This is a genomic window from Micromonospora rubida, assembly GCF_009908295.1.
Lineage (GTDB): Bacteria > Actinomycetota > Actinomycetes > Mycobacteriales > Micromonosporaceae > Micromonospora > Micromonospora rubida.
Genome location: NZ_JAAALO010000007.1, coordinates 56,600 through 114,270, shown reverse-complemented (window position 1 = coordinate 114,270; position 57,671 = coordinate 56,600). Strand labels below are relative to the sequence as shown.

Sequence of the window (57,671 nt, the reverse complement as noted above, 5' to 3'; positions counted from 1 at the left end):
GACGAGGATGTCGGGGGCCACCCCGGCGGTGACCGCGACCGCCCCCGACGCCTCGGCCACCGCGGCCGCGCCGGCCAGCAGCAGCGCCGTCCTGGCGGGGAAGAGGGTGCCGACGGTGTAGGCCACGACGAGCGTTGCGACCCCACGGACCGTCGCCTCGGACGGGACCGCCGCGGTGATCACGACCTGCAGGCCGACGACGAGCCCGAGGCAGAGCCGCGGACGTACCCGACGCAGGCACAGCGCCAGCGCCTGCACGCAGGCGGCGGCGGCGAGCACCCGGGCCCGCGCCGGGTCGACGGTGAGCCCGTCGATGGGAGCGGCGAACCGGAGGAACATCGTCAGCAGCGCGAACGTCGCCACGGTGACACCGGCCGCCAGCAGGCAGTCCCGCGCGAACCGTCCGGTCACCCCGAGCCTGGTGAGTCGTTCGTCCAGCCGCAGGGTCAGTCTTGGCGAGCCGGGGGTGTCGGCGGGCGCTCGGCCAACGCCGGGGTGATCTGCCATGGCGATGAGCATCCTTCGTCGGGGGTCGGCGCGCGTCGGCGGGTCAGTAGGAGATGTCCGGGGCGAGCAGCATGAACTCGACGGCGAACCACCCCGTACCGGCGAGCGCGAGCAGGATCAGGCCGCTGGCGGCGGTCCGGTGCCAGCCGGCACGGCGGCGGATGTCGTCGACGAGCCGGACGGCGGCGGGCAGCACGCCGAGCAGACCGATCAGTTGTAGCGCCTGCACGGCCCGCAGGGCGGCGCTCGGGACGTCCTGGAGGCCCATGATGCTGACGATGCTCACCCCCCAGCCGACGAGGGCGAGGACGGCGCCGGCGACGGCGACGCGGCTCAGGACCCGCGCGGTGCGCCCGGCGGGGTCGCGGGGGGCGCGGCCGAGGCGGCGGCGGACGACCGCGCCGACCGGCCAGGACAGGACCGCGAGCACGAGCACGACAGTCGAGGCGGCGATCACCGGGACGGCGAGGGCGGAGCTGCGGGCAGGCTCGACCGGCAGGAGGGCGAACGCGGAGTCGAAGCCGATCGCCCGCACCCTGCCGTCGGCCACCCGCATCGAGATGACGCGCTGCCCACCGACCTCCCGCCAGACGTGGGGGGTGATCTCCTCGTACAGGGCGGGAGAGTCGGACAGCGGGCCGGGCTCGAACAGCAGCCGTCCGCCGTCGTGGACGCTCACCGTCGTACGGCCGACCAGGCCGATCGCGGTCAGGAAGGTGCTGCGCATCGCCCGCGAGCTCTCGTAGGTGCCGGCGGCCAACGCGGCGTGCTCGGCGGTGGTCGCCGCGTCGACGGCCCGGACCGGCAGGGGCTTGGTCGGCGGGAAGTAGCGGTCGGCGAACCCCGACAGGACCGCCTGCCGCAGGTCGTGGCTGTCCATCGCGCCGCGTCCGTTGCTGTTGAGCGAGATGAAGATGCCGGCCCGGTCGTCGGGGTAGATCTGCAGGTGGGAGTGGAAGTAGTTGGTGTCGCCGCCGTGGCCGAGGATCCGGTGGCCGTTGCGGTCCTCCTCGAAGAACCCGAGAGTCATCCGGGGGCCGTCGGCGAGGGTGCCGAGCGAGGCCGCGTCGAGCGCCGGCCGATGCATGAGTTCGAGGGTCGGGGGGCTGAGCAGAGGGACGCCACCGGCCTCCGTGCCGAGGTGGGCGAGCATGAAGCGGGCCATGTCCGTCGCCGGCGCGGTCAGCGCCCCGGCGGGTGGGACGCCGACGGTCTCGAACGATGCGGCCGGGGCGGAGGCGTCGTCGTACCCGTTCGACACGCGGTCCCGCAGGCGCGGCGGCAGCGGCTGGGCGAAGGTCGACGACGTCATGCCGGCGCGGGCGAGGACGTTGCGCTCGACGTACTCCTCGAAGCGCGTCCCGCTCACCCGCTCGACGATGTACCCGGCGAGCCCGTTGCCGTAGTTGGAGTAGGCGGGCACGGTGCCCGGCTCGTAGATCTGCTCGGGCGGGTCGGTCACCAGGGCCTTGCGCAGGTCGGCGCCGGCGCCCGTCAGGTCGATCAGGCCGGCGACCCGCTCCTCGAACCCGGCGGTGTGGGTCAGCAGGTGCCGCAGGGTGATGGCCCGGTCGAAGCTGCGGGGCAGGGTGAAGTCGAGATAACCGCGGATGTCGGCGTCGAGGTCGAGCTGGCCCTTCTCGACGAGCTGCATGACGGCGGTCGCCGTGACGAGCTTCGACACCGACCCCGCCCGGAACAGGTGCCGGTCGGGGTCGACGGGCACGGGGACCGCGCCGTCGTCGGTGCCCGTGTCGGCGTGGCCGTATCCCCGTGCGGTGAGGATCTTGCCGTCGCGGACGACGGCGACCGCGGCTCCGGCGATGCCGGTCCGTTGGAGTGCGGCCGGGAGCAGGCCGTCGAGCCAGGCGTTGACGTCCCTGCCGTTCAGGGCGGCCGGGTCGGTCGACACGCCGGGGGCGGCCGGGACGGCGACGGGCGGGGCCGGGGTGGTCTGCGACGTGCCGGCGCCGCAGCCCGCGACCGCCGTCGCGGCGACGGCGAACAGTGCCGCCAGGAACGCCACGCGGCGCAGGGGGCGGGACCCGGATCGGGGTGGGCGAGGTCGTGAGGTGAGCGGGTCGGGTGCGTCTTCGTGGAACATGGCCGTCTGCTGCCTTCCGTGGCTTTCGGGTGTCCGGAGGAGGTCCGTTCGGCGTCACTCGAATGCCCTCGGCACAGCCTGCTGGAGCAGCGCCGCCGCGCCATCTGGCGCAGGGACGCAATCGGTTTACGACCTGAGTGGGAGAGGAAACGCGGAAATTCCGCGGGGCAACAACCTCGACCGCCCGGCGATCCCTGTGTGTCCACTGTGTACGGTGGCGGTCTAAATCCCGCTCGGCCGGCGACCTTCTGGGCGGTTGCCGGGCCGTACCGGTCGCTGCCGCGCCGGATGGTCGGCCGGCTGGGCAGCCGAACCCCCATCGGAGGAACTGCGAATCATGTACGACGCGATAGTGGTCGGCGCCCGCTGCGCGGGTGCCTCCACCGCCCTGCTGCTCGCCAGGCAAGGGCACCGGGTGCTCGTGGTGGATCGGTCATCGTTCCCCAGTGACGTCATCTCGACGCACTTCCTGTGGCCGCACGGGATGTCCTACCTCAACCGCTGGGGCCTGTTGGACCAGGTCACCGCGGTCACCCCCACGCACACGACCATCGACATCGTCAACGACGGCATCCGACTGACCGGATCGGTGCCGACGGACCTGCTGCGCGAGCACTTCCGGGACCTGCACGGCGACGACTCGGGCGTGGTGCAGAGCTACGCCTCCGTCCGCCGCCGGGTGCTGGACGAGATCCTCGTCGAGGCCGCGGCCAAGGCCGGCGCCGAGGTCCGCACCAACTTCACCGTACGGGAGCTGATCGTCTCCGACGGCCGGGTCGTCGGCGTCCGGGGGCGGGCGGCCGACGGCCAGGTGTTCGAGGAGCGGGCCCGGATCGTGGTCGGTGCCGACGGCCGGAACTCGTTCGTCGCCCGCGCCCTCGATCTGCCCAAGTACGACGAGCGGCCCCGGTGCACGTTCGCCTACTGGAGCTACTGGTCCGGGTTCGATCTCGGATCCGGGCAGATCCACCGGCGGGGCCGGCTCGGCTGCGCGGTGGTGCCGACCAACTTCGCGCAGAACATGGTCCTGGTCTGGGGGCCGAGCGAGTGGTCCCGGGAGTTCCGCGCCGACGTGCCGGGCAACACGCAGCGGGCGCTGGACTTCGTCAGCCCCGAGCTGGGCGAGGTGGTCCGCACCCGGGGGACGCGGGAGGAGCGGATCTACGGCACCCTGGACCAGTCGGCCTTCCTCCGGCCGCTGCACGGGCCCGGCTGGGTGCTCGTCGGCGACGCCGAGTCCGCGAAGGACCAGTGCACCGCGATCGGCATGACCCACGCCTTCCGCGACGCGGAGCTGGTCAGCGCCGCCCTGGGCCGGTGGCTGACCGGGGAGACGTCGATCGACGAGTCGATGGCCGCGTACGAGGGCCGCCGACGCAGCCAGAACGCCGCCGCCTACTACGACTACGTGTGCACGTTCGCGGAGATGCGGCCGTACCGGCACGACGAGCTGCAACTGTTCGTCGCGTTGCGCGGCAACCAGGAGGAGACCGACCGGTTCATCGCCACGCACGCCGACGTCGCGCCGGTCTCGGAGTTCTTCCAGGCGTCCAACCTCTTCCTGCTCAACGACGCCGCCAAGGAGTCCTCGGCCGGCTACGCGGTCTTCGACGACTTCGCCGCGACGTCCCGCATGTACCAGCAGAACCTCTTCGCCTGATGCCGCACCAGGGAGCCGACACCGTGACCACCACCGACCTGCACCAGCGTGACGACGGCGAGCTGATCGAGGTCATCCTGCACGCGGCCCGGCACGGGGACGTCGAGGCCATGACGCGCACCGCGGCCGAGGTCTCCGACATGACCCGCAACTGGGCCGCCCACATCCCGTGGGACGACTTCGCGGCCCTCGACCGGTCCGGGGCCGACGGCGAGCTCGCCCAGATCGTCGCGGACCTGACGGAGATGTGGGAGCCGGCCCACCTGCACAGCCCCGTCGACCCGGACGAGGAGTACGCGCTGGACAAGAACGCGTACGACTTCTACCGCCCCGCCGGCCGGAACCTGCTCGCCCGCACCGAGGACTTCTACGGCTGGGTGCAGGCCCGCCGCCGTACGGAGACCTGGCAGTACTCCCGGGTGCTGGAGGCGGCCCCGGACAGCGTCGCCCAGATCACCAACGACCTGGGCCGGCGGACCCGGGGCATCAACTTCAACTCGCAGGACTACCTGTCGTTCAACACCCACCCGGCGATCCGGGAGGCGGCGACCCGGGCGATGCGCGACTACGGCCCGCACAGCGCCGGCTCGCCGATGGTGCTCGGCAACACCCGCATCTCCGACGAGCTGGAGGTCGCCCTCGGCGAGCTGGTGGGGCTGGAGCACGTCACGCTCTTCCCGACCGGGTGGGCGGCGGGCTTCGGCGCGGTAGTCGGTCTGGTCCGCCAGTCCGACCACGTGCTGATCGACCGGCTCGCGCACTCCTGCCTCCAGCAGGGCGCCCGGGCGGCAACCCGCAACGTGGTGCGCTACGAGCACCTCAACGTCGAGGCGGTCCGCCAGCACCTGGTCGACATCCGGTCCCACGACACCCGCAACGGCATCCTGGTGGTCACCGACGGCCTCTTCTCGGTGGACGCCGACTGGCCGGACCTGGTGACCCTCCAGCGGGTCTGCCGGGAGCACGACGCCACCCTGCTGGTCGACGTCGCGCACGACCTCGGCTCGATGGGGCCGGGCGGCACGGGCGTGCTGGGGATGCAGAACCTGCTCGGCGAGGTCGACATCGTGATGGGCGCGTTCTCGAAGACGTTCTGCTCCAACGGCGGCTTCGTGGCGTCCAACTCCCCGGCCCTGAAGCAGTACGTGAAGATGTTCGGGGGTTCGCACTTCTTCTCGAACGCGCTCTCGCCGGTGCAGACCGCGGTGGTTCGGGAGGCCGCGCGGATCATCCGGTCCCCCGAGGGCGACGAGCTGCGGGCCCGGCTGTTCACCGCGATCCACGCGCTCCGCGACGAGCTGACCGGCCGGGGCCTGACCTGCATGGGGGAGCCTTCGCCGATCGTCCCGCTGCTGATCGGCAACGAGAAGCTCGCCCGAACCGCGAACCGGCTGCTCTTCGACCGGGGGGTCCTCGCGTTCATGGTGGAGTTCCCGGTCACGCCGACCGGGTCGTCCCGGTTCCGGCTCCAGGTGCAGGCCGGTCACGGGCCTGAGGAGGCCCGGGAGGCGGCCCGCATCATCGAGGGCGCGATCGCGGACTCCCGCGCGTACCTGTCCAGCGCGTTCGGCAGCGCCCCCCGATAGTCCGTCGGGCGGGGCGCCGGGGTCGAGGCTGCCCGGTGCCCCGCCCGGCCGCGTGGAAGCCCACCGGTGGCCGCGACCGACGTCTACGACGGGGCGACGGGGCGACGGCCGGGAGTTGACCAGGTCACCCCGGTCGGGCCGGCGGCCGGCCACCCCCCGTGAGCTGGGTAACCTTGGTGACCGGCCTGATCAACATCAGCGCGCGTTGGGACAGCGGGAGCGAAGGAAGGGAGCTGTCATGGACAGCAGTGCCCCGGTCGTGGTGGGTGTCGACGGTTCTGCCATCGCGCTGGACGCGGTCCGTACCGCTGCTCGGGAGGCTGCCGGCCGCCGGCGCCCCTTGCGGATCGTCCACGCGTTCATCTGGCCGCTGATGCGTGTCACGGTCGAACCGGCCCCCGGCGCCCCGGCCGGTGCCGGGCTGCGCAACCAGGCCGAGCGGTACGTCGCCGAGGCGGTGACCGAGGCTGGCAGGATCGCCCCGGCGGTGGAGGTCACCGGCGCGGTGGTCGACGGGTCGCCGGCTCCGGTGCTCCTCGCCGAGTCGCGCGACGCTTCGTTGCTGGTGCTGGGCAGTCGCGGCCTGGGCGGCTTCGCCGGGCTGCTGATCGGCTCGGCCACCGTGCAGTTGTCCGCCCGCGCGGCGTGCCCCGTGCTTGTGGTGCGCGGCGGGTCGCGCGCCGACGGCCCGGTGGTGGTCGGCGTGGACGGCTCCGAGTCCTCCGCCGACGCGGTCGAGTTCGCCTTCGACGAGGCGGCCCGCCGGGGCGTCCCGCTGGTGGCGGTGCGCGCCTGGCTCTACCCGGCGCCGCTCGGCCCGGGTGACATCCTGCCGCTGGTGTACGACCTGGAGGCGCTCGCCGCGGAGGAGGAACGCGTTCTCGCCGAGTCCGTCGCCGGCTTCGCGGCGCGGTACCCGGACGTACCGGTCCGGCAGCGGCTGATGCGGGGCTCGCCGGCCGGGGTGCTGGTGGAGGAGTCGAAGACGGCCCAACTGGTGGTTGTCGGAGCCCGCGGCCGAGGCGCGCTCGCCGGCCTGCTGCTCGGCTCGGTCAGCCACGCCGTGCTCCATCACGCGCACGCTCCCGTGGCCATCCTCCACCAACCGGGAACCGCCCCCGCAAGCTGAGACCCCTGCCCCGATACCCGCCGACAGCAGGCTTGATCTTTGCGAGGTGCGGAGGGATATGGCCGGGAATAATGGGACAATGGCCCCGTCAACGCCTCAGGCGCACGCCTGGTACGCCGTTCCCGCCGAGCGTGTCGTCCGGGAGTTGGGAGTGGACCCGGCGACCGGCCTGTCGTCGGAGGAGGCGGCCCGCCGGTTGGAGCGCCACGGTCCGAACCGGCTGACCGAAGCGGCGCGGGAGTCGCGGTTGCGCGCGTTCCTGCGGCAGTTCCAGGATGCGTTGATCCTGATTCTGCTCGTCTCGGCGCTGGTCAGCCTCGTCGTGAGTCGGGAATGGGAGACACCGGCCGCGATCGCCGTGGTGGTGCTGTTCAACGCGACGATCGGCTTCGTCCAGGAGTCGCGGGCGGAGGCGTCGCTGGAGGCGCTGCGGCGGATGCTGGTCACGACCGCGACGGTTCGCCGGAACGGACGGCTGGTGCGGTTGGACGCCGCGCAGTTGGTGCCCGGGGATGTGATCGCGGTGGAGGCGGGCGCCCGGGTGCCCGCAGACAGCCGGTTGCTGAGGTCGGCCTCGCTGGAGGTGCAGGAGTCGTCGCTGACGGGCGAGGCGCAGGCGGTGGCGAAGGCGGCGGACGCGGAGATCGACGAGCAGGCTCCGTTGGGAGACCGGACGACCGCGCTGTTCATGAACACCATGGTCACCCGGGGCCGGGGAGCTGCCGTGGTCACCGCGACCGGAATGGCGACCGAGACCGGCCGCATCGCCGGCATGCTGCAACAGGCGAAGCCGGGACCGACGCCGTTGCAGCGCCAGATCGACGCGCTCGGGCGAACCCTGGCCCTCGTCGCCGGCGCGGTCATCGTGATCGTGTTCGTGCTGGGCCTGGTGCGCGGGCAGGACTTCGGGGACCTGTTCATCAGCGCGGTCTCGCTGGCGGTGGCCGCCATCCCGGAAGGGCTGCCCGCGGTGGTGGCGTTCACGCTGGCCATGGGCACCGGCCGGCTGGCCAGGCGCGGCGCCATCGTCAAGCGGCTGGCGTCGGTGGAGACGCTGGGCAGCACCTCGCAGATCTGCACCGACAAGACCGGCACGTTGACCCTGAACCAGATGACGGCCCGGGAGATACTGCTGGCGGGTCGGCGGTTCACCGTCTCCGGGGAGGGCTACCGCACCGACGGACGAATCCGCACCACCGACGGCTCACCGCTGCCCGGGACGCTCGACGAGGCGTTGATCGCCATGGCGCTGTGCAACGACGCCGTGCTGCGTGACGGCGACCTGGTCGGCGACCCCACCGAGGGCGCCATGGTGGTGCTCGCCGAGAAGGGCGGCATCGACGTGGCCGTCCTGCGCCAAGAGCGCCCCCGGCTGCTGGAGATTCCGTTCGACGCCGACTACAAGTTCATGGCGACGTTCCACCGGTGGACCGACGAGCACGGCCGCGAGATGATCCGGTCCTTCGTCAAGGGCGCCCCGGACGTGCTGGCGGCCCGCGCCGACCGCCACCTCGGCGGTGCGGAGATCCTGCCCTTCGACGATGTCGCCCGGGCCCACTACGACCAGGCCAACGCGATGCTCGCCGAGCAGGGCATGCGGGTGCTGGCGGTCGGCGCGCAGGACTTTCCGGCGGATGGGTTCGAACCCACCGATGATCCCAAGGACATGCTCGACCGGGTGGTCCTGGTCGCGCTGGTGGGGATCGTCGATCCGCCCCGGCCCGAGGCGCGACAGGCCATCGCCGAGTGCCGGGCCGCCGGCATCCGCGTCCGGATGATCACCGGGGACCATGTCGTCACGGCCGGCTCGATCGCCGCCGAGCTGGGCATCCCGGGGACGGCGGTGAGCGGCACCGACCTCGATCGGATCGAGGACGACGCCGAGCTGGCCCGCCGACTCGACGACATCGGGGTGATCGCTCGCGTCTCCCCCGAACACAAGATCCGCATCGTTCGGACGTTGCAGGCGCGCGGTGACGTGGTGGCGATGACCGGCGACGGGGTCAACGACGCCCCCGCCCTGCGCAGGGCGGACATCGGGATCGCGATGGGCCGCACCGGGACCGAGGTCACCAACGAGGCCGCGACGATGGTCCTCACCGATGACAACTTCGCCACCATCGTCCGCGCCGTCCGCGAGGGCCGCGGCATCTACGACAACATCGTCAACTTCACGCGCTTCCAGGTGTCGACCGCGTTCGGCTTCGTGCTGACGTTCCTGGTCGCGTCGCTGACCGGCATCGCCGGCGGTACGCCGTTCACCGCCCTGCAGATCCTCTTCGTCAACCTCGTCATGGACGGCCCACCGGCGATGTCGATCGGCGTCGACCCGATCAGTCAGGACGCGATGAGCCGGCCACCACGGCCCGCCGGCGAGCGCATCCTCACCCGGCGCCGACTCGGGCGGATCCTGCTGGCCAGTGTGGTGATGGCCGCCGGAACCCTCGCGATTCTGGTGCTGGCGCCCGGCCCCGAACCCGCGCCGGGGCTGGCCACCGTCGCCGGCACCATGGCCTTCGTCACCTTCGTGTTCTTCCAGGTGTTCAACCTGCTCAACGTCCGGCACTTCACCCGCAGTGTCTTCGCCCGCGAGACCCTGCGGAACCCGTCGGCGTTCATCGCCGTCGCGGTCGTCGTCGTGCTTGTGGTCCTGGTCGTCGAGCTGGCTCCCCTGCGCCGCTTCTTCGCCACCGTCGACCTCACCGCCGGCCAGTGGCTGGTGTGCGTGGCGGTAGGAGCCACGATCCTGATGGCCGGCGAACTCGTCAAGGCCGTGACCCGCGCCAGGCTGCGCCGCCGGAGCGCGGCGGAAGCGTATGCGGGAGCCCTCTGACGATCCGCCGGGCGTCCTCGGGCGGACGACCCGGCCTCCACCCCTCACCCGGGGTCTACTCCAGTGGGGGTGGGGGTGCGAGGTGGTGGCCGGTGTCGTCGGTCGGTAGATGGTCCGGACGGTGGCGGGCGAAGGCGTCGACCTTGCCCCAGCGGCCGGGATGTCCAGCAGCGCCATCCGGCTGAAACTGGGTGGCAGCGCAGGGTCCACGGCGAGATGGTTCTCGTGGGGGTCGATGCCGAGCATGGTCCGGATGAGCAGCAGCGAGGCCCCGCTGGACCAGGCCTGGGGGCTGCCGGCGGTCGGGTAACGGACCGGGTATCGGGTGGTGTCGCGGGCGAAGCCGCCGAAGGCTTCGGGAAGCCGACCCTGGAAGTAGGCGGCGGCGTCGATGATCCCCTCGGCGATGCGGCCGGCCTCGGCGGCGAAGCCGTAGCGGCGCAGACCCCAGGCGATGAACGAGTTGTCGAACGGCCACACGGTGCCGTTGTGGTATCCGAGTGGGTTGTAGCGGCGTTGCCCCTCGGCCAGGGTGCGTACTCCCCAGCCGGAGAACAGCGCCGGGCTCATCAGGTGCTCGACGACCTGCGGGGCCCTCTCCGGCGGCACGATGCCGCTCCACAGCAGGTGCCCGATGTTGGAGGACAGACTGTCGACGGGGGTGCCGTCGCGGTCGAGGGCCAGGGCGTAGTGGCCGCGGTCGTCGAGCCAGAAGTCCCGGTTGAAGCGGTCCTTGAGGGCCGCCGCCTCGCGTTCCAGCCGGTCGGCAAAGGCCGGGTCGCCCCAGAACGTACGGGCCAGCCGCGCCCCGCGGATCTTGGCGTCGTAGGCGTAGCCCTGCACCTCGCAGGTGGCCCTGGGGAAACCCGGCAGTCTGCCGTCGGCGTATGAGATGCTGTCCCAGGAGTCCTTCCAGCACTGGTTCTCCAGGCCGGTGACCCGGTTGCGTCGTTCGTACCAGACGTAGCCGGTGGACGTCAGATCCGCGTACTGGTCGATCCACGCCAGGGCCGCTCGGGCCTCCTGCTCCAACTCGGTCACCAGCTCCGCGTCGCCGCTCCACCGCTCGTACTCGTCGAGTAGCACCACGAACAGCGGCGAGGCGTCCACGGTGCCGTAGTACGGCGAGTGCGGCTGCTCCTCGAACGCGGCCGACTCGCCGTAGCGCAACTCGTGCAGGATCCGGCCGGGGTCCTCCTCCAGGACATCGTCGGTCCGGGCGCCCTGCAGCCAGGCGAGGACCCGCAACGTCGGCGGGGCCAGCGACGGAGTGAAGGGCAGCGTCTGTAGGCAGGTGAGCAGGCTGTCCCGGCCGAACAGGGTCATGAACCAGGGCAGCCCAGCTGCGGGCACGGTCGCGCCACCGAGCGAGAGCGGAGCGAAGCGCAGCGCCGCCAGGTCCACCAGGCTGCGCTGGTACACCTGCTGGAGCGCGGTGTTCTCGGTGTCCAGTTGCGGGGCCGCCGCGACCCAGGCGCGCACGCTGTCCGGCAGGGTGGAATCGTCCGGGCGCAGGGCCCGTACCGCGGAACGGAGGTCGAGGCCGTCCGGGCGCAGCGTCCGCATGACCACCCGCAGCTGCGTCGACCACTGCTGTCCTGGCCGCACCCGCGGCCTGAACCGGAGACCGCGCGGATCGAAGGTGGTCGGCTCACTCGCCGAGACGGACACCTCCCGCTGGAACGTGCCGCGCCGATAGCCCAGACGCAACTCGCCGGGACCGATGTGGGTGTAGTAACTGCCAGCCTTGTCGCGGATGTTGAACTTGATGTCGAAGATGTCGGCGAAGTCGGCCGCCACCTCCAACCGCACGTCGAGGTCGACGTCCTGCTCGCCGTAGTTGAACACCGTCAGCGACTCGGTCAGATCCGGCCCGATCCGCCGCCGTCGGATCGCCGACACGTCGGCCTCCACGTAGTCGACCCGCCCGCCCGGCACCACGAAGAACGCCACCTCGTAGTACTGGCTGTCATCCACCGACAACGCGGTCAACCGCTCCCCGTTGACGGTGAGCACCCATCGGGACAGGAAACGGGTGTCGGCGGCGAACAACCCGACCGGGGTGGCGGGCGCGGCGTCCACATCACCACTGGAGTCCGACACGATGAAGGTGCTGCCGTCGATGCACGACACGGTGCCCGGAGTGTCCTCCATCGGTCACTTTTCCCCGCGCTGGGGGACTGCCTGCCGCTGCGCAGCGGGCGGCACCGGGAACAGCCGACCGATCCGCAGCGCCAGGCCGAGGTCCCCGTCGACCAGGATCTCACCCCGCGTGATCGCGGCGAGGCCGTTCAGCTCGCCCCGCGCCATCGCATCTGCGACCGCCGCGGACGTGGTGATGACGGTCCCGGCGGGACCAGCACCCCGCGTCACCCGTAGCCGCCCATCATCAATGTCCAGCAGCCACTGCTCCACCCGGTCACCGTCCCGGATGTCGAACCGGACGGTGCCGCGCACCTTGCAGAACCGCGGATCGGTGCCGACGTCCGTCAACTGCTCGAAGAAGGCGTTGCTCGCCGTCATACGACCTCCACAGCCGCCGAATAGGGGCGCAGACCGCCTACCCAGCGCACGCGGGTCCTAACTCTCGCCGGACGGCGGGAAGCCACGCCGGTGACCGATGAGTTCGTCGCTGAGCGTCACGATCGCCGCCGTCGACGAGCGAGACGGCGAGGCCCGCTGTGAGCGGCGCTCTGCCGGTGCCCGGCGGAACATGGCGGAGAGGCAGGTGGGGTGGCGGTCCACATCAAAGGTCTTCGTTTGATCTAATCCGGTCTCCGGAGCAGCCCCACCGCGACGGCCCCTCAAGGATCAAGGAGAGCTAATCATGACCGTCTCGCAGCGTGTCGCGATCGTCACCGGCGGCTCCCATGGTATCGGCCGACAGGTCGTGGAACGGTTGGCGGCGGACGGCTACGCGGTTGTGCTCAACTACGCCACGAGCAAGGTCGAGGCGCAGGAGGCCGTGGCCGAGGTCATCGCCGCCGGCGGAGACGCCGTCGCGGTGCAGGCCGACGTCGCCGACGAGTTCGCGGTGGCCGACCTCTTCGACACCGCCGAACGAACGTACGGCGGGATAGACGTCGTCGTGCACTCGGCCGGGATAGTGATCCACTCCCCCATAGCCGAACTGGACCTCGCAGACCTGGACCGGGTACACCGCACCAATGTCCGCGGCACCTTCGTGGTCGACCAGCAGGCGGCCCGCCGGGTCCGCCCCGGAGGCGCGATCATCAACATCTCCAGCACGACGCCCCGGCTGTCCCTGCCCGGCTACGCCGCCTACGCGGCGAGCAAGGCCGCGATGGACTCGATCACCCTGATCCTGGCCCGGGAGCTGCGGGGACGCGACATCACCGTGAACGCGGTCGCGCCCGGCGCCACCACCACCGCGCTCTTCCTCGATGGCAAGGACGAGCAGATGATCGCCCAGATGGCGGCGATGTCGCCGATGAACCGGCTCGGCGACCCGACCGACACCGCCGACGTGGTGGCCTTCCTCGCCGGCGCGGCCCGCTGGATCAACGGCCAGGTGCTGTATGTCAACGGAGGCGCCGCCTGACCCACCCGAACAGTGCCGCACACGTCGATCCGGAGCTCCGGCCTGGGCCGGAGCTCCGGCCTGGGCCGGAGCTCCGGACGTCGGGACCGGCGGGAACCGGTCGGCGTGGTGTTACAGGGTCACCGTCCAGCTGTTGATGTAGCCGACGTCCCCGGCGGCGGCGTCCTGCACCCGCAACGTCCAGGTGCCGGCGCGGGTCTCGCTGGCGAGGTTGACCGTGTACGTCTGGTTGATGTTGTCGGTCGAGCCACCGGTCCGGTTGTGCAGGGCGTAGACCGAGCCGTCCGGCGCGACCAGGCTCACCACCAGGTCACCGATGTACGTGTGCACGATGTCCACCGCGACCGTGCTCGTCGCGCTGGCGTTGCCGGCGCAGCCGGTGATCGCGATGGTGCTGTTCACCGTGCTGTTGTCCGAGATCGTCACGTCCGTGCCGTTGGTGCCGCTGCACCCCGGGGTCACGGCGCCGTCGAGCTTGAGCGTCCAGCTGTTGAGGTAGCCGGTGTCCCCGGAGGCCGCGTCCTGCACCCGCAGCCGCCAGGTGCCGTTGCTGGTCTCGCTGGAGAGGTCGACCGGGTAGGTCTGGTTGATGTTGTCGGTCGAGCCACCGGTCCGGTTGTGCAGGGCGTAGACCGAGCCGTCCGGCGCGACCAGGCTCACCACCAGGTCACCGATGTACGTGTGCACGATGTCCACCGCGACCGTGCTCGCCGCCGAGGCGGTGCCGGCGCAGCCGGAGATGGTGACCGAGCTCTCCACCGTGCTGTTGTCCGAGATCGCCACGTCCGTGCCGTTGGTCTGCGAGCAGCCCGGCGGGCCGTTGACCGTCAGCGCGTACGAGGTGCTCTGGGTCGTCACCGGGCCGGTGCCGACGATGGTCACGGAGTAGGTGCCCGGCGCCGCCGTGCCGGCGGTGCTGAGCGTCAGGGTCGCCGAGCCGCCCGAGGTGACCGACGACGGGCTGAAGCTCGCGGTGACGCCGGCGGGCAGGCCGGTCGCGGTCAGGGCCACCGTCTGCGGGCTGCCGATCGTCGTGGTCGTGCTGACCGTCGCGGTGAGCGAGCCGCCCGGGTTGACCGCCCCGGCGGCCGGCGCGACCGCGATGTTGAAGTCCTGGGTCGGCGGGATGATGTTGCCGGTGTAGAGCAGCTTGTTCGGCGAGCCGGTGCCGCCGCCGGTCACCACGTCGCTGGTGGCGTCGTTGTACAGCTTGTCGCGGACCTGCTGCGGGGTGTACGACGGGTTGGCGGCGAGCACCAGCGCGGCCGCGCCGGTGACGTGCGGGGCCGCCATCGACGTGCCGCTGATCGTGTTGGTCGCGGTGTCGCTGGTGTTCCAGGCCGAGGTGATCGACGTTCCGGGGGCGAAGATGTCCAGGCAGGTGCCGTAATTGGAGTAGCTGGCCTTGGCGTCGGTGGAGGTGGTGGCGCCGACGGTGATCGCGGTCGGGGTGCTGGCCGGCGACTTGGTGCACGCGTCGGTGGTCTCGTTGCCGGCCGCGACGCCGTAGCTGACGCCGTCGGCGATCGAGGCGGCGACCGCGTCGTTCAACCCCTGGTCGACGGAACCGCCGAGGCTCATGTTCGCCACGGCCAGTTCGCCCGGGTCGTGGTCCCCGGTCACCCAGTCGATGCCCGCGATGACCTGGGCGTAGGTGCCGCTACCGGCGTTGTCCAGCACCCGCACCCCGACCAGGGTGACGCCCTTGGCCACCCCGTGGGCGGTTCCGCCGACGGTGCCGGCCACGTGCGTGCCGTGCCCGTTGCCGTCGTCGGCGCTGCCGCCGTCGATGGCGTCGAACCCGGTGACCGCCCGGCCGCCCAGGTCACTGTGGGTGAACCGGATGCCGGTGTCGATGATGTACGCCCGCACGCCTGCGCCGTTGTTCGGGTAGGTGTAGGTGCTGTTCAGCGGGAGGTTGCGCTGGTCGATGCGGTCGATGCCCCAGGACGGGGTGGGCGTCTGGGTGCCCGCGATCGACACGGTGCGGTTCTGCTCGACGTACTTGACCGCCGGGTCGGCGGCGAGTCGACGGGCCTGCTGTGCCGACAGTCGCGCCTCGAAACCACGCACCGTGTTCTGGTACGTCCGGGCCACCGTGCCGCTGTGCCGGGCGGCGAGGTCTCTGGCACGGTCGGTGACCAGGGAACGGGTCACCGCGGTGTCCTTGAAGACCACGATGTACGAGTCGGCGACAGCGGTGGCACCCTCCGCGTGGAGGACCTCCCCCTCCGCCGGCGCCGCCATCGCCGGTGTCCCGAGGGCCATCACGGTGGTGGCCGCGGTGGCCGCCATTCCAAGGCGCCAACGGCGCCGAGACGATCCTGTCATATCTCCAGCCTCCTTGCGATCCCCAGTCGACGGGCTTGTGACACATCGACCGACAACTTTGCATCTGCCTGACACAGATGCTAGGGCCAGGAGGCATAGATGTTTAGATATATGATTCGGACTCACCGTGCCGTACGCTGTCCTCTGATTATCGGCATCCAGAATGGTCGATTGGAGTGCGTACCGGAAGAATATCCTGACCAGACAGATGCTTCCGGCTCGTTTCGGTCGGCCGGCACGTCCACGGCGGAACGCGAGACACTCCTGACCTCAGGACAGGGTCGACGTAACGACACACGAGATGGCCGCCGCACCCCCTCGCCACCACCATGCCCACACACCGGGGGTCGAACCGTCACGCCGCCCGCCACCGGCTCACGAGGGCCGCGTCGGCAGGACTGCGGACCACTGACGACGCGGGCCGACGCGCCGCAACAATGCGTGCTGAGCTTGCAGTGGATCCGGGACGGGCTGCCGTCATTGCCGGAGGGAAACAATAGACGTTCGGCAATGTCACGGTTGCCGAGCCATTGCGCGGCAGCCCCGCGATCTGCATCTCCTGCGGGATGGCCGACGGTTGGCTGATGGCGAGCACGGCGAGGATCCGGCGGCCGTGGGTGGTGGGTGCCCGCCGGCCGGGTGGCCAGCGGGCACCGTGCCGCTGTTGGTCGCGGGCATCAGTTGGAGCAGCAGCCGCCGGTCTGGCCGGTGGGGGCGGCGCTGAGGGTGACCAGGTTCAGCGGTGTGGACAGGAGCCCGCCGGAGATGCCGGTGGCCAGGCCCCGTCCGGCCGGCTCGGCGACGGGGGCCGGCCCGCAGCAGTCGCCGCCGGTGGAGTCGTCGGTGTTGGTGTTGCACACGCCGGTCTCGGGCAGGTCGAGCTGGACGTCGCGGGCGGCGTCCCAGTCGCCGGCGAGCGCGGCGACGACGGAGCGGACCTGCTCGTAGCCAGTGGCCATGAGGAACGTCGGCGCCCGGCCGTAGCTCTTCATGCCGACCGCGTAGTAGCCGGCCTCCGGGTGGGACAACTCGTCCACGCCATGCGGGGGGACGGTGCCGCAGGAGTGCTCGTTCGGGTCGATCAGCGGCGCGAGCGCGCGGGTGGCGCCCATGACCGGGTCCAGGTCCAGGCGCAGTTCCCTGGTGATGGAGTGGTCGGGGCGGAAGCCGGTGGCGGCGACGATCCGGTCCACGGTGACTGCCTCCTCGCTGCCGTCGGTGTGCCGGACGACCACCGCGACGCGGTCGTCGGTGGGGATGAGAGCGTGCACGGAGAAGCCGGTGAGCAGCCGGATCCGGCCGGCGTCGACATGCTCGCGCAGCCGGGAGCCGAGGGCGCCGCGCGCGGGCAGGGCGTCGGCGTCGCCGCCCCCGTAGGTGCGCGACGGCGAGGCGGTCCGGATCGCCCAGGTCACCTCGGTGCCGGGCTGGCCGGCAGCCAGTTCCGCGAGGGACAGCAGGGTGTTGGCGGCGGAGTGGCCTGCGCCGACGACGAGGGTGTGCCGGCCGGCGAACCGGTCCCGGTCCGCGCCGAGCACGTCCGGCAGGGCGTGCTCCAGGAACGCGGCGGCGGCCGTCTCGCCGCGGGCGGGCAGGCCGGAGGCGCCGAGGACGTTCGGGGTGTGCCAGGTGCCGGAGGCGTCGACGACCGCCCGGGCGAGCATCTCGTCGCCGCCGGCGAGGCGGATCAGGAACGGCGTGGTGTCGCGGCCGGCGGTGCGCAGCCGGTCCAGGCCGAGGCGGGAGATCGCCTCGACCCGGGCGCCGTAGCGCAGGTTCGGCTTGAGGCCCGGCAGCTCCGCGAGGGGCTGGAGGTAGTCGCTGACCAGCTCGGCGCCGGTGGGCAGGGCGTCGGGGTCGGGGGCGACCCAGCCGGCGTCGGCGAGGAGCCGGCGGGCTGCGGGGTCGATGTTGTACCGCCACGGGGAGAACAGGTGGACATGCCCCCACTGTCGTACCGCCGCCCCCGGGCTCTCGCCGGCTTCGAGGACGGTGCAGGGTAGGCCGCGCTCGTGCAGGTGCGCGGCGGCGGCCAGCCCGACCGGGCCGGCGCCGATCACCACGACGGGCAGGTTGTCCATAGCGCTCATCAGGTAACTCCTCTGTGCTGAGAACTGTCGGATCAAGGGGGTGGGTGGGTGAACCGCTTTGGGGACAGGGTTCAGCTGATGACGGGGCTGCGGCGCTCGAGGAGGACGACGTCGCGCCACCGACCGTGGCGGCGGCCCACCCGTTCGCGGACGCCGACGACCCGGAATCCGGCCCGCTCGTGGAGGGTCAGGCTGGCGGCGTTCTCGGGGAAGACGCCGGACTGGATGGTCCAGATGCCGGCGGTCTCGGTCGAGGCGATCAGCGCGTCCAGCAGCCGCCGGGCCACCCCTCGGCCCCGGGCGGCCGGATCGACGTAGACGGAGTGTTCCACCACCCCGGCGTAGACGGCGCGGGTCGAGGTCGGTGAGACGGCGATCCAGCCGAGGACGGTGTCGTGGCCGTCGACGGCCACGAGGCGGTGGTCGGGAAGCCTGCCCGCGTCGAACGCCGCCCAGGTGGGTGCGGTGGTTTCGAAGCTGGCGTCGCCGCCGTCGAGCCCGGTCTGGTAGATGTCCAGGACACGCTCGGTGTCGTCGGCCGTCATGGGTCGGACGGTGATGTCGGCCATCAGCAGGCTCCGCTCGGGTGGGGGCGGGGCGGCCCATGACGACGCGAGGCCGACTCCGGCCGGGTTTCCGGCGACCGCCGAGCCCTGCCCACCATGAAGACTCCCCTCCACGACGCCTGTCTCGACGCCCGTCGAATCAGAGACTTGCACGCTGATTAGATGGATGTCAACCTAGAGGCATGTCAAAGCAAGGGGTGTCGCCTCCCGCCGTCGATCTCACCGCCGATGAGCCGTGCTGCCCGCCGTTGGCGCAGCGGCGGGTGCCGGCGGAGACCGCAGCGGTTCTCGCGCCCGCGTTCAAGGCGCTCGGCGACCCGGTGCGGTTGCAGTTGATGTCGATGATCGCCTCGGCCGAGGGCGGAGAGGTTTGCGTCTGCGAACTGACCCCCTCGTTCGACCTGAGCGGGCCCACCATCTCGCATCACCTGAAGACGCTGCGCGAGGCCGGCCTGGTCGACGCCGAGCGGCGCGGCACGTGGGTGTACTACCGGGCCCGGCCGGCCATCCTGCGCCAGCTCGCCCTGCTCCTCACCGTCGAATTGACCCCGGTCGCGTGAGCCGCGCCCTGCCCACCGGACGCACCCCGGACCTGGGCGGCGGCCTCAGCGGCCCCCGGCGTCGGGGCGCTGTCCACGCCGAATCCCGACGGGAGTGCCCGTGAGCACCGCCGCCCACGCCGACCCCACCACCGCGGTGGTCGGACGCCTGCCCCGCCTCGACCAGTTCCTGCCCATCTGGATCGGCCTGGCGATGGTCGCCGGCCTCCTCCTCGGCCGACTCGTCCCCGGCCTCAACACCGCGCTGGACGCCGTCAAGATCGGCGGGATCTCCCTGCCCATCGCCCTCGGCCTGCTGATCATGATGTACCCGGTGCTGGCCAAGGTCCGCTACGACCGCCTCGGCACCGTCACCGGCGACCGCCGGCTGCTGGTCTCGTCACTCGTCCTCAACTGGGCCGTCGGGCCCGCGGTGATGTTCGCCCTCGCCTGGATCTTCCTGGCCGACCAGCCCGAGTACCGCACCGGCCTGATCATCGTCGGCCTGGCCCGCTGCATCGCCATGGTCATCATCTGGAACGACCTGGCCTGCGGCGACCGCGAGGCCGCCGCCGTCCTGGTCGCCCTCAACTCCGTCTTCCAGGTCCTCGCGTTCGGGCTGCTCGGCTGGTTCTACCTGGCCGTGCTCCCCGACTGGCTCGGCCTGTCCGGCGCCGAACTGAACGTCTCCGGCTGGGACATCGCCCGCAACGTGCTCATCTTCCTCGGCATCCCGCTGCTCGCCGGGTACCTCACCCGCCGTCTCGGCGAACGTGCGAAGGGCCGCGACTGGTACGAGTCCCGCTTCCTGCCCAAGATCAGCCCGACCGCCCTCTACGGCCTGCTGTTCACCATCGTGATCCTGTTCGCCCTGCAGGGCGACGCCATCACCAAGCGGCCACTCGACGTCGCCCGCATCGCCCTGCCGCTGCTGGTCTACTTCGCCCTCATGTGGGCCGGCTCCTACCTGCTCGGCCGGGCCATCGGCCTGAACTACGAGCGCACCACCACCCTGGCCTTCACCGCCGCCGGCAACAACTTCGAACTCGCCATCGCCGTGGCCATCGGCACCTTCGGCGTCGCCTCCGGCCAGGCCCTCGCCGGCGTCGTCGGGCCACTCATCGAGGTACCCGTCCTCGTCGGCCTCGTCTACGTCTCCCTGTGGGCACGCCGACGGTTCTTCACCACCACCCCGCCACCCCGGCCCTGACCTGCCTGGGTCGCGTCGGTCAGCCCTCATCGTTGTCTCGCCACCGGGCGAGGTTCCGTCGGGAGACAAGAGTGTCGGGGTGGCCGGGGCCGAGCACTCGAAGCTGATCGGCGAGCACGTGCTCGGTCGCCTCGACGGCCCCGGCGCGGTCACCGGCCTCGCTCCGCCAGTAGGCCAGGTTGCGCCGGGTGGTCAGGGTGTGTGGGTGGTCAGGGCCGAGCACACGGAGGTAGTCGGCCAGCACCTGCTGAAGGGATTCCACCGCGCCGGCCGGGTCACCGGCCGCACCCCGCCAGTAGGCCAGGTTGCTGCTGGTGCTCAGCGTATGTCGGTGGTCGGGGCCCAACACCCGCGACCGGTCGGCCAGCACCTGCCGGAGGGATTCCACCGCCCCGGCCGGGTCACCGGCCGCACCCCGCCAGTAGGCCAGATTGTTGCGGGTGGAGAGGGTGTCGGGGTGGTCGGGGCCCATGACCCGCAGGCGATCGGCCAGCACCTGGATGAAGGCTTCGACCGCGCCGGCCGGGTCACCGGCTCGGCCCTGGCTGTAGGCCAGGTTGTTGCGAGTGGTCAGCGTGTCGGGGTGGTCGGGGCCCAGCACTCGGAGCTGCTCGGTCAGCACCCGCGTGAAGACTTCGACCGCGCCGGCGGGGTCGCCGGCCTCACCCCGCCACTGGGCGACGTTGTGAAGGACGGTCAGGGTGTCCGGGTGGTCTGGGCCGAGCACTCGCAGGCAGTCGGTGTGCAGATCGGTGAAGTAGGCCACGGCGGCGGCGGGTTGGCCGGTGTCGCCGAGACTGCGTCCGGCCCGGAACAGCACGGCATGGCAGTGGAGGTCGAGCAGGGCCTGGCGGGGGTGCTCGTACAGTGCTGCGGTGTTCGCGCGCAGGACCTGGCTGCCGGCCGGGTCGTCCCGTTCCGGGTCCGGCCAGAGCTCCAGCAGCGCGGCGGCGACGACCCGGGCGGCGGTGTCGAGTTGGCCCGGCGTGAGTTGGTCGCGGGTGGCCCGTTGGACGAGGGCGTGGACCTGGAGCCGGCTGGCGCCGTGCGTGACGAGGCTGAGGCGGTGCAGGTTGCGCAGGGCGTCGGCGACCGCCTCCCGGTCGACTGGCTCGGCGTTTCCGCCCCGGTCGAGGCCACTGAGGTAGTCGGTGATCGCCGAGGTGGTGAACAGGCCGACGGGGGTCCCGTTGGGGTCCAACATCGCGGCCAGCTCCAACAGCGGCCGGGCCAGCCCTCGTGGGTGGAGCAGATCGGCGGCGGTGATCGACAACCACCAGGTCGCCGCGACCGTCGCGCGGTGCTCGTCGGGCAGCGCCTCGGGCTCGGGCAGCAGGTGGGCGAGCGCGCGTTGACGATCGGCCAGCCGAGCTCGGTACGCTGCGCAGTCCAGCCCCCGGTCGGTGAGGTAGGCGGTGGCCTGAGCCAGCGCCAACGGAAGGTGGCCGAGGTCGGCGGCGAGCTGGTGGAGTTGGTCGACGGGCTCGTGCGGCAGTTTGTGCCGCAGGTACGCGGTCGCTTCGCCAGGGGTGAACACGTCGACGTCGAGCAGCCGGCGCTCGCCGCCGGCGAGAGCGGCATCGCGGCGGCGGGTGGTCACCAGCACCGTGCCGGTGGGCGTGGCGGGCGGCCACAAACCGGTGAGGTCGGCGGGGGCCCGCAGGTCGTCGAGCACGATCAGCCACCGCCGGTCGGTCGTCGCCAGCCACGCCAGGAACCGGGTGGCGGCCTGTTCCCCCTCCTCGTCGGCGGTGTCGAGGACTCCGTACGCACCCTGGGCGTACGCGGCGACAACGCCCTGCCGGGTGGCGGCGGTGACCCATACCAGCAGATCGACCCGTTGCCGCGACCACACATGGTGGGCGTGGGCGGCGGCCAGTTGGGTCTTGCCCACCCCACCCAGCCCGGACAGCACCCGCGTGAGCGCCGCTGCCCCGCCACCCGCTGTTGCCTGCTCCAGCTCGGTGGTGATCCGCCGGTGCCGGTAGCCGTCGGCCATCGTCGGGACCACCCCGACGCGGTGTGGCCACCGCACCACTCGACCGGCGTTGATCGTCACGGGTGCGTGAAACTGGCCCACCGGACCGTAGGTGGCGCCGAGATGTACCGCTGCGGTGGGGCCGGTGGGGTCGGTGCCGGGGGCGGGCGACCCCGCTACGCCTCCGGCCGGGCCGGGGGGACCGGCAGCTGCCCGTAGCTGACGCTGACCGGGCCGGTCATGATGCCCGCGGTCGGCCCGTAGGTGGTGTCCACACGTAGGGTGCCGTCGCCGATCTGCGCACCCCGCGCCCCGCGCAGATCCACCGGGTATCTGCCGGCCCGGGAGCCTTCCGGGTCCACCAGATCGAGAAGCCTGCCGGCTGCGGTCAGGATCTCCTCGTCCCGGTCCGCCCCGGAATCGGCCAGCTCCGCGCCGATCCGTCTCTCCCACACCCCCGGATCGGCCTCGTCGGCCTCCAGGAGTTGCTCGGCGGCACGGCGACCTGTCAGCCGACGCCGCAACGCGTCACGCAGCCCCGTATAGACATCCACCACCGCGGCGCTGGTCCCCGCACCCGCCCCCGCCGCCAACGCCGCCGCGATCAATTCGACACCGGTCACCGCGACCTCCTCCATTCAGGACACCAGCCGATTCTGTCACCGCCCACCAAGAGCGTGCATGTCGACCGGCCAAAGCGGACGAGTGGGCGGAAGTGCCCGGTTTCCGGTGCATCCCGCCAAGCCGATTAAGTCGGTAGCGCTCAAGGCAATGCGGCGGATCTCGACGTTTACACATAGTCAGGGTTCGATTACCATCGGTCCTCCGGCCGTCCGTAGGAACGGGGTCGTCGTGATTCCACTGCGCGCACCGGCATTCGCCGCCAACGATTCGCTCCGGGCCATCGAACTCGACGACGTCGGTGGCCGTTCCCAGGTCGTCTCCTGGGACCGCGCCACCGGTGGTCGCCGGGTCCTGACCCAGGCACGGCACGGGGTGGACGCCTGTGACCTGGAGCCGGACGGCGGCCACGTCTGGTGGTTCGACACCGACCCGGACGGCGTGGGGCTCTGGCGACGCCAGCCGTTCGAGGACGGGCCGGCCGCCCCCGCATTGACCGGGGTGCCACCAGGCCGGCCGTACGGCATCGCCTTCGACCACGCCGGAAAGCTGGCGGTCGTCTGTGTCGGGTTCGGCGCGGAGTCCCGGTACTTCCTCGGGACGCCCGGCGGGCCGGCGCACCTGCTGGCGACCGCCCCGGGCTACGTGCCCCTGGTGGACCTGAGCGCGGACGGCACCCTGCTCGCCCTGGCCGGACGACCGGACGGCCCCACCGCGGTCACCGTGGTGCGGCTCACCGACGGCCGCACCGAGGTCCTGGCCGGTGACCGGCACCGCCGGGTGTGGGCACTGGAGTTCCGCCCGGGTTCGGGGAACGACCCCACCCTGCTGGTGGTCGTCGAGGCGGGCGGGCGCTACACCGTCGCCACCTGGCGGGCGGGGCACGACATCCGGCCGCACGAGCAGTTGGCGTTCGACACGGAGATCACCGCGCACTGGTACGTCGACGGCCGCCGGGTGCTGATCCAACAGGATCGGTCGGGGCGCAGCCGGCTACTCCTGTCCGACCTCGTCGGCGGCGCGCCGAGCGTCCTGCCCACCCCGCCCGGGACCATCCTCGACCTGGCCTGCTCGCCCGAGGGCGGGATCCACTACGTGTGGAGCCGGGAGGCGGTGCCGCCGCGCCGGCTGGTCGTCGACCCGGCCGCCGACCGCCACCCGGCACCGGCCCCGCCGACCGCGTCCGGACGTGGCGAGGTGTGGACCTCCCGACCGTACGGTCGGATCCACAGTTTCCTGGCCACCCCGCCCGGAACCGGGCCATGGCCGATGATCTTCCTGCTCCACGGTGGGCCGTTCCTGCACGACCGGGACAGCTACGACCCACGGGTGGAGCTGCTCACCGGCGCCGGTTACGCCGTCGTGCGCACCAACTACCGGGGGTCCACGGGCTACGGTCCACGGTGGCGGCACGACTTCGGCCACCGGGTCGGCCTGGCGCAGCTGGAGGACCTCGGCGCGGTACGCCGGCACCTGGTCGACCTCGGTGTCACGGAGCCGGGACGGATCGGGCTGTGTGGCTACTCCTGGGGCGGCTACCTGGTCCTGCTCGCGATGGGCGTCGAGCCCGACGACTGGGCGGTCGGGCTGGCGGTGTCCCCGGTGGCCGACTACTCCACGGCCCACCGCACGGCGCTGCCCGCCCTGCGCGAGGCGGACGAGGAACTCTTCGGTGGCACCCCCGCCGAGGTTCCCGACCGGTACCGGGCCGCCAACCCGATGACGTACCTGGACCGGGTCCGCGGGCCGCTCTTCGTCGCCGCCGCGACCGACGACGAACGCTGCCCGGCGGAGGCGGTCCGGCGGTACGTGGCCGCGCTGCGGGACCGGTCGGTGCCGCACGAGGTGGTCTGGACCACCGGCGGGCACCACGGGGACGCCGCCGACCAGACGACCGTCTTCTCCGCCCTGCTCCGGTACGCCGCCACGGTGCTGCCGCCGGGCGTCCGGACTCCGGCGTCCCCCAGCCAGGACCACCGCGACCGGCGGGGTCCGACCCCGGACCAACCGGAGGGAGGTGAATGGAATGAAGCGACGCACTGTGCGGCACGACCCGATCAGCACGGGCGAGCGGGACCGCGGCGCCGTCATCGTCAAGATGCTCCTCGATCTTGACCGGGCGGTCCCGGCCGCGCGGCCCCAGGTGACCGAGGCACCCCGACCCACCGGCAAGTGACCCGGCAACGGTGACGGCACGTCCGAGGCGTCGTTCCGGGGCGCTGCTGCGCTGCCCCGGAACGATGTCCGCCCCGTCGAAAGGAGACCGGCGATGAAGGTCGTCCTGGTGCACATGCCGTGGGGATCGCTCGACGTCCCGTCGCTCGCCCTGGGCATCCTGCGTACCGCGGCCGGCGCCGCCGGCCACGACGTGCAGGTCCGCTACGCCAACCTGGACTTCGTCGACTGGGTGGTGGACCGCCTTCCCCTCGGCCTGGCCGAATACCAGTACTTCTCCGAGACGTCCTACTTCCAGGGCGCCGGGGACTGGGTGTTCGCCGGCGCGCTCTACGGCGAGCGGCGCGACTTCACGCCGCTTCGCCGGCTGCTGGCCGACGCGGGATCGAGCCCGGCCGAGACGGCGATGACCGCCGCGCTGCACGAGCTGGTGCCCGAGTTCGTGGAGACGCTGGTCGCCGAGCTGGACGCCGCCGCGCCGGACGTCGTCGGGTTCACCAGCACCTTCCAGCAGAACACCGCCAGCCTGGCCACCGCCCGCCTGCTCAAGCAGCGCCGGCCCGCGGTGCGGACCGTGCTCGGCGGGGCCAACTGCGACGGGGTGCAGGGCGCGGCGCTGCACCGCAACTTCCCGTTCCTCGACTTCGTCGTCCGGGGCGAAGGGGAGGTGGCCTTCCCCCGCCTGCTCGACGTGCTCGGCGGCGCGGCGGACGACCTCGCGGACGTCCCCGGGCTGTGCTGGCGGGACGCGACGGGTGCCGCGCGGGCCAACCCGATGTCGGCGCAACCGTTGCCGCCGGCGCGGATCGTCACCCCGGACTACACCGGCTTCGTCGAACGCCTGGACGCCTCGGCGGCGGCCGAGTGGGTGGCGCCGAAGTTGATCGTCGAGGGCTCGCGCGGCTGCTGGTGGGGCGAGAAGCACCACTGCACGTTCTGCGGTCTCAACGGCTCGTCGATGCAGTTCCGCAGCAAGAGCCCGGGTCGCTTCCTCGACGAGGTGTTGGACCTGGCCCGCCGGCACCAGCTGCTCGACTTCATCGTGGTCGACAACATCCTGGACATGGCGTACTTCGACTCGGTGCTGCTCCGGTTGGCCGAGTCGGACTACGACGTCCGCCTGCACTTCGAGGTCAAGGCCAACCTGCGCCGGCACCACTTCCGACGGCTGGGTGAGGCCGGGGCGGTGCAGGTCCAGCCGGGGGTGGAGAACCTCAGCACCCACGTCCTGCGGCTGATGGACAAGGGCGTGACCGGCTGCCAGAACGTCCGGGCGCTGCGCGAGGCGCAGAGCGCCGGGGTGACGACGAGCTGGAACTACCTGTACGGGTTCCCCGGCGAGACGGCCGAGGACTACACCGAGGTCATCGCGCAGCTGCCGGCGCTGCACCACCTCGATCCGCCGATGGGAGCGGCGCGGATCGCCATCGAGCGGTTCAGCCCGTACTTCAACCAGCCGGAACTGGGCTTCCCGGTGCTGGAGCCGGCCCCGCAGTACCGGCAGATCTACGACCTGCCCGCCGGGGAACTCGCCGACCTGGCGTACATCTTCACCACCGTCGCCCAGGGCATCGGCCCGGACGAGGCGGCGGCGCTGGACGCGGCGATCGAGCGGTGGCGGGCCAAGTACCCGGTCAGCCGGCTCACCTGCCAGGAGATCGACGACCGGATCGTGCTGGTCAGCCGGCGGGCCGCGTACGACTGGTCGGTGTGCGAGCTGACCTCGCCCGTCGAGGTCGGGCTGTTCCGGCTGCTGGAACAGCCCCGGACCGCCACCACGCTGGCCGCGCGGACACCCGGCGGGGCGGCGGTGGTGCAACCACTGCTCGACCACTGGTCAGAGCTGGGCATCGTGTTCCGGGAGGGGGGCTGCTGGGTGCACACCGCCGTGGAGTCGCACAACCAGGTGCTGGCCCGGATCGACCATCATCGGGCTGCGGCGGACGCCACCGCGCGCGGCGGGGAGGACCGGCATGCCGTCGCAGCGGGTTGACTTCGGGGCGACCGAGCTCCAGGTCGAGCTGTCCCGGGACTACGATCCGGCCGCCGCGCGGCTGCCCGGGATGGCGCTCGGCACGCACCGGCTCGTCGGGCCGTGCGGCCCGACGGTGGCCGGCTGGTACCGCGACGGCGCACGGCACGCGCGGCTCACCCACCCGGTGGACCTGTGCGGGGACGCCGACGCCACCTCGGCGCGTTCCCTCGTGCTGATCCGCGAGCTGACCGCCCACGGGGTCGCGGTGGACTGGACGGCACGCTGCCGGGACGGGTGCCACGGCAGCGACCTGTTCACCCACCTCCACCCGCCGGCACGGCTCGACGGGGACCCCGAAGGCACGGTCACCACCCGCTGGTGGGAGGCGTTCTTCCTCTGCCGGTGCGTCTACCGGCGCGGACCCGGGTTCGTGGAGATCCGCGACCGGCGGTCCGGCTCCCTGGAGGTGGTGACGATCGACGAGCCGGGTCACCTGACGGCGATCACGGCGCTGGTGGAGGGCGTCGCCGCGACGGAGGTGCCGGCCGAGGTGCGCCGTGACCTCGTCGGGGCCCACCTGGTCGTCGAGCAGGCCGGTCACCTGTGGTGGTTGCCGACCCGCGCCCACCGCTGGCCCTTCCCCGCCCTGCTCGTCTAGCTCCCCCGACCGTCCAGCTCCCCCGACCGTGTCACCCCGAGGAGACCCATGAGCACCGCCGAGGACGAGCTGACGCCGCCACGGCAGGCCCCGTTCATCGTCGACCCGTACCCGACGTTGGCCCGGATCCGGGCCAACGGTCCGGTGTCGATCCTGCACAGCGACGAGGGCCTGCCCATGTGGGTGGTCGCCCGGTACCGCGACGTGCGGGCGGTGCTGGCCGACCCGAGGTTCGGGCAGGACGTCCGCCGGGCGCAGGAGCTGGCCGACGACCGGGTGGCGGGCGTGACGCTCGGCAGCGACATGGTCCACATGCTCAACAGCGACCCGCCCGACCACACCCGGCTACGTCGGCTGATCCACGGGTTCTTCACCGCCCGGCGGGTGGCGGCCATGCGCCAGCTGGTGGAGCGGGTCACCACCACGTTGCTCGACGGGATCGCCGACCGCGACACCGTCGATCTCGTGACGGACTTCGCCTTCCCGCTGCCCATGCTGGTCATCTGCGAGTTGATCGGCTTCCCGCCGGAGGACCGGGCCGCCTATCGGAGCTGGTCGACGGCGATCCTGACCCACGGCGACGACCCGGAGGCCTTCGGGCGGGCGATGCGGGAGCTGACCGACCACATCGCCGTCGTGCTCGCGAGGCGGCGCACGGACCCCCGCGACGACCTGCTGACCGTCCTGCTCGCGGCCCGCGACCAGGGTCAGCTCACCGACGACGAGATCGTGGGCATGGTGTTCCTGCTGCTGATCGGGGGCCATGAGACGACCGTGAACCTGCTCGGCACCGCCACCCTCGCCCTGCTCCGCAACCCCGACCAGCACGCCTGGTTGCGGCGGAACCGGGCCGCGCTGCCGATGGCGGTCGACGAGTTCCTCCGCTACGAGTCCCCGGTGAGCATGGCGACCCTGCGGTTCACCACCGAGCCGGTGGACGTCGACGGGGTCGAGATTCCCGCCGGGGAACTGGTCCTGGTGTCGCTGGGCGGGGCGAACCGCGACCCCGACCGGTTCCCCGACGCCGACCGGCTCGTCCTGGACCGGGGCGACGCCGGGCACCTTGCCTTCGGCCACGGGCTGCACCGGTGCGTCGGCGCGTTCCTCGGCAAACTCGAGGGCGAGGTGGCGCTGGACGCGCTGCTCAGCCGCTTTCCGGTGCTGACGTTGGCCGGCACCGACGCGGACCTGCGCTGGCGGAACACGATCATGCTCCGTGGGCTGGAATCGTTGCCGGTGGCCACGCATGGCTGACTCCGCCACCCGAACCCCCCGGCGGCTGTGGCCCCGGCTCAGTCTGGAGCCGCTGCGGTCCCGCGACTACCGGCTGCTCTTCGTCGCCGAGTCGGTGTCGGTCTTCGGCGACGCGTTCCACGCCGTCGCGCTGCCCTGGCTGGTCTACCAGGTCGGCGGGGGCGCCCGGGAACTCGGGCTGCTGGTCGCGGTCTACGGCCTGTGCCGGCTGGCGACCACGCCGCTGGGCGGGACCCTCGCCGACCGGATCGGCCCCTGGCAGGTAATGCTGGTATCCGACCTCGGCAGGTTGGTGTTCACCGCCGCGATCGCGGTGGCCGCCGTCGCCGGCGACCCGGATCTCGTCCTGCTCGGGGTGCTGGTCGCCGGCACCGGCCTGGGGGCCGGCCTGTTCCAGCCGGCCGCCTACGCCATCACGCCCCGGTTGCTCCCCGCCGACCAGTTGGCGGCCGGCAACGCGCTGCACAGCACCGCCGGCTTCGCCGCCGGCCTGGTCGGGCCCGGGGTCGCCGGGCTGCTCGTCGTCGCGCTCTCGCCGGGCGTCGCGTTCGGCGTCGACGCGCTCACCTTCGCGGTCTCGGCCGGCTGTCTCGCGGCCATCGGGGTGCACCATCGCCGGGTCTCTCCGGTCGCCCGGCCCACCGACGGGACGCCACCGCCGCCTCGGTTGACGTTCTGGCAGCTGCTGCGCGGGTCGCCGCTGCTGCGGACCGTCCTGGCGGTGACCGCCGCGGCCAACCTGACCGTCGGCGGGATGATCCGGGTGGGGCTGCCCTCGCTGGCCAGCACCGACCTGGCCGCCGGGGCCGGTGGCTTCGGTGGCCTGCTGGCCGCGTTCACCGGAGGCTCGCTGGCCGGCGGGTTCTTCACCGCGGGGTTGGCCGGGCTACGACGGCGCGGTGCCACGGCCATGCTCTCCGGGCTGGTGATGGCCGGGGCGGTGGCGCTCGTGCCGTTCGCCGGTTACGCCGGTGCCGTCGTCGCGCTGGTCGTCGCCGGGGTCGCCAGCACCGTGACCAACGTTCTGATCATCACCGTCGTCCAGCAGCACACCGCCGCCCACCTGCTCGGCCGGGTGATGAGTGCCATCCTCTTCGCGGCGTTGAGCCTCTTCCCGCTGTCCGGCGTGGCGGCGGGGCTGGTGGTGGAAGCGTTCGGAAGCGGGGTGCTCTTCCTGGCCACCGCGGCGACGCTGGGCGCCGCGTTCAGCTTCGGGCTCTCCCGCCGAGCCCTCCGCGACGGGTAGGCCGTCCTGGCATGCCGGTCAACGACTGCCCGGCATGAGCGGCAGGACCATCCCCGCCCGCTTGACGGAACGTAGGGCAACGGCGATGTCCGCGTGTTGCAGGCCGGGTAGCTGGCCTATGGTGCCGGACAGGAACTCGTAGAGCGCGGCGTCATTCTCCAGCGCGACCTCGCCGCACAGGTTCCGGTCCCCGGTCGTCGCGGCGATCATGAGGACGGCCGGGTGCGCGGCGAGCAGTTCACCGGCCTGCCCGAGCTGGGTGGGGTTGATGCTGAGGAAGATGAACGCGTTCACCGCGAGACCGACCACGCTGGGCTCGACAACCGTCCGCATGCGCAGGAACCCGGCCGCCATCATCGCCTCGGCCCGCCGCCGTACGGTGGCAGGGCTCGCGCCGCACCGCTCGGCCAGCTGCTGCCAACCCTGGCGGCCATCGGCGGCGAGGCTGCCGACGATCATCTCGTCGAGCGGGCTGAGCCGCGGCGGCGCCTCGACGAGTGACTGCTCGTCCCAGCGATCCATCCGTTGCGCCCGTAGCCTGTCGACCACCTCGGCCGGCAGCAGGCTCGGGCTCCAGTTGTGTGGCGTGGCGAACCTGCGGATCACCTGGTTGCTCCAGACGGCGAGAACGCCGTCCAGGCCTGGCAGCTGCTTGAACATGAGCTGGAGCAGGTGCTCGTTGGAGGTGTAGGAAACCTCGGCGAGGCAGTCCACGCTGCCGGTGAGCAGCTTGACCGATCCGCATTCCTCCCACCGGGCCAGGTGCTCGGCCGAACGGCTGGCGGCGTCCGGGCGGCAGCGCAGCCGGACGAACAGCGATCGCGCCCGGCGGGTCGCCTCGCCGTCCATGACGCCGATGACCCGGACCGCTCCGCTGCGGAGCAGCCGCGGGATCCGCCGGGACACGGTCGCCTCCGACGTGAACACCGCCTCGCCGATCTGCGCGTGGGTGGCCCGCGGATGGGAGAGCAGGGCACCGACGATCCGGCGGTCGAGTTCGTCCAAGGATCCGTCGATCCCGTCACCTGAGCGGTTCTTCATACCGGAATCTTGCATCTCGCACCATGATCTTGACAATCTGCCTCGTGCCTCCGGCAGACTCTCGTCCACGGCCAGCACGGGGTTGAGGAGGCAGAAGGTGGCGCATCCGATCAGGCGCTCGAACGCGGCCAGAGGCGTCGCGGCGGGCACGGTCGCACTGCTCGCGGCGGCGGTGCTGCCAGCGGGTACGGCGTCGGCGTCGTCCGACACGGCGAAGAGCCGAACGCGGCCCGCGCAGCACGTGATCATGTTCGATTTCGACGGTTTCGACCCCCGTTTCCTCGACGGCCGCTACGCCGATCTGGCGGAGCTGCCCAACATCCGGGCGCTGATCGAGAACGGCGCCCACGGCGTCGCAGACGGGTCGTACTCGTCGTACTCCAACTCGTCACGGACGACGACGGCGACCGGCGCGTACCCCGCCGTGCACCGCAACACCGGCTACTACTACAACCACGAAACCGGTCGCGGCGTCTCCCAGGAGCGGTACATCGAGCCCGGCGTCGAGACGATCGCCCAGTCGCTGAAGCGGCAGGACCGCACCTCGGCCTACCTCCAGTGGTACGCGGTGCAGAACTACGGGGCCACGTACGGTGACCCCGCCGCGCTGTACACCCAGCCGGGCGGAAACTGCGAGACCCGCGCCGACCAGGCGATCGCGCTGCTGCGTGGCGAGCCCGTCAACTCCGGCGGCACGATGGTCGACCCGGCCGCGATCCCGGACCTGATCACCGTCTACTGCGACGACGTCGACGGCGTGCTGCACGACGGCGGATTCTCCGACCCCGAGCTGCCCGCCGCCCTGGCCCGGGTGGACGCCCAGATCGGGCGGGTCCGCGACGCCGCCCGCGAGGCCGGCATCCTGGACCGGACGGCCTTCCTCGTCACCGCCGACCACGGCGCCCGGGAGTGGACCGTTCCGCTGCTGCCCGAGGTGCTCGACCGGCTGTCCGGGACGGGCCTCACCGTCCAGGTCATCTCCTCCTCGGGCGGCGTGCCGGACCCGGCGAGCGAGATCGTCATCGTGGCCTCGCCCCGTACCGCCGACATCACCCTGAGCGGCAGGGCGGACACCCCGCAGAACGCGCGCCGCATCGCCAGGATCATCAAGGGCATCCCGGGGATCGCGGCCGTCCGTGACCAGCGGGACCTGCGCCGGATGAGCGCCAGCGACAAGCTCGGTGACCTCGTCGTGGAGCCGGTCGAGCCGTACCATCTCTCGACGCTCGCCGACGGCGCCCCGCGCGCCTCGCACGGCGCGCTGCCGGAGGCGCGGGTCCCGATGGTGCTCTCCGGCGCCGGGATCCGTCGCGACGTCCCGCTGCGCAACGTCGGCCTGGTCGACGTGGCCGCCACCATCAGCGCACTCCTCGGCGTGCAGCCGCCGGCCACCTCACAGGGGCACGTCATGCGCGGGGCAGTCGAGCGGTCCTGATCGTCACCACACGCACATCAAGGAAAGGCCCGACATGACCCACCTGACCAGGCGCCGGTTCGCGGCGGCGATCGCCGCCGCGACCGCGCTCACCACCCTCGCCGCCTGCGGCGCATCGGGCGATTCGGAGGCCGAGAAGGCCAAAGAGATCACCTTCTGGACGCCGCAGACGACCCCGCAGCGGGTCGCCGCGCAGGAGAAGGTCGCGGCCCGGTTCACCGAGAAGACCGGCATCGCCGTGAAGGTCGTACCGCTCAGCGAGACCGACCAGAAGCAGTCCCTGGCGACCGGTGCCGCCTCCGGGGACGTACCGGACGTGATGTTGCACGGCGCCACGACCACGGCCGCCTGGCGTTCCCAGGGGCTGCTGAACACGAAGGCCGCCGAGGAGGTCGTCGAGGAGCTCGGCGCCGACACGTTCAACGCGAACGCCCTGAAGGCGTTCAGCCTGGACGGCAAGGTCGGCGCCGTGCCGAGCGACGGCTGGGTGCACCTCCTGGTGTACCGCAAGGACCTCCTCCAGGCCGCCGACGTCAAGGTGCCCGCCAGCCTCGAGGAGGTGGCGAAGGCCGCCACCACGATGAAGGCGACCGGGGTGACCGGCATCGCCCTGGGCACCCAGGCCGGCACCCCGTCCGGCACCGAGGGCATCTACTCCATGTTCCAGAGCGCGGGCTGTCAGCTCGTGCAGGACGGCAACGTCACGATCGACTCCCCCGAGTGCACCCGGGCGGCCGAGCAGTTCAAGGTCCTGCGCGACTCGAGCGCTCAGGGCGACTTCGACGTGACCAGCGCGCGGGCGGCGTACCTCGCCGGCAAGTCCTCGATGCTGCTCTTCTCGACCCACATCCTCGACGAGCTGGCCGGCCTCGACAAGGCCAACCCGACGACGTGCCCGCAGTGCAAGGCCGACCCGGCGTTCCTCTCGAAGAACTCCGGGTTCATCACCGTGCTCGACCAGAGCCATCCGGCGCAGTACGGCGCCACGCTCGGCTACGGCATCCCCGAGGGCGCCAACACGGCCGGGGCGAAGGAGTTCATCAAGTTCATGATGGAGGAGGGCTACTCGGACACGCTCGCCTCGGCGACCGAGGGCCGGATCCCGCTGCGCAACGGGACCAAGGCCGACCCGAACGCCTACCTCGACGCGTGGGGCAAGCTCGGCATCGGGCCCGAGGCCAAGAGCTCCGTCGCCGAGCTGTACGGCCCGGAGATGGTCACCCAGATTCGCGACGGCGTCAACGCCGTGAGCCTGTGGGGCATGGGCACGAAGGACTCGCCCCTGGCCGGGGCGGTCACCGCGGAGAACGTGCTCGCGCAGTTCCTTGAGCGTCTCTACGGCGGGGAGTCGCCCGCACAGGTGACGAAGGGGATGGCCGAGGAGGTCAAGAAGGTCCAGGCCGACCTGTGAGCACGCCGACACGCCGGTCTTCCCGCTGGGAGCGGCTCAGCCGCTCCCAGCGGGAGAACCTGAACGGCCAGCTGCTCACCGGCCCGACTCTGCTGCTGATCGCCCTGGTCGTCCTGCTCCCCTTCCTCCTGGTCCTCGTCTTCGGGTTCTCCGACACGAGACTCATCGACATCCCCCGGTTGTCCCCGTCCACCATCGAGTGGACGTTCGACAACATCGTCGACGCCTGGCAGTCGGACGCGTTCTGGGACGCGCTCTGGACCACCGTCATCTACGCGACCCTGACCACGATCGGGTCCATCGGCGTCGGCCTGCTCCTCGCCCTCGCCCTGCGCCGCCCCTTCCGCGGCCAGGGGATCGTCCGCGCACTGCTGCTGATCCCGTACGTGCTGCCCGTCATCGCGGCGGCCATGATCTGGCGCACGATGCTCAACCCGCAGTACGGCATCGTCAACGCGATCGGCCAGGAGTACCTCGGCTGGCAGAGTCCCGTCGGCTTCCTCAGCACCACCTCGACCGACGTGGCGGGCCTGCCCGTGCCGGTGTCGCTGCTCGTCGTCATCGCCTTCGAGATCTGGAAGTCGTTCCCGCTCGCCTTCCTCTTCGTCACCGCGCGGTTGCAGAACGTGCCGGGCGGGATCGAGGAGGCCTCGGCGCTGGACGGAGCCTCCCGGTGGCAGAACCTGCGCCACATCATCCTTCCCCAACTGCGGGGGGTGCTCCTGCTGTTGCTGCTGATCCGGTTCATCTGGTCGTTCCAGAACTTCAACGACGTCTACCTGTTGACCGAGGGCGCCGGCGGCACCCAGGTCATGGCGATCAAGGTCTACACCGAACTGGTCACCCGGTCCGACATCGGCAGCGCCGCGGCCTACGGACTGCTGATGTCGCTGGTTCTCTGCGTGCTGCTGGCCGGCTACGTCCTGCTCTCCCGGCGGAAGGAGGCATTGTGAGTTCAGCCATGCGGCCCTCGCGCCCCGTCAACGTCCTGCGGTGGACGCTCATCACCGTCGCGCTCGTCTGCGCGGTGGGCCCCGTGCTCTACGGGGTGCTGCTCTCGCTGCGCCCGTACTCCGCGGTGCTGCTGGAACCCCTCGACATCGTCCCCGGCCTCGGCGAGATCGACCTGTCCAGCTACGTCACGGCGATGAAGGACGAGTCGGCGGGTGGCTTCGGGCTCGGCCGGTTCGTGCTCAACTCCCTCCTGGTCGCCCTCGCCACCGTCGCGATATCGATCGTCGCGTGCATCTTCGGGGCGTACGCCGTCGCGCGCCTGCGGTACCGGGGCCGCCGCTTCACGAGCGGGATCATCCTCGCCGTCTACCTGTTCCCGGGCATCGTGCTCGCGGTGCCGAAGTTCGTCATCCTGAGCCGGTTGGGGCTTTCCAGGTCGCTCGTCGGGCTGCTCGTCATCTACGTCGCCGCCACTGTCCCCGTCGCGCTGTACATGATGCGCAACTACTTCCTCGCCCTGCCGGAGAGCGTCGAGGAGGCGGCGCTGCTCGACGGGTGCTCGTTGCCGACGATGCTGCGCAGGGTCGTGCTGCCGATCGCGCTGCCCGGCGTCGTGGCGACCGCCATCTACGTCTTCATGATCGCCTGGAACGAGTACTTCTACGCGTTGCTGTTCCTCGTCCAGGACCGCTCCCGATGGACGGCTCCGCTCGGTCTCGCCCAGCTCACCGACTTCCAGGTGCCGGTGACCGTGCTCCTGGCCGGCTCCATCGCGGTGACCGTGCCCGTCATCGCCATCTTCTTCCTCGCCCAGCGCTTCATGGTCGCCGGCCTGACGGCGGGGGCGGACAAGTGAACACCGAAAGGATGATCGACGTGACAGGCCCTGTGACACCGGGATCGGGTCCAGTGCGACTGCTCGTACTCGGCGCGGGAGGTCGCGGCGCCCACGCGTACGCCCAGTGGTGCCTGGAGCGCCCCGAGGCGGCCCGGGTCGTCGCGGTCGCCGAACCCGACGCGGAGCGCCGCGACCGGCTGGGTGACGCGCACGCCATCCCGGCGGCCCAACGGTTCACCGACTGGCCGCAGGCTCTGTCGGCGCGTGGGCCGTGGGACGCCGTCATCGTCGCGACGCCGGACCGTGATCACGTCGATCCCACCCTCCGCGCCCTCGAACTGGGCCACCACGTCCTGCTCGAGAAGCCCATCGCGCCGACGGCCGAGGAGCTGCACAGGCTGACGGCCGCGGCTCGCGACAGCCCCGGCACGGTGACCGTGGCCCACGTGCTGCGCTACACCCCGTTCTTCCGCACCCTGCGCCGTCTGCTCGACGAGGGCCGGATCGGCGAGCTACAGGGCATCTCGCACATCGAGAACATCGCGTACTGGCACTTCGCGCACAGCTACGTACGCGGCAACTGGCACCGTGCCGACCAGTCGAACCCCATGCTGCTGGCGAAGGCGTGCCACGACATCGACATCCTCCGGTGGCTGGTCGGGGAGCCGTGCACGGCGGTCGCCTCCTTCGGCGAACGCCGCCACTTCCGGGCCGAGCACGCCCCGAAGGGGTCGACCGAACGCTGCGTCGACGGCTGCGCGGTCGCCGACACCTGCCCCTACAACGCCGAACGCCTGTACGTCGACCAGCTCGCCGCCGTCAACGGGCCGCCCGTCACGGTCGTCACGAACGACACGAGCGTGGCCGGCCGCCGACGCGCCCTGCGGGTGACCGACTACGGGCGGTGCGTCTACCGGATGGACAACGACGTCGTCGACCACCAGACGGCGGCACTGCGGTTCGGCAACGGCGTCACGGCGTCGCTGGTGGTCTCGGCGTTCACCGCGTGGAACACCCGGACGATCACGTTGATGGGCAGCCATGGGCAGATCACCGCGGACATGCGCACGGGCCGGATCAACCTGACGCCCTTCGTCGAGACGCCACCCAGCGTGGAGGCCCACCAGACCGACGAGACATTCCAGGCCGACGAGACGTTCCAGGTCGGCGCCGGTGACCAAGGGGACGTCAACGATGTCACCGAGGCCTTCACCGGACACGGGGGCGGCGACGCCGGGCTGATGAAGGACTTCACCGAGCGCGTCCGGCGCGCGCTGGCCGGTGAGGACGTCGAGGCGGCGCCGAGCTCGTTGGAGGAGAGCGTGGAGAGCCACTTCGTCGCCTTCGCCGCCGAGCGGTCGCGGCTGAACCACACCCTTGAGGAGCTGTGACAGTGGACGAGGTTCGCGCTCTCGTGGCTCGCGTCGCCGGCACCGCCGACGACGTGCGGGTGGAGGGGGTTCCCGCCGGCGGGGACGCCGCCGCCGCCGGATACGAGTGCCGCGACGGCGTCCTCACCCTGCGCGGCTCGGACGCCGTCGCCGCGGCGTCCGCGTTCTCGCAGTACCTCAAGGCCCACGCCGGCCGTCAGGTGACCTGGGACCAGCCGCGGCTCGACCCCCGGCCGCAGCCGTGGCCGGACGCGCCCCCGACCCGGCTGACCAGCCCGTTCCCGGTCCGCTACTACCTCAACGCCGTAACCTACGGCTACTCGGCGGCGTACTGGGACTGGGACCGCTGGGAGCAGGAGATCGACTGGATGGCGCTGCACGGCGTCACCCACCCGCTCATGCAGGTCGGCCACGAGGCGGTGCTGGCGGAGATGTTCCGGCGTGCCGGGCTCGACGCGGCCCGGATCGACGAGTGGATCGGCAGCGCGGCGCACTTCCCGTGGACGTGGATGGGCAACATGAACTCGTTCGGCGGGCCGCTGCCGGCGAGCTGGATCGAGCGCCGCGTCGAGCTGGCGCGGCGGATCCTGGAGCGGCAACGCTCGCTGGGCATGACACCGATCCTGCCGATGTTCGGCGGGCACGTGCCGCCGGAGCTGGCAGACCCGTCGGCCGGCGAGATCGAGTGGCAGGGTTGGCACACCCGGCTCCTCGCCCCGGACAGCGAGCGGTTCGCGCGGTTGACCGGTGAGTTCATGAGCATCCAGCGTGAGCTGTTCGGCACCGACCATCACTACGCCGTCGACCCGTTCACCGAGTCGGTGCCGCCGTCCGACGATCCCGACTATCTGGCGTCGGTCGGCGGGGCGGTCCATCGGGCGATGTCGGCCGGCGACCCGGAGGCGACCTGGGTGCTCGCCGGATGGCCGTTCCACTACCAGCGCGACTTCTGGAGGCCGGAGCGCGTGCGCGCGTTCCTCTCCGGCGTCCCGGAGGAGCGGCTCATCCTGCTCGACCTGTGGGGCGAGCACGCACCCATGTGGCGCCGCGACGGCATGTTCGAGCGGCGCTGGGTCTGGTGCGCGATCCACAACTTCGGCGGTCGCTTCGCTCTCTTCGGCGACCTGAGCGGCCTGCGGCGCGACGTCGACGAGCTGAGGCGCACGCGGCCGTCCCGGCTCGCCGGCATCGGGCTCGCGCCGGAGGCGATCGAGAACAACGCGGTCTTCTACGAGCTGGCCACCGACCTCGCCTGGGACGTTCCGCAGCTCGGCGACTGGCTGCGCTCGTTCGCACGGCAGCGCTACGCGGCCGGGCATGCCGACTTCGCTACGGCCTGGCAGATCCTGGCCGACACGCTGTACGCGCCCGGACGTACCCGATCCATCCCGTCTCCGGTCATCGCCCGGCCGTGGTCGGCCGAAACGCCGTTCGCCGCCCAGCGCCTCGCCGGCGAGTTCGTCCCGCAGGACGAGGAGCCCCAGCGGCAGTCGGCGAACATCGACGCCGAGAACGACCCGACGGTGCTCGGCGGCCTTCCCCGGATCGCCGAGGCCGCGCGGTTGCTCCTCGGCCGGGCGACGGAGGCGGGGGTCCGGGGCCAGACCGAGCGGGACGTCGTCGATCTGGTCGGCCACGTGGTGGCGCAGGGGTGCCGGGTCCACATCCGCGGCATCGTGGCGGCCTTCGCCGAGCGCGACGGAGACGCGGTCCTGGGCCACTTCGCCCGGTTCAGGATGGCTCTGCTCGACCTCGACGAACTCGCCGGCACGCGCGCCGACTCCCGGGTCGGCCGGTGGATCGCCGACGCCCGCGCGTGGGGCGGGTCGCCGGCTGAGGCCGACGTCATGGAGCGGGACGCCCGCAGTCTCATCTCCGTCTGGGGACACCAGACGAGCGGACTGCACGACTACTCCGGACGGCACTGGGCGGGCCTCATCCGGGACTACTACCTGCCCCGTTGGGAGTTGTGGGCGAACTGGCTGGCCGGGGCTGCGACGGCCGGGCAGGAGCCGGACGTCGACCTCCTGCGGGCCCCCGTCGTCGAGCACGAGGAGTCCTGGCGGGGGGCGATCGGGGGCTACCTCGCCGCCCCGGAGGGGAACACCCTCGACGTGGCGGCCCGCATCCTCGACCGACTCGGACACTGATCGATGGTGATGTTCCCCGGGTGGGTCCAGGCGGTCGCCCGCCAAGCAGCCCACCCCCACCAGAGGGACGCAGGCCGCAGTCCCCCCGGCCTCCACGCCACCTCGGGCCATTGATTCGTGTGGTAGGAAAGGTGCGCGGGACCGACGGCCAAGGAGGATCTGGTGCGGATCGAGTACCTGTCCGACCACGGTGGCCAGCAGTTGCGCCAGGCCGAACAGCAACTGCACAGCGCCCAGTCCCATCTGGTCGCCTGGGCCGCCGCCGACGCCCAGGCCGCCGGTGAGCTGCGGGCCGCTCGGCGGGCGAAGCCGCTGTGGAAGCGCCTGCTGTCCGTGCCGACCCCCGAGGAGAACGACGCGCAACGGCGCAGCACGCAGGCCCGGCAGCAGGCGTTCCAAGCACAGCATGGCGTGCAGCAGATCGGACACGTCGTACGGCAGCGGGCCGCCGGGGTGAGAGGCGAGGACGCTCTCGCCTGGGGACTGTCCGGCCTGTCCGACGAGTGGGTCATGCTGCGCGGCTACCGCAACCGGCGCGGCGAGACCGACCACGTCCTCGTCGGACCGCACGGGGTGTGGGCCGTCGAGGTGAAGCTGCGCCGGGTTCGGCTGCACGCCGACGGGGACGTCTGGTCGTTCGAGAAGCTCGACCGCTGGGGGAACGTCGTGGAGACCGGGGCGGCCATCGACGGTGGGGGGCGAAGTTGGGCTCGCCAGGTCAACGACGTGGCCGGGGACCTGGCGGCCTGGCTCAGCCGCAACCATCATCGGGTGCCGGTCCGCAGCGCGGTGATGCTCATGCACGAAGGGGCGCAGATCGGCCGCTGCGACAACCTCACCGTCGACGTCGTCGCGACCCAGCCCGAGTACCTCGTACAGGAGATGTGGCAGCGCTCGTCACCGCTGAGCCTCGACGCCGGCGCGGAGATCGTCGCGCTGATCCGCCGCGATCACCACTTTCACCAGAACCGGCGGCGTAGACGCTCCTCCTGACACCGGCCCCGTGGGTGTCAGGATCTGTTTCCGACCCGTCCGTGGCCTGGCGTACCCCACGCGGCCGGCGGCACCGCACGACGGCCCTCACCTGCGCCTCCTCCGGGCGGTGACGCCCGCCGATACCCCGGCGACGAGCACCACGCCGACCACCAGTGCCGCCGCCAGGGTGGGCGCCCACAGCGGCGCCACCCGCAGCGTCCACCCGCCCAGCACGGCGCCGCCGAGCAGTCCCAGCAGCCGGCTGACCCCGCCCGCTCCCGCCGCGAACCGGTGCGGATCGAGCACCACGCTGCGGACCACCTTGGTCAGCGAGCCGGTCAGGTACGTCGTCGACGCGCCCCGCACCCCGGAGCTGATGGTGACCACGCTCTGCATCCCACTGGCCGTCGCGGCGGCGAGGAGCAGCGCCAGCCCGCCGGCGTACCCGGGACGCGCTCCGGTGCCCGCCCAGCCGCCCGCCACGCCGACCAGCAGCACCGCCTCGGCCACCGCGACGGCCCCGGTGCGGCGGCCCCACCCCGGTTTGGCCCGCCGCAGGCACGCGGTGGCGCCGGCCACCCCGAGCGCGTAACCGCCCACCGCCGCCGCCCCACTCGCCAACAACCCGGCATCCGCCGTGGCGATCGCCTGCCCGGACTGCACCAGGTTTCCGGTGATCACGCTCGCGAAGAAGCCATTGAGCCGGGTCAGACAGAACACGTCGAGGCAGCCGGACGCGACGGTCAGCACCACCAACAGCCGGACCACCAACCGCCTGGGCAGGACCGACCCATCGGATTCGTCCCCATCGCCGGGTCCGGTCAACCCCGGCCCCGGATGCCACCCATACGACTGCTCTCCCCGGCCCGTGTCACTGACTGCGCGAAGCGCTTCTTCCCGCTACCCCGCCGTCCATGCCGCCGGCCGAGGACTTATGGGCCCGTGGACCAGGACGGGACCGGCGGTCGACGAGTCGGGCGTGGTCAGCGGGCCGAGAAGGCGGAACCGGACGGGTCACCGGTCTCCGGCCGGGCCAGGCAGTGCACGAGCCAGACGTCGGTGCCGGTGAGCTGGATCGGCCACGCCTCGCGTACCCAGCCGGTGGTGGTCCGGCCGCCGCTGCGCGCGGCCATGACCGACGCCGAGCAGGCGGCGCCGACGTCGGCGCGGGCCATCAACTCGTCCTGGGGGACATCGACCGCGTCGGCGGGCAGGTACGTCGCCGCGAAGGTCTCCCAGGCGTGTTCGGCCGTGCAGTCGACCCGGCGGGGCGGCATGGCGTTGCCGCTGATCGAGGTCAGCCCTCGCCAGCAGAGCGGGCGGGTGGGGCAGAACGCCGCACCGCAGGACGTGAACCCGGCCTGCCGGGCGGCGTCGTCCGTCGGGGCGGTGCTCGGCTGCTGCGGCCCGGTGCCGGACGCCGGCCCGTCGCCACGGCCGAGGCCGGCCCGCCAGACCGCAGCTCCGCCGACCAGCACGATCGCCAGCAGCGCGGCGACCAGCGGCCACCGCCGGCGCGCCGCCCGTGGGCCGCCGGCGGAAACCGGTGGCGCTGTGCCGGGCCAGGCCGGTCCCGCCGGGGACGGCACCGCGACGCCCGGCGAGGCCACTGCCGACGGCGGCCGATGCCCACCCGGCGCGGACCAGCCGTCTGCGGCGGACCCGGCGGCGGCGGCAGACCCGGCGGCGGCGGACCGGGCGGCGGCCGCCAGATCGGCGGCGCAGGCCCAGCGGCCGGCCGGGTCGGTGGCCAGGGCACGCCCGACGACGGCAAGCACCGGGCGGGGCAGGTCAGCGTCGAGGGGACGCGGTGCGAACTGCACCCGTTGCAGGGCCATCGCGTACGGGCTGTCCCCGGCGAACGGGCGGTGCCCGGCGAGACACTCGTAGGCGGTGAGCCCGAGGGCGTAGACGTCGCTGAGAGCGGTGGCGGGCTGCCCGAGCACCTGCTCCGGCGAGAGGTAGGAGGGGGTGCCCAGGACCGCGCCGGAGACGGTGAGGTGGGTGCCGTCCCAGGTCCGCGAGATCCCGAAGTCGGTGATCAGCACCGACCCGTTCCGGCGGATCAGCAGGTTGGCCGGCTTGACGTCCCGGTGCACGATCCCGCAGTCGTGCACGGCCTGCAGGCCGTCGGCCGCCTGGGCGATCAGCCGCATGACCTCCTCGGGGGCCAGCCGACCGGACCGGCGCAGCACCCCGGCGAGGGACTCGCCGTCGACGAACTCCATCACCAGGAAGGTGACGCCGTCGCTGCGTCCGTAGTCGTGGATCGACGCCACGGCGGGGTGGTTCACACTGGCCATGGCCTTCGCCTCGGCCAGGAAGCGACGGGCGAAGTCCGGCTCGTCGGCCACCTCCGGGAGCATGGCCTTCACCGCGACGACCCGGCCGAGCACCTCGTCGACCGCCCGCCACACCTCGCCCATGCCGCCGGCGCCGATCCGGGTGTCCAGGCGGTAACGGCCGCCGAGCCTCAGGCCGGAGTGCAGCATTCGTCTCACCCGTCCGCGCGTCGGATCTCCCCGGCTCGGCCCGGGGTCGCGCCATCATGCCACGCCGCGCCGGCCTTTCCGCCCGCCGTCCGGGCCCGGGCGTCGGTCCCGCCACCGGGACCGGGCCGTCCGCCACCGATCGCCGCGACGTCGCAGCTCAAGCGCCGGATTCCAGAGCGGGACAGGACTTGTCACGGGTCCGGGCGAGGTGTACAACTACAAGCGGTTAGGTACATACCTAACCGGTTGTCGGTATGCAACAGTGGGAGGTTTGGCGTGGACCGCCTCAGGATCGGTGTGGTAGGTATCGGAGCACCCCCGGCAGCCCGGTCTACATCACCCCGACCGAGGCCGACGTGACGGCGCTGACCGAAGCCGGTGCCCGGATCGTGGCCGCCGACGCGACCGGACGGCCCCGCCCCGGTGGGGAGAAGCTGGCCGATCTGGTCGCGGCGACCCACGCCGGCGGCGCGCTGTTCATGGCCGACGTGGACACTCTGGACGCCGCACTCGCCGCGGTCGACGCCGGAGCCGACCTGGTCGGTACGACGCTGGCCGGCTACACCACCGGCACAGACGTACCGGACGACCCGGACATCGCGCTGGCCGGCGCGATCAGCCGGCGTTGTCCGATTCCGGTTATCGGAGAGGGACGGTACCGTACCCCTGCCCAGGTCGCGGCAGCCTTCGATGAGGGCGCGTGGGCCGTCGTCGTCGGCACCGCGATCTCCGACCCGGTCAACACCACACGTCGGTTCGCGTACGCCTGCCCGCATTCCCCCGTGGAGTCTTGATGACCACCAAACTGAGCCAGACCCGCACCGAGCTGCGGCGCCGGGTCGCCGAGCTGACGGCCCACGCGGCCCTGCCCAGGGAGCGGGACCTCGCCGAGGAACTGGGCGTGAGCCGGACGACGCTGCGCCAGGCCCTGCGCGAACTGCTCGACGACGGGTTGATCTACACCATCCGGGGCCAGGGCACCTTCGCCTCCGACACCCGGATCGCCAAGGGCGCCAGCCTCAGTGGATTCACCGAGGACATGCGGGCCCGGGGGCTGGCTCCGAGCAGCAGGATGATCGAGACGGACGCGGTGGTCGCCAGGGAAGCCCTGGCCGTCGAGCTAGGCCTGCCCGAGGGCTCCCTGCTCTACCGGGTGGAGCGGCTGCGGATGGCCGACGGCGCGCCGATGTGCCTGGAGGAGGTGCACCTGCCCGCCGATCTCTTCCCCGGACTGCTGGTCGAGAACCTCGACGGGGCGCTCTACGAGACCATGCGGGACCGGTACCAGGTCCAGGTGACCGTGGCCCAGCAGAGGATCGCCGCCGTCGTGCCCAACCAGCGGCAGTGCAAGCTGCTGGAGATCCCGCCCGCCTCGGCGCTGCTGGAGGTGCGGCGGATCGGCTTCGACAGTCGCGGCCGGGCGGTGGAGCGGGCGGTCTCGCTCTACCGCGGCGACCGGTACCACTTCGCGCTGACCGCACGACGAGGGGACACCGGCTGATGGGCCGCACCGGACGGACCAACGAGGTGTACACCGACGTGCTGGTCGTCGGCGGCGGGGTGGGTGGCGTCGCCGCCGCGCTGGCCGCCTGCGAGGGCGGGGCCCGGGTGGCGGTCATCGAGCCGTACGCGTGGATCGGCGGTCAGCTCACCTCGCAGGCGGTGCCCCCGGACGAGCACCGCTGGATCGAGACCCACGGCTCCACCGCCAGCTACCGCCGGTTCCGGCAGGGCGTGCGGTCGTACTACCAGGACTGGTACGCCCTGGCCCCGGCCCGGGCCGGTGGACTGCTCAACCCGGGTAACGGCTGGGTCAGCGCGCTCTGCCACGAGCCGCGCGCCGCGCTGGCGGTGCTGCGCGCGATGCTCGCCCCCTGGCGCGCTTCCGGCCGGCTGGTCGTGCACACCCAGGCCACCCTGCTCAGCGCGACGACCGACGGCGACACCGTGACCGGGGTGGCTGTCCGCCTGGCCGACGGCTCGGTACAGCACATCGGCGCCCGGCAGGTGCTGGAGGCGAGCGAGACCGGCGAGCTGCTCGCCCTCGCCGGAATCGAGCACCGGACCGGGCCCCTGCGGCTGGCTGGTCGGCCGGCAGCAGGGGCCAGGCGGCGGCTATCCACGCCGCCGCCGGGAGCCCTCAGCCGGCCTCCGGGGCGCCGGTCTCGGTCAGGTGCCCGTCGGCCAGCCTCAACCAGCGGGTCACCCCGATCTCGGTCAGGAAACGCTCGTCGTGGCTGACCACCACGAAGGCGCCCTGGTACGCGACGAGCGCGCTTTCCAGCTGGCCCACGCTGACCAGATCCAGGTTGTTGGTGGGTTCGTCGAGAAGCAGTAGCTGGGGCGCGGGTTCGGCGAACAGGATGCAGGCGAGCGTCGCCCGCAGGCGCTCGCCCCCGGAGAGCACGCGTACCGGCAGGTGGACGCGGGAGCCGCGGAACAGGAACCGGGCGAGCAGGTTCATCCGGTCGGCGTCTGGCAGGGCCGGCGCGAACACGGCGAGGTTCTCGGCGACCGTGCGGGCGGGGTCCAGCAGGTCGAGCCGCTGGGACAGGTACGCGACGCGGCCGTCGGCTCGGGCGGCGACGCCGGACACCGGTGTCTGGTCGCCGCTGACCAGCCGGAGGAGGGTGGACTTGCCCGCACCGTTGGCGCCGGTCAGGGCGATGCGTTCCGGGCCCCGGATGGTCAGGTCGACGCCCTCGCCGGCGAAGACCGGGCGGCCGTCGTACCCGGCCCGCAGGTGTTCGCCCTGGAAGACGGTGCGCCCGGCCGGCACGTTGGTGCCGGGCAGCTCGATCGCGATCCGGTCGTCCTGCCGGGCGGCACGGCTCGCCTGGTCCAGGCGGGCCTGGGCGTCGCCGACCCGGTCCGCGTGGGTCTCGTTCGACCGGGCCGCCGAGACCTGGGCATCACGCTTCAGCCCGCCGGCGACGATCCGGGCCAGGCCGGCGTTGGACAGGTTGCGGGACGCGTTCGATGCCCGGCGGGCGGCGCGCTCCCGGGCCTGTTGCATGTCCCGCTTCTGCCGCTTGAGGTCCTGCTCGGCGCTGCGCACCTGGCGTTCGACTGCCTCGCGCCGGCCGCGTACGGCCTGCTCGTAGTCGGTGTACGTGCCGCCGTACCACTCGATCTCGCCGTGCTCCAGGGCGGCGACGCGGTCCACCTCGTCCAGCAGCGCCCGGTCGTGGCTGACGACCAGGAGGCAGCCGGTCCACGCGCGCAGCACGGCGGTCAGCCGATCCCGCGCCTCGCTGTCGAGGTTGTTCGTCGGCTCGTCCAGCAGGAGCACGTCCGGACGCTTGAGAAGCTGGGCGGCCAGGCCCAGGGACACCACCTGGCCGCCGCTGAGAGTGCCCAGCTTCCGGTCCAGGGTGAGATCGCCGAGGCCGAGCCGGTCCAGCTCGGCGCGGGTGCGCTCCTCGACGTCCCACTCGTTGCCGACTGTCGTGAAGTGCTCCTCACTCGCGTCGCCGGCCTCGATGGCGTGCAGCGCGGCGATGATCTGGTCGACGCCGAGGAGCTGGGCGACGCTCTGCTCGCCACTGAAGGGCAGGTGCTGGGGCAGGTAGCCGAGCGTGCCCCGCACCGTGACGGATCCGGTGGTCGGGCGCAGTTCCCCGGCGATCAGCCGCAGCAGTGTGCTCTTCCCCGTGCCGTTGGCCGCCACCAGGCCGGTGCGGCCACCGGGCACGGAGAAGGAGAGGTCGCTGAACACCGGGGTGTCGTCCGGCCAGGCGAAGGACAGGGCGGAGCAGACGATGTAACCGTTGGACATGGTGAGATCCTCGGAAAGCGTGATCCGGGCGCGCACAGACGGGCACCCGGCGGGAAACAGGGACGACGAGATGGCCGCGGCGACAGCGCGATCAAGCGTCTGTCGGCGGCCGGTCCGGGATCTCACCCGGAGATGTCGTCGTCACCTGCCACGTTCACTCCGTTCTCCGGCAACTCGGGCAAGCCTAACGCGCGGTCGCTGCCGCGACCATCCTGGCGGGCTGTGCCCCCATGATTGCCGTCACGCTTCATCCAGGCAAAGATCCATGGATGCCTACGAGCGTATCCACTGACCGGCTCCACGACCTACGGACCCGCACGGCCGAGATGTTGGGGCAACTCGGCCGTCTGGTCTCGGTCGAGACGCCGTCCAACGACCTGTCGGCCTGCCGGGCCGGGGCGGAGACGGTGTCCGGCATCGCCGAGGAGATCATCGGCGGGCCTGCGGAATCCGTCGAGGTCGACGGACGGGCCCACCTGCGGTGGCGCTGGCCCGCCGCGCCGGGCCAGCCGACCGTCGCCCTGATCGGCCACTACGACACCGTCTGGCCGCTGGGCACCCTGGAACGCTGGCCGTTCACCCTGGACGACGCGGCCGGGACCGCCACCGGCCCCGGCTGCTTCGACATGAAGGCCGGGATCGTGCAGCTCTTCCACGCCGTGGCGGCGCTGCCGGATCGCGCCGGGCTGGAGATCCTGCTGACCTGCGACGAGGAGATCGGCTCTCCCACCAGCCGGAAGCTCGTGCAGGAGACGGCCCACCGCTGCGACGCCGCTCTCATCCTCGAACCGTCCGTCGACGGAGCGGTGAAGACGAGTCGCAAGGGAATCGGCCGGTACCGCTTCGACGTGCACGGACGCGCGGCCCACGCCGGGCTGGACCCGGAGCTCGGCCGCAACGCGCTGACCGTGCTGGGTCGCCTGCTGCTCGACGTCGGAGAACTCGCCCGGCCGGACCTCGGCACGATCGTCACGCCGACCATGGCCGGTGGCGGCACCGCCGGCAACGTGGTGCCCGCGCACGCCTGGCTGGGGGTCGACGTCCGGGTCGCCGTCGAGTGCGAGGCGGAGCGCGTGGACGGGGAACTGCGCTCCCTCAAGCCCATCCTGCCCGACGTGTTCGTCGTCCTCGCCGGTGGGGCGAGCCGGCCGCCGCTGCCGGCGTCCTCCACCGCGGCCCTGTTCGCGAGGGCTGCGGCCCTCGCGCCGGCGCTGGGCCTCGGCCCGTTGCGGGGCGCCGACGTGGGCGGCGGGTCGGACGGCAACTTCACCGCGGCGGTGGGCTGTCCCACGCTCGACGGTCTCGGCGCTGTTGGGGACGGCGCGCACTCCGAAGGCGAGTACGTCGTCGTGGCGGCCATGCCGGAGCGGGCGGCGTTGGTGGCGGAACTGATCGAGGACATCCGCCGAAACCAGGACGGCGGTCCACAGGATCGCTGACGCGGTGTCTGGGCGCGGCGGCGGGCAGCTCGCCGCCGCGGCCAACCGGGGCGACCACCAGGCCGTCGTGCGGCACATGCCCCCGGAGCAGCACCAGATCGTGCCCCCGGAGTAACTCACCACCCACTTTCCCGGGTACGTGGTCGACTGCGAGGTTCGGCGGGTGCGAATCGTTCGGGACCGGTCCCGGCTTCGGGGATCCGGCAAGCTCGGCAAGGTTGTGATCCGGCTCGTCGACCGGGAGGGCCCCGGCACCGATCACGTCTTCCTGCTGGTGAAGCAGGGGCGCGGCGGGGGCTCACCCGATGTCGACCACCCGCGCCCAGTCGGGCGGCGTGTCCGACACGTGGTCGGGGCTGTCCTCGTCCCATGACCGGGCCCGCCGCCGCCGGGGAAACAGGCCCACCACCGTCCGGCACGGCGGCCGGGAGTCCGGCCAGGGTGTCTGCCCATCGGTCAGCACCACGATGACGTCCGGCTGGGGGCGTGACCGGAGCACCTTCGTGAACCCGCTGCGCAGGTCAGTTCCCCCGCCGCCCAGCAGCGGGATTCCCTCGGCGCGGCACAGCGGGTGCACGGCCCTGGCCGCCGCGTCGCACGACACCACGCTGACCAGGTCGCGCCGGCCGCCAACGGCGCGGACGATCGCCGCGATCTCGAGGAGAACGCTGCCCAGCTCGGCATCGCTGACCGACCCGGAGGTGTCGATGATCACGGAGACCCGGGGCGGCCTACGCCGCAGGCCCGGCAGGACGACCCCGGGCAGGCTCGCGGCTCGTCGGGACGACCGGCCGTAGGTGTAGTCCCCACCCGCGCCGACGCTGGAGACAGCCGACCGGACCGCCGCCCCCAGCAGGTCCCTCCACGGCTGGGGCGGGTGAAAGGCCTCCTCCGCCCACCGCCGCCACCCCCGTGGGACGCTCCCCGGGCGGCCGGTGATGCCCTGCGCGACCCGGAACCTGACCGCGTCGCACTCCTGGTCGGTGAGCCCGTACGCGCCGTCTGCCCCCAGGTCCCACTGCCGCTCCAGCCCGTCGGCGCCGCTGCCGCAGTCCAGCCAGACCAGGCTCTGCGGGTACGACCCGAGCCGGAACATGCGCAGGTAGTCCTCCATCAGCTCCCCCTCGGGCAGCCCCAGAAGCCCCGGTTCGACAGCGCCTTCGGGCCGAGCCAGTCCGTCCCCGAACACGTCGTCGTTGATCTCGCAGTCCGCGGCGATGTTCATCCGGAGCCGTTCTCCCGGCCCGGTCAGTCCCCGCTGCGCCGCGACCCGGTCGCTGCGTCCGTGATGGTCGCGCAGCAGGTGGGAGACCTCGTGCACCCACACTCCCGCCAGTTCCTCCAGCGGGGTCCGGTCCACGAACGCCGGCGAGACGTAGCACCGCCAGTGCCGGTCCACGGCCATCGTCGGCACCAGCCGCGACGGCACGGGGTGCAGGGCGAACAGCGCCGTCGCCAGGTAGGGCCGGACCCGGGCGGCGTGCAGCCGGGCGGCGAAGAGCTTCTCGCGATCCAGTGAGCCCGGTGAGGCCAGTGAGCCCGGCAAGGCCGGCAAGGCCGGCGAGCCCGGCACGCCCGGGGTCACTGCCGGGCCCCTGCGGAGGCCGCGATCCGCGCTGCGGCCCGGTCGGCCGCCCGGCTCACCGACACCACCCCGGCGAGCCTGTCGATCGCGGCAGGAACGTCCCAGTCAGCCTGGCGCAGCGCGGCGAGTGTGGTCGCGGGGACGACCACCAGGTCCGGGGCCCCGGTTTCCATCGCCCGCACCAGGACGGTCCACGCCGCGTCCCAGCGCGACCGGTCCGGACGTTGCCGGACCGCCTCCACCACCGCGTCGAGCACGGTCTGGCGCAGGTCGCCTCGCTCGGGCAGGTCCGCCCCCTCCGGGTCGGCCAGCAGCGCTTCGGGGTCCGGCAGGTCCATCCTGTCCAGGCTGGCCAGCAACTCCAGCCCCGGGCCGTCCCCCACGGCCCCCCTGACCAGCATGGACAGCACCTCACGCGAGGTGCCGGCCGCGGTGGCGAAGGCGACCAGGCGCAGGGTCATCTCCCAGGTACGGGGCGACGGCCAGGCGCCGCCCCGGCGGGCTTCGGTGTTGGGCAGCCGGTGCACGAGCGCGGGGCGGGCGGTGAGGAGTCCGCACACCGCGCGGCGGGCGAACGCCACGGCCTCGGGCAACCGGCTCGGGTCGAGCTGAGGCAGCGGTGCCGTGGCCCAGGTCCCGCCGAGGCCACGTACGACGACCTGGTGGTCGTAGGCCCATTGCAGATGGACGAACCGGTTCGCCAGGGGTGGGCTGAGTTCCCAGCCGTCGGCCGCCGAGGATCGCGGGTTGGCGGCGGCCACGATCCGGACCTCGGGCGGCAGCCGCAGGGCACCGACCCGCCGTTCGAGCACGAGGCGCAGCAGGGCGGCCTGGACGGCCGGCGGGGCGGTGGACAACTCGTCGAGGAACAGCAGGCCCCGGCCGGCCCGCACCAGACGCACCGCCCAGTCCGGTGGGGCCATCGGGACGCCCTGTGTCGCGGGGTCGTCGCCGACGACGGGCAGGCCGGAGAAGTCGGACGGTTCGTGCACGCTGGCGATCACTGTGGTCAGCGGCAGGTCAAGGGATGCGGCGAGCTGTGTCAGGGCCGCGGTCTTGCCGATGCCGGGTTCTCCCCACAGCAGCACCGGCAGGTCGGCGGCCACGGCCAGGGTCAGGGCCTCCAACTGCGCGTTGGGGCGCGGTTCGGTGCCGGTGACGTGCAGGAGGACGAGGAGGTCGGCGGCGACGTCGAGTTGAGGGGCGTGGGTCGGGCCACCGGGTGCACCCGTGGCGGCGGACGGGGACGAAAGGGAGGTAAGCATGATCGATCACCTGTCGGTTCGTGGAGGGCCGGAGAGGGACGTGCCGGGGAACGGGCGGGCGGGCCTGCGGGCAGGAGCGGGCTCGCTGCTCAGCCGGCCACGGCGTGGCGCGGGTGTGCCCGATGGTGGCGGGGGCGGTGCCCTGGTGGGCGGTTGGCCGGACCGGGCCCGGAGCCGGCGAGGCCGGTCCGGAACAGGCCGTACGCGATCCGTCGCAGCGCCGCCGTCTCCAGCTCTTCCCGGAGGGCGCCGTCGCGTAGCAGCGCACCCGGCCCGAGGAGGCCCTCGACGGCGGCCAGGGCGCCGGCGGTGTCGCCGTGGTCCAGGTGCGCGCGGACGGTGTCGAGAGACTCCGGGTTGCGGTGCGCCTCGTCGATCGCCCGCAGACACGGCATCGGCGTGCCGGTCAGTGCGGCCAGCAGTTCTTCGCGGCGGATCTCGGTCGGATCGTGGTCCAGCGGTACGAGGATCCCATCCACGAGGCCGATCCGGTGCTGGGCGCCCCGGCACTCGACCAGGCGCGGAACGGCCCCGTCGCTCCCTGGCCGGCCGGCGCCGGCGGCCTGGTGGTCGGGGACGAGCGCCGATGCGACAAGGGGGTGCAGGTCATCGGCCTCGACCAGGCCGGCGCGCAGCAACGTCAGGTCGGGTAGCACCCACGTCGCCGCGTCCGGCAGCACCGGCATCGGGGTGGCGCAGCCGTGGGCGGCGGTCGCGACGATCCGGAGGGCGGGCTGCCCGGTGGCGTCCCCGTTCGTCGGGAGGTTCAGTACCAGTCGGCGTCGGGCTCCGAGCCGGACGGCGACGGGGCCAGGGGGCCTACCCTCGGCGCGGAGCAGCAGCTCGGCCTCGGCCGCCCAACGGTGCACGGCACAGCCGTGCTCCTGCGGCATACCCAGGTCCGTCTCGACCCGCACCGCCTCCAGCGGGCCAGCCGTGGGTGGCCGGTCGGCACCGGACCGCACCCGCAGCTCACCGGCCCTGCGGGTGTCCCAGAGGTGGCGGTGCAGGTCGAGACGGAACCGCCGGTCGGGACGGGGATGCGGATGCGGGCCACGGCGGGCCTCGGACCGGAGGCCGTCCCACAGGGTGAGGCTGATCCGCTGGCCGGCCTCCGCCCAGGCCGGCGGGGTCCGGGCCACCAGGTGGACGGCCCTGCCGTCCTCGGGTCCGGCCGGGTGGTACCGGGCCAGGGAGATCGTCAGGCCGGGGCGCAGCAGTCCGTTCGGAGCGACCCTCGGCAGGTGCCAGCGAAGCAGGTCAGGTGCCAGCCGGCGGAGGTCGGCACGGACCCTGGCGGCGAGTTCGTGACCGTGGGTGCGAGCAACGGCCCGCAGGCTCAGGTCGACGTCCACGCGGGCGGCGGCGCACGCCCCCGCCCAGTCCCCCGCGACACGACGGGCGGTCGCAGACTTGATCATGGAGGGCGGCACGGCGAACTTGCGGACGCGCAGCCAGCAGGAGAGACGGGAATTCCCGTTCGCAGCCAAGGAGTGCATCAGCACTCACCTTGTGCGAACCGGGCCCCCGATCTGAAGAAGGAGGTATTCATCGCGGGCAGCATACAGCTCTTCGCGTCCGGCGGACACGCAGATTCGGCGCGACCGGGGCGGGACGCTCGACAGCCGGATTCCCGGCCTCGCCCCTCGGGTCGATACGCAGGGCACCTGCTCGTCAGTGGCGGTCGGCGTACGCCCGGACCTTGGCCCGGTTGCCGCAGACGGCCATGGTGCACCAGCGCCGCCGGCCCCGGGGGTCGAGGAACAGCCACCCGCAGTCGGCCCCGGGGCAGGCGCGGACGTGGGCCCGCGCCGGCGTGCAGAGCAGGTCCGCGGCGGACCGCGCGCACGTGAGCAGCGGCAGGTCGAGGGGGTTGTCCGGGGAGAGCGTCCAGGAAGCGACGCCGTCGACGCCTGCCGTCAGAAGTGCGGCGGCGGCGGCACGTCGGGCCTGGGCTGCGACGGCGCGGAACGCCCCGGCGTCGCCCGGGTCGAGGACGAGGGTACGCAGGGAGGCCCGGAAGGACCGCGCCGCGGCCAGGGCCCGCTCGGCCTCGGCGGGCTCCCGACGCGCGGCGGCACGCAGCCGCCGCACGGTGGGCACGTCGAGCAGCGAGGCGTGCCCGGCCCAGGTGGCGAGGTGGTCGTAGCCGCGCAGCCATTCCCGGTGCGGGCCGGGGGGATGGCCCCAGCCCGCCCAGGTGTTGCAGAGCTCCAGCCCTGGGTGACCGGCGAGCAGCACTGGCATCCGGAGGCCGTCGACATCGGTCCAATGCACGACACCAGTATGCCTTGACCGACCGTCCACTAACCAGACATTGTCAACACACCGGTTAGCCCTACAAGAATGGTTAGGTGAGGCATGTTGCTGTCCAAGATCGCGTCCCCGGTCCTACGGGTCGCGCTGATGCTGGTCGCGGTGGCGGCGGCCACCCCCGTGCCCGCCGCGGCAGCCGGCACCGACAGTTCCGCCCAACGGACGCGCCTGCCCGAGCCCTGGCGGCCCTGGACGCAGGAGGAGTGGACCGCTCCGGCCGGCCGGTACTGCGCGTTTCCGCTGCGGGTCCAGGTGGTCTCGCAGGACGTCCGGGTCCGGGTGGTCGACCGGTATCCCGACGGGGCCGTCAGGCGAGAGGAGTTCGCCGGTCCGCTCGTGGTCGACTTCGTCGACGTCGCCACGGGACGGATGACGCGCCGGGACGCGGGCGGGTCCGGCGCGGCCGACTACCGCCCGGACGGCGGGTGGCTGCGGTACACCATCGTCGGCCCCGCGGGCTTCGGGTTCCGGGCCGGGGACCACTATCCGCAGGGCTACTACCTGCTCGACGGGCTGCACGTCATCACGTTCGACGCCGCCGGAACCCGCCGGATGGCGGTCGCCGTCGGCAAGCAGGACAACGTCTGCCAGACGCTCGCCGGCCCGGCCTGACCGGCCCGATCAGGTGGACGGCGAGGTGGTCCCGGCGATCGTGGCGGGCCCGGCCGGGGCTGGTCCGGCCGCCGGGACCGGGCCCCGGTGGCGGATCGTGGCGTGGGCGGTGTTGACCGGCACCAGCGGGCTGACCGCCGCCTCCGTGGTGGCCTGGTGCGTGGCGGCTCCGCCCTGGCACCCGTGGATGCTCTACACGCTGGTGGACCTGGTGGTCGGCGCGGTCTACGGAGTGGTCGCCTGGCTGACCCTGCTGCGCCGCGCCCACCTGGCCGCCTGGATCATGGCCGCTGCGGGCGTCGGCGGGTCGCTGTCGGCGGCGGCGGCCTGCTGGGGCATGGTGGTGTACCGCTGGCCCGACCTGTGGATGACCGGCCAGCTCGCCAGCGTCGCGTACTGGGCCTGGGTGCCCGGCTTCTACGCCCTCGTCGTGTTGCTGCCCTGGCTCCTGCCGGTACGGCCGCTCGACCGGAGCACCCGGGTCGCCGTCGGCGCCGGCGTCGTCCTCATCGTGGTCGCGCAGGCGTGCGCCCTCACCCTGCCCGGCGGCCTGCACGCGGTTCCGCTCACCGACGACACCCTGCTCGCGGCCCGCGCGGCGGTCGACCCCTGGCTGGAGCCCGCGCTCGTCGTGCTCGGCGTCGCCGCCGCCGTCGGCGTGCTGGCCCGTCGCCGTACCCTGCCGCGGCAGCAGCGGCACGGCCTCGGTTGGCTCGCCATCGGCACCCTGCTGCTGGCGGCGGCCTTCCTGCCGCTCGCGCTGGACCCGGCCTTCCACGTCGCCGTCCCGGTGCCGTTCGCCCCACTGCTCATGCTCGGCGCCCAGGCCTTCTTCCCCGCCTCCGTGCTGGTCGTGGCGCTGCGTCAGCGGCTGTGGGGCCTGGAGCTGTCCATCCGCCGGACACTGGTCTGGGCGTTGATGACCGCGCTGGTGATCGGCGCGTACGTCATGGGTGTGCTGCTGCTCGACATGGTCACTCCGGCGACCTCGGCGGTGCCCGAGGCCGTGGTGACCGCGCTACTCGCCGCCGGGTTCCAGCCCGCGCGTGCGTGGGTGCAACGCCGGGTGGACCGGCTGGTGCACGGCGACGACGGGCCGCGCCTGATCCGGCAGGTCGCCGACCGGCTACGCGCGGCGGAGCGCAGCACCCGGATGCTCGACGCGGTGGCGGACGGCATCGCCGACTCGTTGCGGCTGGCAGCGGCCACGATAACCCTCACGGGAGCCCGGCCGGTGCCGCCGCGCCGCGCCCCGGCCTGGGACGGGCCGTCGGCGCGCGGGCCGGCCCTCGTGGTGCGTCTGGACAGCGGGAACCGGCCGGTGGGAGAGCTGCGGGCCTGGCCCCGCCCCGGCGAGCGGCTCGACGGGCGGACCGCCGCGCTGCTGCACGACCTCGCGCCGGTCGTCACCGCGCTCGCCCAGCTCGCCCTCGCCCAGCGCGACCTGGACCGCTCCCGGGTGCGGCTGGCGCAGAGCAGGGACGAGGAGCGCCGCAAGCTGCGCCGCGACCTGCACGACGACCTAGGGCCGGCGATCAGCGGAGTCGGGCTCGCGCTCACCGCGGGCCGCAACATGCTGCGCCCGCACCGCTACCTGCCCGAGATCGCGGCAGCCGACGACCTCCTCGGGCGGCTCGTCGCCGAGATGGACCGCCAGGCGGCGGGAGTCCGGGAGATCGCCCGGGACCTCGTGCCGCCGCCGCTGGAGGGCGGCGGGCTGCGGCCGGCGCTGCACCGGCTGCGGGAACGTTCCGCCGACGCCGGGTTGACGGTGCTGGTGCGGGCGCCCGACGTGGAGCTTCCCGACACCGTGGCGACGGCGGTGTACGGCATCGTGGGCGAGGCCGTGCGCAACGTGCGCCGGCACGCCGGTGTGGACCGGTGCGCCATCGACGTCTCCCTGGGACCGGGCAGCCTGGTCGTGTGCGTCACGGACGAGGGGGTGGGCATCCCCGCCCCGCTGGTCGCCGGCGTCGGCACCGCGTCGATGCGGGAACGCGCGGAGGGCATCGGGGCCGCGCTCACCATCGTGCGGGCGAATCCCGCCCACACCCGCCCCGGCACCACCGTCCAACTGGTGCTGCCCGTCCCGGCGCTCGTGGCCCGCTGAGTCATCCCCGGCGTGCAGGCGTCCCCTCGGGGGTGACCCGTCAGGCGGGTGGTTTGGACGGTGCGGCGTTGCGGAACCGCTCGTGCGCCGACTGCCGGCTGATGCCGAGCGCGTTGCCGATCTCGGCCCAGGAGAGCCCGGCTTCCCGGGCCGCCACCACGGCGCGTTCGATCAGCGGCCGTTGCCAGCGTTCCACCTCGGCGAGGATGCCGAGCGCCTGCAACGGCCAGGTGGTGGCCAGTTCGGCGACGTTGTCCCGGAGGGTGTCGGAGCGGCCCAGCAGCCAGCCGGGCGGAGTGCCGGCCAGGATCGGCCTGATGTGTCCGCCCCACTCGGAGGTGGCCATCCAGCGCCCCTCTTCGGCGGCTGGATAGTCGCTGGTGCCGACCCAACCGCAACCGCACCGGGCCCGGTAGCCGACGGTGCCGGCCGGTGCTGCGGCGTCGGTGCTCAGCGTCCCGTCCGGCAACCGGAACCCGATGAGGTTCGCATGTCCCGGAACCATTTCCTCCGCCATCCCGCAAGCATATGCACGTCAGGATTCCCTGACGTCGACTGTCAGGGTATCTTGACGGGAGCGCCTGGGCTGGTCGTCGTCCGGGCCCGACGCTCCGAGAGGAGAGCGCATGTCCGTGGTCAGCGGCACCGTGGCGCCGGGTTACGAGCCGGTCCGGGAGGCGTTCCTGGCGAACTTCGAGACGCGGTCCGAGATCGGCGCGGCCGTCAGCGTCTACCGGCACGGCCGGGAGGTGGTCCGGCTGTGGGGCGGGGTCGCCGATCCCACCACCGGCCGCGCCTGGCGGGAGGACACCCTCCAGGTGGTCTACTCGACCAGCAAGAGCGTGCCCGCCGCCTGTGCCCACCTGCTGGCCCAACGGGGGCAGCTCGACCTGGCCGCCCCGGTCGCCGAGTACTGGCCGGAGTTCGCGGCGGCCGGCAAGGGCGGCACCCCGGTCCGCTGGCTGCTGTCCCACCAGGCGGGGCTGCCCGTACTCGACCGTCCGATCCCCCGCGCGGAGGCGCTGGCCTGGGAGCCGATGGTCGCGGCGCTGGCCGCCCAGGCACCCGTCTGGGAACCGGGCACGGCGCACGGCTACCACTCGCTGACCTACGGCTGGCTGGTCGGCGAGGTGGTACGCCGGGTCTCCGGCCGCAGCCTGGGCACGTACTTTGCGGACGAAATCGGCAAGCCGCTCGGCCTGGACCTCTGGATCGGCCTGCCCGCCTCGGAGGCGTACCGGGTCAGCAGGCTCGTCGAGCAGCCGGTGGAGCAGCCCGCCACTGCGATACCCGAGGCGCTGCGAGAGGTGTCCGCCCGGTACACCGATCCGACCTCGCTGGTGGTCCGGTCGGCCGCGGTGACCGACCCGCCGCTCGACCTCGCCGATCCGGCGACCTGGACGGCCGAGATCCCCTCGGTCAACGGCATCTGCACAGCGTCGTCACTGGCCCGTTTCTACGCCGGCCTGATCGGCGAGGTCGACGGGTTCCGGATCCTCGACGCGGCCACCCTCGCCACCGCCACCGCCGAACAGGCCAGCGGTGTCGACCGGGTGCTGATGGTTCCGACCCGGCCGGCGCTCGGCTTCGGTCTGCCCCTGCCGGACCAGCCCTGGTGGTCGCCGACCGCCTTCGGCTTCCCCGGCCACGGCGGCTCGCTCGGCTACGCCGACCCGGCCAGCGGCATCGCCTTCGGGTACGTGATGAACGGCCTGCGCGTCACGATGACCCCGGACCCCCGGACGACCAGCCTGGTCGAGGCAGTCCGGGCGGTCGTGTCCCGCCAACCGGCCTGACCCCGACCGACGGCACCCCGATCGGGCCCGGCGGTGCCAGACTGGCCGCCATGACGGCG

General features: G+C 72.5%; 44 protein-coding genes and 1 pseudogene (2 of these 45 running past the window's edge). 27 read left to right on the top strand and 18 right to left on the bottom strand.

Annotation, left to right across the window (positions count from 1 at the left end):
• Window positions 1-507, bottom strand: partial view of a sensor histidine kinase gene (locus GVV04_RS24280; RefSeq protein ID WP_161690793.1) — the beginning only. 864 nt of this gene lie to the left of the window's left edge; only the first 507 of its 1,371 coding nucleotides appear in the window; it begins with the start codon at window positions 505-507; its stop codon lies beyond the left edge, outside the window.
• 43 nt (window positions 508-550) lie between these two features.
• The gene (locus tag GVV04_RS24275) at window positions 551-2,533 is read right to left on the bottom strand and encodes a serine hydrolase domain-containing protein (protein ID WP_201754079.1); all 1,983 of its coding nucleotides are present in this window, start codon (window positions 2,531-2,533) and stop codon (window positions 551-553) included.
• 415 nt (window positions 2,534-2,948) lie between these two features.
• On the opposite strand from GVV04_RS24275, the gene GVV04_RS24270 reads away from it, so the two are divergent.
• From GVV04_RS24270 to GVV04_RS24255, 4 genes are all read left to right on the top strand, one after another.
• A complete protein-coding gene (locus GVV04_RS24270; protein WP_161690789.1) occupies window positions 2,949-4,271 on the top strand; it encodes an NAD(P)/FAD-dependent oxidoreductase in 1,323 nt (440 codons plus the stop codon).
• 23 nt (window positions 4,272-4,294) lie between these two features.
• The gene (locus GVV04_RS24265; protein WP_161690787.1) at window positions 4,295-5,857 is read left to right on the top strand and encodes an aminotransferase class I/II-fold pyridoxal phosphate-dependent enzyme; all 1,563 of its coding nucleotides are present in this window, start codon (window positions 4,295-4,297) and stop codon (window positions 5,855-5,857) included.
• Window positions 5,858-6,095: 238 nt separating this feature from the next.
• Window positions 6,096-6,986 (top strand): universal stress protein, encoded by an 891-nt coding sequence (locus GVV04_RS24260; protein ID WP_161690786.1) that lies wholly within the window; start codon window positions 6,096-6,098, stop codon window positions 6,984-6,986.
• A 79-nt stretch (window positions 6,987-7,065) separates the two neighbouring features.
• Complete coding sequence (locus GVV04_RS24255; RefSeq protein ID WP_161690784.1) at window positions 7,066-9,819, top strand: cation-translocating P-type ATPase; 2,754 nt, start codon at window positions 7,066-7,068, stop codon at window positions 9,817-9,819.
• A gap of 55 nt (window positions 9,820-9,874) precedes the next feature.
• Here GVV04_RS24255 and GVV04_RS24250 read toward each other — a convergent pair.
• A pseudogene (locus GVV04_RS24250) lies at window positions 9,875-11,973 on the bottom strand (amylo-alpha-1,6-glucosidase).
• A gap of 3 nt (window positions 11,974-11,976) precedes the next feature.
• On the bottom strand, window positions 11,977-12,342 hold the full coding sequence (locus GVV04_RS24245; protein ID WP_161690782.1) for an SCP2 sterol-binding domain-containing protein: 366 nt from the start codon (window positions 12,340-12,342) through the stop codon (window positions 11,977-11,979).
• Between the two features lie 304 nt (window positions 12,343-12,646).
• Between GVV04_RS24245 and GVV04_RS24240 the strand changes: the two genes are divergently transcribed.
• On the top strand, window positions 12,647-13,381 hold the full coding sequence (locus GVV04_RS24240) for an SDR family oxidoreductase (RefSeq protein ID WP_161690780.1): 735 nt from the start codon (window positions 12,647-12,649) through the stop codon (window positions 13,379-13,381).
• 111 nt (window positions 13,382-13,492) lie between these two features.
• Here the strand turns inward: GVV04_RS24240 and GVV04_RS24235 are convergent, their stop codons facing one another.
• The 3 genes from GVV04_RS24235 to GVV04_RS24225 form a co-directional block, all read right to left on the bottom strand.
• On the bottom strand, window positions 13,493-15,676 hold the full coding sequence (locus GVV04_RS24235; protein WP_235966832.1) for a S8 family peptidase: 2,184 nt from the start codon (window positions 15,674-15,676) through the stop codon (window positions 13,493-13,495).
• A 713-nt stretch (window positions 15,677-16,389) separates the two neighbouring features.
• On the bottom strand, window positions 16,390-17,802 hold the full coding sequence (locus GVV04_RS24230; protein ID WP_161690778.1) for an FAD-dependent oxidoreductase: 1,413 nt from the start codon (window positions 17,800-17,802) through the stop codon (window positions 16,390-16,392).
• A 71-nt stretch (window positions 17,803-17,873) separates the two neighbouring features.
• Window positions 17,874-18,371 carry a GNAT family N-acetyltransferase gene (locus GVV04_RS24225; protein ID WP_161690776.1) on the bottom strand — a complete coding sequence of 166 codons (498 nt, stop codon included), beginning with the start codon at window positions 18,369-18,371 and terminating at the stop codon, window positions 17,874-17,876.
• A 179-nt stretch (window positions 18,372-18,550) separates the two neighbouring features.
• Here GVV04_RS24225 and GVV04_RS24220 point away from each other — a divergent pair, with 179 nt between their 5' ends.
• On the top strand, window positions 18,551-18,928 hold the full coding sequence (locus GVV04_RS24220; RefSeq protein WP_161690774.1) for an ArsR/SmtB family transcription factor: 378 nt from the start codon (window positions 18,551-18,553) through the stop codon (window positions 18,926-18,928).
• A 100-nt stretch (window positions 18,929-19,028) separates the two neighbouring features.
• Window positions 19,029-20,117, top strand: a complete 1,089-nt coding sequence (arsB, locus tag GVV04_RS24215) for an ACR3 family arsenite efflux transporter (RefSeq protein ID WP_161690773.1) — start codon at window positions 19,029-19,031, stop codon at window positions 20,115-20,117.
• 19 nt (window positions 20,118-20,136) lie between these two features.
• On the opposite strand, the gene fxsT is transcribed toward arsB, so the two are convergent.
• Both fxsT and GVV04_RS24205 read right to left on the bottom strand, forming a co-directional pair.
• Window positions 20,137-22,176: an FxSxx-COOH system tetratricopeptide repeat protein gene (gene fxsT / locus GVV04_RS24210; protein ID WP_161690771.1), complete on the bottom strand. Its 2,040-nt coding sequence runs from the start codon at window positions 22,174-22,176 to the stop codon at window positions 20,137-20,139.
• Between the two features lie 95 nt (window positions 22,177-22,271).
• Entirely contained in the window at window positions 22,272-22,718 is a 447-nt protein-coding gene (locus GVV04_RS24205) for a hypothetical protein (protein WP_201754077.1), read from the bottom strand.
• A 280-nt stretch (window positions 22,719-22,998) separates the two neighbouring features.
• Between GVV04_RS24205 and GVV04_RS24200 the strand changes: the two genes are divergently transcribed.
• From GVV04_RS24200 to GVV04_RS24180, 5 genes are all read left to right on the top strand, one after another.
• Window positions 22,999-24,831: a prolyl oligopeptidase family serine peptidase gene (locus GVV04_RS24200; protein WP_328822563.1), complete on the top strand. Its 1,833-nt coding sequence runs from the start codon at window positions 22,999-23,001 to the stop codon at window positions 24,829-24,831.
• Between the two features lie 154 nt (window positions 24,832-24,985).
• On the top strand, window positions 24,986-26,884 hold the full coding sequence (locus GVV04_RS24195) for a RiPP maturation radical SAM C-methyltransferase (protein WP_161690769.1): 1,899 nt from the start codon (window positions 24,986-24,988) through the stop codon (window positions 26,882-26,884).
• A complete protein-coding gene (locus GVV04_RS24190; protein WP_161690767.1) occupies window positions 26,865-27,524 on the top strand; it encodes a DUF5825 family protein in 660 nt (219 codons plus the stop codon). Before GVV04_RS24195 ends, GVV04_RS24190 begins: the two co-directional genes overlap by 20 nt.
• Before the next feature lie 48 nt (window positions 27,525-27,572).
• Window positions 27,573-28,778 (top strand): cytochrome P450 family protein, encoded by a 1,206-nt coding sequence (locus GVV04_RS24185; RefSeq protein WP_161690765.1) that lies wholly within the window; start codon window positions 27,573-27,575, stop codon window positions 28,776-28,778.
• Window positions 28,771-30,024: an MFS transporter gene (locus tag GVV04_RS24180; RefSeq protein WP_161690763.1), complete on the top strand. Its 1,254-nt coding sequence runs from the start codon at window positions 28,771-28,773 to the stop codon at window positions 30,022-30,024. The genes GVV04_RS24185 and GVV04_RS24180 overlap by 8 nt, the downstream gene beginning before the upstream one ends.
• 18 nt (window positions 30,025-30,042) lie before the next feature.
• Here the strand turns inward: GVV04_RS24180 and GVV04_RS24175 are convergent, their stop codons facing one another.
• On the bottom strand, window positions 30,043-31,065 hold the full coding sequence (locus tag GVV04_RS24175) for an Lrp/AsnC family transcriptional regulator (RefSeq protein WP_161690761.1): 1,023 nt from the start codon (window positions 31,063-31,065) through the stop codon (window positions 30,043-30,045).
• Between the two features lie 97 nt (window positions 31,066-31,162).
• On the opposite strand from GVV04_RS24175, the gene GVV04_RS24170 reads away from it, so the two are divergent.
• From GVV04_RS24170 to GVV04_RS34070, 7 genes are all read left to right on the top strand, one after another.
• Window positions 31,163-32,500, top strand: coding sequence for an alkaline phosphatase family protein (locus GVV04_RS24170; RefSeq protein ID WP_161690759.1), 1,338 nt, complete (start codon window positions 31,163-31,165; stop codon window positions 32,498-32,500).
• A gap of 34 nt (window positions 32,501-32,534) precedes the next feature.
• Window positions 32,535-33,911, top strand: coding sequence for an ABC transporter substrate-binding protein (locus GVV04_RS24165; protein ID WP_161690757.1), 1,377 nt, complete (start codon window positions 32,535-32,537; stop codon window positions 33,909-33,911).
• The gene (locus GVV04_RS24160; protein WP_161690755.1) at window positions 33,908-34,864 is read left to right on the top strand and encodes a carbohydrate ABC transporter permease; all 957 of its coding nucleotides are present in this window, start codon (window positions 33,908-33,910) and stop codon (window positions 34,862-34,864) included. Before GVV04_RS24165 ends, GVV04_RS24160 begins: the two co-directional genes overlap by 4 nt.
• A complete protein-coding gene (locus tag GVV04_RS24155) occupies window positions 34,861-35,721 on the top strand; it encodes a carbohydrate ABC transporter permease (protein WP_201754076.1) in 861 nt (286 codons plus the stop codon). The genes GVV04_RS24160 and GVV04_RS24155 overlap by 4 nt, the downstream gene beginning before the upstream one ends.
• A gap of 53 nt (window positions 35,722-35,774) precedes the next feature.
• A complete protein-coding gene (locus GVV04_RS24150) occupies window positions 35,775-37,094 on the top strand; it encodes a Gfo/Idh/MocA family protein (RefSeq protein WP_201754075.1) in 1,320 nt (439 codons plus the stop codon).
• A 2-nt stretch (window positions 37,095-37,096) separates the two neighbouring features.
• A complete protein-coding gene (locus GVV04_RS24145; RefSeq protein ID WP_161690751.1) occupies window positions 37,097-39,244 on the top strand; it encodes an alpha-N-acetylglucosaminidase in 2,148 nt (715 codons plus the stop codon).
• A 162-nt stretch (window positions 39,245-39,406) separates the two neighbouring features.
• Window positions 39,407-40,237: a nuclease-related domain-containing protein gene (locus GVV04_RS34070; RefSeq protein WP_161690749.1), complete on the top strand. Its 831-nt coding sequence runs from the start codon at window positions 39,407-39,409 to the stop codon at window positions 40,235-40,237.
• A gap of 87 nt (window positions 40,238-40,324) precedes the next feature.
• Here GVV04_RS34070 and GVV04_RS24135 read toward each other — a convergent pair whose 3' ends face one another.
• Together GVV04_RS24135 and GVV04_RS34065 are read right to left on the bottom strand one after the other, a co-directional pair.
• Window positions 40,325-41,044 (bottom strand): YoaK family protein, encoded by a 720-nt coding sequence (locus tag GVV04_RS24135; protein ID WP_161690747.1) that lies wholly within the window; start codon window positions 41,042-41,044, stop codon window positions 40,325-40,327.
• A 158-nt stretch (window positions 41,045-41,202) separates the two neighbouring features.
• Window positions 41,203-42,711 (bottom strand): serine/threonine-protein kinase, encoded by a 1,509-nt coding sequence (locus tag GVV04_RS34065; protein ID WP_161690745.1) that lies wholly within the window; start codon window positions 42,709-42,711, stop codon window positions 41,203-41,205.
• 254 nt (window positions 42,712-42,965) lie between these two features.
• On the opposite strand from GVV04_RS34065, the gene GVV04_RS24125 reads away from it, so the two are divergent.
• Genes GVV04_RS24125 through GVV04_RS24115 form a run of 3 tightly spaced genes read left to right on the top strand, consistent with a single transcriptional unit; the run spans window position 42,966 to window position 44,952 of the window.
• The gene (locus GVV04_RS24125; protein ID WP_161690743.1) at window positions 42,966-43,505 is read left to right on the top strand and encodes a beta/alpha barrel domain-containing protein; all 540 of its coding nucleotides are present in this window, start codon (window positions 42,966-42,968) and stop codon (window positions 43,503-43,505) included.
• Window positions 43,505-44,212: a GntR family transcriptional regulator gene (locus GVV04_RS24120; protein WP_161690741.1), complete on the top strand. Its 708-nt coding sequence runs from the start codon at window positions 43,505-43,507 to the stop codon at window positions 44,210-44,212. The genes GVV04_RS24125 and GVV04_RS24120 overlap by 1 nt, the downstream gene beginning before the upstream one ends.
• The gene (locus tag GVV04_RS24115) at window positions 44,212-44,952 is read left to right on the top strand and encodes an FAD-dependent oxidoreductase (RefSeq protein ID WP_161690739.1); all 741 of its coding nucleotides are present in this window, start codon (window positions 44,212-44,214) and stop codon (window positions 44,950-44,952) included. Before GVV04_RS24120 ends, GVV04_RS24115 begins: the two co-directional genes overlap by 1 nt.
• Here GVV04_RS24115 and abc-f read toward each other — a convergent pair.
• Window positions 44,852-46,489, bottom strand: coding sequence for a ribosomal protection-like ABC-F family protein (abc-f, locus tag GVV04_RS24110; protein ID WP_161690738.1), 1,638 nt, complete (start codon window positions 46,487-46,489; stop codon window positions 44,852-44,854). The genes GVV04_RS24115 and abc-f overlap by 101 nt on opposite strands.
• A gap of 269 nt (window positions 46,490-46,758) precedes the next feature.
• On the opposite strand from abc-f, the gene GVV04_RS24105 reads away from it, so the two are divergent.
• Window positions 46,759-47,928, top strand: coding sequence for a M20/M25/M40 family metallo-hydrolase (locus tag GVV04_RS24105; RefSeq protein ID WP_161690736.1), 1,170 nt, complete (start codon window positions 46,759-46,761; stop codon window positions 47,926-47,928).
• Between the two features lie 298 nt (window positions 47,929-48,226).
• Here GVV04_RS24105 and GVV04_RS24100 read toward each other — a convergent pair whose 3' ends face one another.
• From GVV04_RS24100 to GVV04_RS24085, 4 genes are all read right to left on the bottom strand, one after another.
• The gene (locus GVV04_RS24100) at window positions 48,227-49,474 is read right to left on the bottom strand and encodes a vWA domain-containing protein (protein WP_235966830.1); all 1,248 of its coding nucleotides are present in this window, start codon (window positions 49,472-49,474) and stop codon (window positions 48,227-48,229) included.
• A gap of 35 nt (window positions 49,475-49,509) precedes the next feature.
• Complete coding sequence (locus tag GVV04_RS24095) at window positions 49,510-50,778, bottom strand: AAA family ATPase (RefSeq protein ID WP_161690734.1); 1,269 nt, start codon at window positions 50,776-50,778, stop codon at window positions 49,510-49,512.
• Between the two features lie 89 nt (window positions 50,779-50,867).
• Entirely contained in the window at window positions 50,868-52,277 is a 1,410-nt protein-coding gene (locus GVV04_RS24090) for a hypothetical protein (RefSeq protein WP_161690732.1), read from the bottom strand.
• A 175-nt stretch (window positions 52,278-52,452) separates the two neighbouring features.
• Entirely contained in the window at window positions 52,453-53,055 is a 603-nt protein-coding gene (locus tag GVV04_RS24085) for a CGNR zinc finger domain-containing protein (protein WP_161690730.1), read from the bottom strand.
• Window positions 53,056-53,139: 84 nt separating this feature from the next.
• Between GVV04_RS24085 and GVV04_RS24080 the strand changes: the two genes are divergently transcribed.
• Both GVV04_RS24080 and GVV04_RS34510 read left to right on the top strand, forming a co-directional pair.
• Window positions 53,140-53,706, top strand: a complete 567-nt coding sequence (locus tag GVV04_RS24080) for a hypothetical protein (RefSeq protein ID WP_161690728.1) — start codon at window positions 53,140-53,142, stop codon at window positions 53,704-53,706.
• Window positions 53,707-53,731: 25 nt separating this feature from the next.
• Window positions 53,732-55,816 (top strand): sensor histidine kinase, encoded by a 2,085-nt coding sequence (locus GVV04_RS34510; protein ID WP_161690726.1) that lies wholly within the window; start codon window positions 53,732-53,734, stop codon window positions 55,814-55,816.
• Between the two features lie 40 nt (window positions 55,817-55,856).
• Here GVV04_RS34510 and GVV04_RS24070 read toward each other — a convergent pair whose 3' ends face one another.
• The gene (locus GVV04_RS24070; protein ID WP_161690724.1) at window positions 55,857-56,333 is read right to left on the bottom strand and encodes a hypothetical protein; all 477 of its coding nucleotides are present in this window, start codon (window positions 56,331-56,333) and stop codon (window positions 55,857-55,859) included.
• A 109-nt stretch (window positions 56,334-56,442) separates the two neighbouring features.
• Here GVV04_RS24070 and GVV04_RS24065 point away from each other — a divergent pair, with 109 nt between their 5' ends.
• Both GVV04_RS24065 and GVV04_RS24060 read left to right on the top strand, forming a co-directional pair.
• The gene (locus GVV04_RS24065) at window positions 56,443-57,612 is read left to right on the top strand and encodes a serine hydrolase domain-containing protein (protein WP_161690722.1); all 1,170 of its coding nucleotides are present in this window, start codon (window positions 56,443-56,445) and stop codon (window positions 57,610-57,612) included.
• Between the two features lie 50 nt (window positions 57,613-57,662).
• Window positions 57,663-57,671, top strand: partial view of an aminotransferase class IV gene (locus tag GVV04_RS24060; RefSeq protein ID WP_161690720.1) — the 5' portion only. It continues 744 nt past the right edge of the window; the window shows 9 of its 753 coding nt (coding positions 1-9); the start codon lies at window positions 57,663-57,665; its stop codon lies off the right edge, out of view.

Excerpts from the sequence above, each read along its gene's own strand:
- abc-f (WP_161690738.1), bottom strand. The coding sequence starts at position 46,489 with ATGTCCAACGGTTACATCGTCTGCTCCGCCCTGTCCTTCGCCTGGCCG.
- GVV04_RS24195 (WP_161690769.1), top strand. The coding sequence starts at position 24,986 with ATGAAGGTCGTCCTGGTGCACATGCCGTGGGGATCGCTCGACGTCCCG.
- GVV04_RS24065 (WP_161690722.1), top strand. The coding sequence starts at position 56,443 with ATGTCCGTGGTCAGCGGCACCGTGGCGCCGGGTTACGAGCCGGTCCGG.
- GVV04_RS24080 (WP_161690728.1), top strand. The coding sequence starts at position 53,140 with ATGTTGCTGTCCAAGATCGCGTCCCCGGTCCTACGGGTCGCGCTGATG.
- GVV04_RS24240 (WP_161690780.1), top strand. The coding sequence starts at position 12,647 with ATGACCGTCTCGCAGCGTGTCGCGATCGTCACCGGCGGCTCCCATGGT.
- GVV04_RS24220 (WP_161690774.1), top strand. The coding sequence starts at position 18,551 with ATGTCAAAGCAAGGGGTGTCGCCTCCCGCCGTCGATCTCACCGCCGAT.
- GVV04_RS24115 (WP_161690739.1), top strand. The coding sequence starts at position 44,212 with ATGGGCCGCACCGGACGGACCAACGAGGTGTACACCGACGTGCTGGTC.
- GVV04_RS24270 (WP_161690789.1), top strand. The coding sequence starts at position 2,949 with ATGTACGACGCGATAGTGGTCGGCGCCCGCTGCGCGGGTGCCTCCACC.
- GVV04_RS24190 (WP_161690767.1), top strand. The coding sequence starts at position 26,865 with ATGCCGTCGCAGCGGGTTGACTTCGGGGCGACCGAGCTCCAGGTCGAG.
- GVV04_RS24175 (WP_161690761.1), bottom strand. The coding sequence starts at position 31,065 with ATGAAGAACCGCTCAGGTGACGGGATCGACGGATCCTTGGACGAACTC.
- GVV04_RS24095 (WP_161690734.1), bottom strand. The coding sequence starts at position 50,778 with ATGCTTACCTCCCTTTCGTCCCCGTCCGCCGCCACGGGTGCACCCGGT.
- GVV04_RS24235 (WP_235966832.1), bottom strand. The coding sequence starts at position 15,676 with ATGGCGGCCACCGCGGCCACCACCGTGATGGCCCTCGGGACACCGGCG.
- GVV04_RS24120 (WP_161690741.1), top strand. The coding sequence starts at position 43,505 with ATGACCACCAAACTGAGCCAGACCCGCACCGAGCTGCGGCGCCGGGTC.
- GVV04_RS24245 (WP_161690782.1), bottom strand. The coding sequence starts at position 12,342 with ATGACGGCGAGCAACGCCTTCTTCGAGCAGTTGACGGACGTCGGCACC.
- GVV04_RS24105 (WP_161690736.1), top strand. The coding sequence starts at position 46,759 with ATGCCTACGAGCGTATCCACTGACCGGCTCCACGACCTACGGACCCGC.
- GVV04_RS24165 (WP_161690757.1), top strand. The coding sequence starts at position 32,535 with ATGACCCACCTGACCAGGCGCCGGTTCGCGGCGGCGATCGCCGCCGCG.
- GVV04_RS24255 (WP_161690784.1), top strand. The coding sequence starts at position 7,066 with ATGGCCCCGTCAACGCCTCAGGCGCACGCCTGGTACGCCGTTCCCGCC.
- GVV04_RS24125 (WP_161690743.1), top strand. The coding sequence starts at position 42,966 with ATGCAACAGTGGGAGGTTTGGCGTGGACCGCCTCAGGATCGGTGTGGT.
- GVV04_RS24180 (WP_161690763.1), top strand. The coding sequence starts at position 28,771 with ATGGCTGACTCCGCCACCCGAACCCCCCGGCGGCTGTGGCCCCGGCTC.
- GVV04_RS24090 (WP_161690732.1), bottom strand. The coding sequence starts at position 52,277 with ATGCACTCCTTGGCTGCGAACGGGAATTCCCGTCTCTCCTGCTGGCTG.
- GVV04_RS24230 (WP_161690778.1), bottom strand. The coding sequence starts at position 17,802 with ATGAGCGCTATGGACAACCTGCCCGTCGTGGTGATCGGCGCCGGCCCG.
- GVV04_RS24225 (WP_161690776.1), bottom strand. The coding sequence starts at position 18,371 with ATGGCCGACATCACCGTCCGACCCATGACGGCCGACGACACCGAGCGT.
- GVV04_RS24070 (WP_161690724.1), bottom strand. The coding sequence starts at position 56,333 with ATGGCGGAGGAAATGGTTCCGGGACATGCGAACCTCATCGGGTTCCGG.
- GVV04_RS24185 (WP_161690765.1), top strand. The coding sequence starts at position 27,573 with ATGAGCACCGCCGAGGACGAGCTGACGCCGCCACGGCAGGCCCCGTTC.
- GVV04_RS24260 (WP_161690786.1), top strand. The coding sequence starts at position 6,096 with ATGGACAGCAGTGCCCCGGTCGTGGTGGGTGTCGACGGTTCTGCCATC.
- GVV04_RS34065 (WP_161690745.1), bottom strand. The coding sequence starts at position 42,711 with ATGCTGCACTCCGGCCTGAGGCTCGGCGGCCGTTACCGCCTGGACACC.